Source organism: Burkholderia sp. MSMB0856, from assembly GCF_001524645.2.
Taxonomy (GTDB): domain Bacteria; phylum Pseudomonadota; class Gammaproteobacteria; order Burkholderiales; family Burkholderiaceae; genus Burkholderia; species Burkholderia diffusa.
Map to the genome: position 1 here is coordinate 2397485 of NZ_CP013427.1, position 54593 is coordinate 2452077.

57 protein-coding genes and 4 tRNA genes (1 of these 61 cut by a window edge) are annotated in these 54593 nt (G+C 66.7%); 19 read left to right on the plus strand and 42 right to left on the minus strand.

Annotation, left to right across the window (positions count from 1 at the left end; all coding sequences use genetic code 11):
• Positions 1 to 90, minus strand: the start of a protein-coding gene (gene otsB / locus WS87_RS12290) for a trehalose-phosphatase (protein WP_059523682.1). 663 nt of this gene lie to the left of the window's left edge; the window shows 90 of its 753 coding nt (coding positions 1-90); its start codon is at positions 88 to 90; the stop codon falls past the left edge of the window.
• A gap of 283 nt (positions 91 to 373) precedes the next feature.
• Between otsB and WS87_RS12295 the strand changes: the two genes are divergently transcribed.
• The 3 genes from WS87_RS12295 to WS87_RS12305 are packed head-to-tail and all read left to right on the plus strand — an operon-like array spanning position 374 to position 2350.
• Positions 374 to 1018 carry an SCO family protein gene (locus WS87_RS12295; protein ID WP_059815994.1) on the plus strand — a complete coding sequence of 215 codons (645 nt, stop codon included), beginning with the start codon at positions 374 to 376 and terminating at the stop codon, positions 1016 to 1018.
• Between the two features lie 8 nt (positions 1019 to 1026).
• Entirely contained in the window at positions 1027 to 1467 is a 441-nt protein-coding gene (locus WS87_RS12300; protein WP_059815997.1) for a copper chaperone PCu(A)C, read from the plus strand.
• Between the two features lie 10 nt (positions 1468 to 1477).
• Positions 1478 to 2350, plus strand: coding sequence for a cytochrome c oxidase assembly protein (locus WS87_RS12305; RefSeq protein WP_059815999.1), 873 nt, complete (start codon positions 1478 to 1480; stop codon positions 2348 to 2350).
• Between the two features lie 12 nt (positions 2351 to 2362).
• On the opposite strand, the gene WS87_RS12310 is transcribed toward WS87_RS12305, so the two are convergent.
• Both WS87_RS12310 and WS87_RS12315 read right to left on the minus strand, forming a co-directional pair.
• On the minus strand, positions 2363 to 2854 hold the full coding sequence (locus WS87_RS12310; RefSeq protein WP_059816002.1) for a GNAT family N-acetyltransferase: 492 nt from the start codon (positions 2852 to 2854) through the stop codon (positions 2363 to 2365).
• Between the two features lie 127 nt (positions 2855 to 2981).
• Complete coding sequence (locus tag WS87_RS12315; RefSeq protein ID WP_059523692.1) at positions 2982 to 3848, minus strand: pirin family protein; 867 nt, start codon at positions 3846 to 3848, stop codon at positions 2982 to 2984.
• A gap of 110 nt (positions 3849 to 3958) precedes the next feature.
• Between WS87_RS12315 and WS87_RS12320 the strand changes: the two genes are divergently transcribed.
• Together WS87_RS12320 and WS87_RS12325 are read left to right on the plus strand one after the other, a co-directional pair.
• Positions 3959 to 4876: a LysR family transcriptional regulator gene (locus WS87_RS12320; protein WP_059816008.1), complete on the plus strand. Its 918-nt coding sequence runs from the start codon at positions 3959 to 3961 to the stop codon at positions 4874 to 4876.
• A 114-nt stretch (positions 4877 to 4990) separates the two neighbouring features.
• Positions 4991 to 5494, plus strand: coding sequence for a GAF domain-containing protein (locus WS87_RS12325; RefSeq protein WP_059816010.1), 504 nt, complete (start codon positions 4991 to 4993; stop codon positions 5492 to 5494).
• 74 nt (positions 5495 to 5568) lie between these two features.
• Here the strand turns inward: WS87_RS12325 and map are convergent, their stop codons facing one another.
• Both map and WS87_RS12335 read right to left on the minus strand, forming a co-directional pair.
• A complete protein-coding gene (map, locus tag WS87_RS12330; protein ID WP_059523698.1) occupies positions 5569 to 6375 on the minus strand; it encodes a type I methionyl aminopeptidase in 807 nt (268 codons plus the stop codon).
• Positions 6375 to 6611: a ParD-like family protein gene (locus WS87_RS12335; protein ID WP_059816013.1), complete on the minus strand. Its 237-nt coding sequence runs from the start codon at positions 6609 to 6611 to the stop codon at positions 6375 to 6377. Before WS87_RS12335 ends, map begins: the two co-directional genes overlap by 1 nt.
• Positions 6612 to 6760: 149 nt before the next feature.
• On the opposite strand from WS87_RS12335, the gene WS87_RS12340 reads away from it, so the two are divergent.
• The 3 genes from WS87_RS12340 to WS87_RS12350 all read left to right on the plus strand — a co-directional run bounded on the left by WS87_RS12340 (position 6761) and on the right by WS87_RS12350 (position 8735).
• A complete protein-coding gene (locus tag WS87_RS12340; protein WP_059523701.1) occupies positions 6761 to 7420 on the plus strand; it encodes a helix-turn-helix domain-containing protein in 660 nt (219 codons plus the stop codon).
• A complete protein-coding gene (locus WS87_RS12345; RefSeq protein ID WP_059691094.1) occupies positions 7417 to 7965 on the plus strand; it encodes a GNAT family N-acetyltransferase in 549 nt (182 codons plus the stop codon). Before WS87_RS12340 ends, WS87_RS12345 begins: the two co-directional genes overlap by 4 nt.
• Before the next feature lie 221 nt (positions 7966 to 8186).
• Complete coding sequence (locus WS87_RS12350) at positions 8187 to 8735, plus strand: hypothetical protein (RefSeq protein ID WP_059816016.1); 549 nt, start codon at positions 8187 to 8189, stop codon at positions 8733 to 8735.
• An 80-nt stretch (positions 8736 to 8815) separates the two neighbouring features.
• Here the strand turns inward: WS87_RS12350 and WS87_RS12355 are convergent.
• The 6 genes from WS87_RS12355 to uvrC all read right to left on the minus strand — a co-directional run bounded on the left by WS87_RS12355 (position 8816) and on the right by uvrC (position 12184).
• Positions 8816 to 8889, minus strand: a tRNA-Cys gene (locus WS87_RS12355).
• 101 nt (positions 8890 to 8990) lie between these two features.
• Positions 8991 to 9066: transfer RNA gene (locus tag WS87_RS12360), tRNA-Gly, on the minus strand.
• A gap of 51 nt (positions 9067 to 9117) precedes the next feature.
• A tRNA-Gly gene (locus WS87_RS12365) sits at positions 9118 to 9193 on the minus strand.
• 53 nt (positions 9194 to 9246) lie between these two features.
• A tRNA-Gly gene (locus WS87_RS12370) sits at positions 9247 to 9322 on the minus strand.
• Between the two features lie 144 nt (positions 9323 to 9466).
• Entirely contained in the window at positions 9467 to 10054 is a 588-nt protein-coding gene (gene pgsA, locus WS87_RS12375) for a CDP-diacylglycerol--glycerol-3-phosphate 3-phosphatidyltransferase (protein WP_006757520.1), read from the minus strand.
• Between the two features lie 99 nt (positions 10055 to 10153).
• Positions 10154 to 12184 carry an excinuclease ABC subunit UvrC gene (gene uvrC / locus WS87_RS12380; RefSeq protein WP_059816021.1) on the minus strand — a complete coding sequence of 677 codons (2031 nt, stop codon included), beginning with the start codon at positions 12182 to 12184 and terminating at the stop codon, positions 10154 to 10156.
• A gap of 76 nt (positions 12185 to 12260) precedes the next feature.
• Here uvrC and earP point away from each other — a divergent pair, with 76 nt between their 5' ends.
• From earP to WS87_RS12395, 3 genes are all read left to right on the plus strand, one after another.
• Positions 12261 to 13448, plus strand: a complete 1188-nt coding sequence (gene earP, locus WS87_RS12385) for an elongation factor P maturation arginine rhamnosyltransferase EarP (protein WP_059816023.1) — start codon at positions 12261 to 12263, stop codon at positions 13446 to 13448.
• Between the two features lie 138 nt (positions 13449 to 13586).
• Positions 13587 to 14144 carry an elongation factor P gene (gene efp, locus WS87_RS12390; protein ID WP_059816028.1) on the plus strand — a complete coding sequence of 186 codons (558 nt, stop codon included), beginning with the start codon at positions 13587 to 13589 and terminating at the stop codon, positions 14142 to 14144.
• A 271-nt stretch (positions 14145 to 14415) separates the two neighbouring features.
• Entirely contained in the window at positions 14416 to 15801 is a 1386-nt protein-coding gene (locus WS87_RS12395; RefSeq protein ID WP_059523708.1) for a sigma-54-dependent transcriptional regulator, read from the plus strand.
• Positions 15802 to 15973: 172 nt separating this feature from the next.
• Here WS87_RS12395 and nagZ read toward each other — a convergent pair whose 3' ends face one another.
• From nagZ to WS87_RS12505, 22 genes are all read right to left on the minus strand, one after another.
• Positions 15974 to 17002 carry a beta-N-acetylhexosaminidase gene (gene nagZ / locus WS87_RS12400; protein WP_059816031.1) on the minus strand — a complete coding sequence of 343 codons (1029 nt, stop codon included), beginning with the start codon at positions 17000 to 17002 and terminating at the stop codon, positions 15974 to 15976.
• 16 nt (positions 17003 to 17018) lie between these two features.
• Positions 17019 to 17459 (minus strand): holo-ACP synthase, encoded by a 441-nt coding sequence (gene acpS, locus WS87_RS12405; RefSeq protein ID WP_059816034.1) that lies wholly within the window; start codon positions 17457 to 17459, stop codon positions 17019 to 17021.
• Between the two features lie 69 nt (positions 17460 to 17528).
• Complete coding sequence (gene pdxJ / locus WS87_RS12410) at positions 17529 to 18305, minus strand: pyridoxine 5'-phosphate synthase (protein WP_059816037.1); 777 nt, start codon at positions 18303 to 18305, stop codon at positions 17529 to 17531.
• On the minus strand, positions 18302 to 19141 hold the full coding sequence (gene recO / locus WS87_RS12415) for a DNA repair protein RecO (protein WP_014897645.1): 840 nt from the start codon (positions 19139 to 19141) through the stop codon (positions 18302 to 18304). The genes pdxJ and recO overlap by 4 nt, the downstream gene beginning before the upstream one ends.
• Complete coding sequence (gene era / locus WS87_RS12420; protein ID WP_059523712.1) at positions 19128 to 20027, minus strand: GTPase Era; 900 nt, start codon at positions 20025 to 20027, stop codon at positions 19128 to 19130. The genes recO and era overlap by 14 nt, the downstream gene beginning before the upstream one ends.
• Before the next feature lie 60 nt (positions 20028 to 20087).
• Entirely contained in the window at positions 20088 to 21335 is a 1248-nt protein-coding gene (rnc, locus tag WS87_RS12425; protein WP_059816040.1) for a ribonuclease III, read from the minus strand.
• Between the two features lie 153 nt (positions 21336 to 21488).
• On the minus strand, positions 21489 to 22382 hold the full coding sequence (lepB, locus tag WS87_RS12430) for a signal peptidase I (protein ID WP_059447970.1): 894 nt from the start codon (positions 22380 to 22382) through the stop codon (positions 21489 to 21491).
• A 16-nt stretch (positions 22383 to 22398) separates the two neighbouring features.
• Positions 22399 to 24192, minus strand: coding sequence for a translation elongation factor 4 (gene lepA / locus WS87_RS12435; RefSeq protein WP_021159691.1), 1794 nt, complete (start codon positions 24190 to 24192; stop codon positions 22399 to 22401).
• 217 nt (positions 24193 to 24409) lie between these two features.
• Positions 24410 to 24646: a glutaredoxin family protein gene (locus WS87_RS12440; protein ID WP_059816043.1), complete on the minus strand. Its 237-nt coding sequence runs from the start codon at positions 24644 to 24646 to the stop codon at positions 24410 to 24412.
• Between the two features lie 7 nt (positions 24647 to 24653).
• Positions 24654 to 26159, minus strand: coding sequence for a DegQ family serine endoprotease (locus tag WS87_RS12445; protein ID WP_059816046.1), 1506 nt, complete (start codon positions 26157 to 26159; stop codon positions 24654 to 24656).
• A gap of 16 nt (positions 26160 to 26175) precedes the next feature.
• Positions 26176 to 27228 (minus strand): MucB/RseB C-terminal domain-containing protein, encoded by a 1053-nt coding sequence (locus WS87_RS12450; protein WP_059816049.1) that lies wholly within the window; start codon positions 27226 to 27228, stop codon positions 26176 to 26178.
• 5 nt (positions 27229 to 27233) lie between these two features.
• Positions 27234 to 27851 carry a sigma-E factor negative regulatory protein gene (locus tag WS87_RS12455; RefSeq protein ID WP_059816052.1) on the minus strand — a complete coding sequence of 206 codons (618 nt, stop codon included), beginning with the start codon at positions 27849 to 27851 and terminating at the stop codon, positions 27234 to 27236.
• A gap of 88 nt (positions 27852 to 27939) precedes the next feature.
• A complete protein-coding gene (rpoE, locus tag WS87_RS12460) occupies positions 27940 to 28539 on the minus strand; it encodes an RNA polymerase sigma factor RpoE (RefSeq protein ID WP_006752490.1) in 600 nt (199 codons plus the stop codon).
• Between the two features lie 91 nt (positions 28540 to 28630).
• Positions 28631 to 29095, minus strand: a complete 465-nt coding sequence (locus WS87_RS12465; protein WP_059816055.1) for a protein YgfX — start codon at positions 29093 to 29095, stop codon at positions 28631 to 28633.
• Positions 29096 to 29106: 11 nt separating this feature from the next.
• The gene (gene fabF / locus WS87_RS12470) at positions 29107 to 30339 is read right to left on the minus strand and encodes a beta-ketoacyl-ACP synthase II (protein ID WP_059691082.1); all 1233 of its coding nucleotides are present in this window, start codon (positions 30337 to 30339) and stop codon (positions 29107 to 29109) included.
• 162 nt (positions 30340 to 30501) lie between these two features.
• Positions 30502 to 30741 carry an acyl carrier protein gene (gene acpP, locus WS87_RS12475; protein WP_004197638.1) on the minus strand — a complete coding sequence of 80 codons (240 nt, stop codon included), beginning with the start codon at positions 30739 to 30741 and terminating at the stop codon, positions 30502 to 30504.
• Positions 30742 to 30885: 144 nt separating this feature from the next.
• Positions 30886 to 31635 (minus strand): 3-oxoacyl-ACP reductase FabG, encoded by a 750-nt coding sequence (fabG, locus tag WS87_RS12480; RefSeq protein ID WP_059523729.1) that lies wholly within the window; start codon positions 31633 to 31635, stop codon positions 30886 to 30888.
• A 36-nt stretch (positions 31636 to 31671) separates the two neighbouring features.
• Positions 31672 to 32604, minus strand: a complete 933-nt coding sequence (fabD, locus tag WS87_RS12485; RefSeq protein WP_059816057.1) for an ACP S-malonyltransferase — start codon at positions 32602 to 32604, stop codon at positions 31672 to 31674.
• A gap of 85 nt (positions 32605 to 32689) precedes the next feature.
• Positions 32690 to 33679: a beta-ketoacyl-ACP synthase III gene (locus tag WS87_RS12490; RefSeq protein WP_059816060.1), complete on the minus strand. Its 990-nt coding sequence runs from the start codon at positions 33677 to 33679 to the stop codon at positions 32690 to 32692.
• Positions 33680 to 34786 (minus strand): phosphate acyltransferase PlsX, encoded by a 1107-nt coding sequence (gene plsX / locus WS87_RS12495; protein ID WP_057928056.1) that lies wholly within the window; start codon positions 34784 to 34786, stop codon positions 33680 to 33682. It abuts the gene before it with no gap.
• A 129-nt stretch (positions 34787 to 34915) separates the two neighbouring features.
• The gene (rpmF, locus tag WS87_RS12500) at positions 34916 to 35095 is read right to left on the minus strand and encodes a 50S ribosomal protein L32 (protein WP_006051932.1); all 180 of its coding nucleotides are present in this window, start codon (positions 35093 to 35095) and stop codon (positions 34916 to 34918) included.
• Between the two features lie 98 nt (positions 35096 to 35193).
• Positions 35194 to 35829 carry a YceD family protein gene (locus tag WS87_RS12505; RefSeq protein ID WP_059816063.1) on the minus strand — a complete coding sequence of 212 codons (636 nt, stop codon included), beginning with the start codon at positions 35827 to 35829 and terminating at the stop codon, positions 35194 to 35196.
• A 255-nt stretch (positions 35830 to 36084) separates the two neighbouring features.
• Between WS87_RS12505 and WS87_RS12510 the strand changes: the two genes are divergently transcribed.
• Positions 36085 to 36714, plus strand: a complete 630-nt coding sequence (locus WS87_RS12510; RefSeq protein WP_059816066.1) for a Maf-like protein — start codon at positions 36085 to 36087, stop codon at positions 36712 to 36714.
• Entirely contained in the window at positions 36711 to 37433 is a 723-nt protein-coding gene (locus WS87_RS12515; protein ID WP_059447957.1) for an SAM-dependent methyltransferase, read from the plus strand. The genes WS87_RS12510 and WS87_RS12515 overlap by 4 nt, the downstream gene beginning before the upstream one ends.
• A 72-nt stretch (positions 37434 to 37505) precedes the next feature.
• On the opposite strand, the gene WS87_RS12520 is transcribed toward WS87_RS12515, so the two are convergent.
• From WS87_RS12520 to WS87_RS12535, 4 genes are read right to left on the minus strand one after another with little or no spacing between them, the layout of a single operon-like run.
• Positions 37506 to 38498 carry a S49 family peptidase gene (locus WS87_RS12520; RefSeq protein WP_059816070.1) on the minus strand — a complete coding sequence of 331 codons (993 nt, stop codon included), beginning with the start codon at positions 38496 to 38498 and terminating at the stop codon, positions 37506 to 37508.
• 12 nt (positions 38499 to 38510) lie between these two features.
• Complete coding sequence (locus WS87_RS12525; RefSeq protein WP_059523743.1) at positions 38511 to 38921, minus strand: Rieske (2Fe-2S) protein; 411 nt, start codon at positions 38919 to 38921, stop codon at positions 38511 to 38513.
• Positions 38918 to 39577: an HAD-IA family hydrolase gene (locus WS87_RS12530; protein WP_059523745.1), complete on the minus strand. Its 660-nt coding sequence runs from the start codon at positions 39575 to 39577 to the stop codon at positions 38918 to 38920. The genes WS87_RS12525 and WS87_RS12530 overlap by 4 nt, the downstream gene beginning before the upstream one ends.
• A gap of 5 nt (positions 39578 to 39582) precedes the next feature.
• Complete coding sequence (locus WS87_RS12535; protein WP_059816075.1) at positions 39583 to 40587, minus strand: RluA family pseudouridine synthase; 1005 nt, start codon at positions 40585 to 40587, stop codon at positions 39583 to 39585.
• A gap of 723 nt (positions 40588 to 41310) precedes the next feature.
• Here WS87_RS12535 and WS87_RS12545 point away from each other — a divergent pair.
• From WS87_RS12545 to WS87_RS12570, 6 genes are all read left to right on the plus strand, one after another.
• On the plus strand, positions 41311 to 44418 hold the full coding sequence (locus tag WS87_RS12545) for an Rne/Rng family ribonuclease (RefSeq protein ID WP_059816079.1): 3108 nt from the start codon (positions 41311 to 41313) through the stop codon (positions 44416 to 44418).
• Between the two features lie 131 nt (positions 44419 to 44549).
• Positions 44550 to 45662: a GTP 3',8-cyclase MoaA gene (gene moaA, locus WS87_RS12550; RefSeq protein WP_059816082.1), complete on the plus strand. Its 1113-nt coding sequence runs from the start codon at positions 44550 to 44552 to the stop codon at positions 45660 to 45662.
• Positions 45663 to 45690: 28 nt separating this feature from the next.
• Positions 45691 to 46308 carry a molybdenum cofactor guanylyltransferase MobA gene (mobA, locus tag WS87_RS12555; protein WP_059816085.1) on the plus strand — a complete coding sequence of 206 codons (618 nt, stop codon included), beginning with the start codon at positions 45691 to 45693 and terminating at the stop codon, positions 46306 to 46308.
• A gap of 105 nt (positions 46309 to 46413) precedes the next feature.
• The gene (gene moeA / locus WS87_RS12560; protein WP_059816090.1) at positions 46414 to 47709 is read left to right on the plus strand and encodes a molybdopterin molybdotransferase MoeA; all 1296 of its coding nucleotides are present in this window, start codon (positions 46414 to 46416) and stop codon (positions 47707 to 47709) included.
• Positions 47710 to 47746: 37 nt separating this feature from the next.
• Positions 47747 to 48022 (plus strand): hypothetical protein, encoded by a 276-nt coding sequence (locus WS87_RS12565; RefSeq protein WP_006476519.1) that lies wholly within the window; start codon positions 47747 to 47749, stop codon positions 48020 to 48022.
• On the plus strand, positions 48019 to 48504 hold the full coding sequence (locus WS87_RS12570; RefSeq protein WP_059816094.1) for a GNAT family N-acetyltransferase: 486 nt from the start codon (positions 48019 to 48021) through the stop codon (positions 48502 to 48504). The genes WS87_RS12565 and WS87_RS12570 overlap by 4 nt, the downstream gene beginning before the upstream one ends.
• 96 nt (positions 48505 to 48600) lie before the next feature.
• Here WS87_RS12570 and WS87_RS12575 read toward each other — a convergent pair whose 3' ends face one another.
• From WS87_RS12575 to pncB, 5 genes are all read right to left on the minus strand, one after another.
• The gene (locus tag WS87_RS12575) at positions 48601 to 50079 is read right to left on the minus strand and encodes a DNA recombination protein RmuC (RefSeq protein WP_059816097.1); all 1479 of its coding nucleotides are present in this window, start codon (positions 50077 to 50079) and stop codon (positions 48601 to 48603) included.
• Positions 50076 to 51065: a 2-hydroxyacid dehydrogenase gene (locus WS87_RS12580; protein WP_059816394.1), complete on the minus strand. Its 990-nt coding sequence runs from the start codon at positions 51063 to 51065 to the stop codon at positions 50076 to 50078. The genes WS87_RS12575 and WS87_RS12580 overlap by 4 nt, the downstream gene beginning before the upstream one ends.
• Before the next feature lie 81 nt (positions 51066 to 51146).
• Positions 51147 to 52577 (minus strand): sodium:proton antiporter, encoded by a 1431-nt coding sequence (locus WS87_RS12585; RefSeq protein ID WP_059816101.1) that lies wholly within the window; start codon positions 52575 to 52577, stop codon positions 51147 to 51149.
• Positions 52578 to 52629: 52 nt separating this feature from the next.
• Positions 52630 to 53292 carry a LutC/YkgG family protein gene (locus WS87_RS12590; protein WP_059523763.1) on the minus strand — a complete coding sequence of 221 codons (663 nt, stop codon included), beginning with the start codon at positions 53290 to 53292 and terminating at the stop codon, positions 52630 to 52632.
• Positions 53293 to 53378: 86 nt separating this feature from the next.
• On the minus strand, positions 53379 to 54578 hold the full coding sequence (gene pncB / locus WS87_RS12595; protein ID WP_059523765.1) for a nicotinate phosphoribosyltransferase: 1200 nt from the start codon (positions 54576 to 54578) through the stop codon (positions 53379 to 53381).
• Positions 54579 to 54593: the final 15 nt, after the last annotated feature.

Below are 54593 nucleotides of genomic sequence, written 5' to 3' on the forward strand. Positions count from 1 at the left end.
GGGCGTCGGCGCCAGCTCGACGAGCGTGCCGTCGAAGTCGAAAAAGAACGCGGTATCGGTCAGGGACAAGGAAGCCGGAACGGATTGCATCGATTCGATGGTCTGAGGAGCGGCCTGCAAACGCGGGGCCGCCGCTGCGAGAATGGAATTGTGCGCATCTTACCGCGCCTGCGTGGCGAGATGGGCGAAACCGGTGGGGCACGAGCCTCGCGCGGCCCTCCGCGTCAACTGCGACATATTGCCCCGCTGGCCCGTGCCGTACGGGTTTCGAAAGGACGCAGGCGCGGGAATTGCGCTACAGTCGGCAACCGCCGGCCGCGCGACGCATGGCGCCGCGCCGGCCGACGACCGTTCCGTCCGATCGAGCCCCAGGATGTCGTCTGCCCGTCCCGCGCCGCACCGGCGCCTCTTCAGTCTGACCCGCTTCGTCCGCACGGCCGCGGCGCTGAGCACCGCCGTCGCGCTCGCCGCATGCACGCACGACGAGCCGAACTGGCACCTGACCAACGTCACGGGCCACCTGCCCGACCTGTCGTTCACGCTCACCGGCGGCGATGGCCACGCGGTCGACGCAAACGCGTTTCGCGGCCGCGTCGCGCTCGTCTACTTCGGCTATACGCACTGCCCGGACGTCTGCCCCGAAACGATGGCACGGCTGATGGAAGTGCTCGCGAAGCTCGGCCCCCAGGCGAACCACGTGCGCATCCTGTTCGTCTCGGTCGATCCGGCGCGCGACACGCCGCAGGCGATGCAGTCGTACGTCGCCGCGTTCGACGCCGCGCATGCGCGCGGCCTGACCGGCACCGACGGTCAGATCGAATCGCTCGCGAAGCGCTATCGCGTCGCATACCAGATGGAAAAACGCGATCCGTCCGGCGGCTACGAGGTCACGCACAGCTCGGCCGTCTACATCTTCGACGCGAACGGTCGAGCGCGCCTGCTCGCGACCGACCGCGACTCGCCCGACGCCATCGCCGCGGATGTGCGCCGGATCATCGACACCGCCTCCACCACCTGAACTCCGACATGAAGACGACCCTCAAGACGTTCGCCCTCCTCGCCGCGCTGTGCACCGGCGCGCACGCGTATGCCGCCGGCGCGATCTCCGCGCACAACGCATGGGTGCGCTGGCTGCCGAACAAGCTGCCCGCGGGCGGCTACGTGACGCTCGTCAACACGGGCGACAAGCCGGTCGATCTCGTCGACGTCGACAGCCCCGACTACGGGATGGCGATGCTGCACCAGACGGTGTCGAACGGCTCGACGCAGAAGATGGAAATGGTCGACAAGCTGACGATCCCCGCGCGCGGCAAGGTCGACATCGCGCCGGGCGGCTATCACTTCATGCTCGAGGAGCCCAGGCACGCGATCAAGCCCGGCGACACCGTGCGCCTGCGCCTGAAGTTCTCCGACGGCGAGACGGTCGACGCGCCGTTCGCCGTGAAGTCGCCGGCCCAGGCGAAGTGATGCGCGCGCGATGAACGTCCTGTACTGGCTCGACCCGTGGGAACCGTCGCCAACCGTGGTCATCGCGGTGCTGACGGCCGCCGTGCTGTTCGCGCGCGGCGTGAAGAAGGCGAAGGTGTCGCCGCTGCGGCAGTTCTCGTTCTGGCTCGGGCTGACGGCGCTCTACATCGCGCTGCATACGCGGCTCGACTACTTCTTCGAGCACGAATTCTTCCTGCACCGCGCGCAGCATCTCGTGCTGCATCACCTCGGGCCGTTCTTCATCGCGCTGGCCTACCCGGGCGCGGCGATCCGCGCGGGCATCCCGTTTCGCTGGCGGCAGCGCTTCGTGCGCCCCGCGCTCGCCTGGGCGCCCGTGCGCGCGACGCTCGACGTGGTGTTCCATCCGGTCGTCGCGGTCGTGCTGTTCGTCGGGCTGATCTATTTCTGGCTGCTGTCGCCGATCCACTTCATCGCGATGCTCGACTGGCGCCTGTATCGCGTGATGAACTGGAGCATGGTGATCGACGGGTTGCTGTTCTGGTGGCTCGTCGTCGATCCGCGTCCCGCGCCGCCCGCGCGGCTGTCGCCGGGCCGCCGGATCCTGATCGTCGTCGCGGCAATCCCGCCGCAGATCGCGCTCGGCGCGCTGATCTTCTTCACGCCGCATGAGCTGTATCCGATCTACTCGATCTGCGGACGCGCATTCACGTGGCTCAGCCCGCTGCGCGACCAGCAGATCGGCGGCCTGCTGCTGTGGATTCCGGGTTCGATGATGAGCGTGATCGGCGCGCTGATCGCGCTGCGGCACTGGCTGCAGCTGTCGGCGCGCGGCCGCTTGATCGACGAACGGGCGGCCGCCCGGCGCACGCAAAACCCGCCGGTGACGCGCGCGGCCCACTGACAGCACGGCGCGTCAGGCGCGCGCGCTGGTCATCCACACGTGCGGGATGCCGTCCTCGTCGTGCACGTCCGAGCTCGGCGTGAAACCGAATGCCCCATAGAAGCGCTGCAGATGGGCCTGTGCATGCAGGCTCACCTGCGTATCCGGCCACTGCGCGCGGATGTGCTCGAGCGCGCGCGACAGCAGCGCGTTGCCGAGGCCCGCGCCGCGAAACGGTGCGGTCGTCAGCACGCGGCCGATGCGCACGTCGGTGTGCTGCGCATCCGGCAGCAGCACGCGCAGATAGCCGGCGAGACGGCCCGCTGGATCGTACGCGGCCAGGTGCCATGCGGCCTGATCCGCACCGTCGATGTCGCGATACACGCAGTTCTGCTCGACGACGAACACGGCGCTGCGCGCGTCGAGGATCGAATAGAGTTCACGCGCCGTCAGCGCGTCGAAGGATTTCCAGTGCCAGTCGAGATCGTCGGCGCGCGCGGAGGCGGCAGGTGCGAAAGCATTCATGGTCGGTCCTGATTCAAGCGCGCCGGCCGGCGCGCGGCAACCGTCGATTATGCCTCGAAGCGCACGCGGCACGCGTGCCGCCGCTCCGCGCATGAAAAAAAGCCCCGCATTGCGCGGGGCCTGTCCGTCACGCCGGCATCTGGCCGAAGCGGCCGCTGTTGAAATCGTCGATCGCGGTCCGGATTTCCTCCTGCGAGTTCATCACGAACGGCCCGTAACCGACGACCGGCTCATCGATCGGCTCGCCGCTCAGAATCAGCAGCTTGGCGTCGCCGTTCGCTTCGATCTCGACGTCGCGGCCGTCGCGGCTCAGTTGCACGAACTGCGCCTCGCGGGCGACCGTCTCGCCGTTCACCAGCAACGTCCCGCTCAGCACGACCACCGCGAGCGTCCGCCCTTCGGCGATCGGGAACCGTGCACGGCCGCCTGCTGCAAGCCGCACGTCCCACACGTCGATCGGCGTGTGCGTGCGGGCCGGGCCGCGCCGCCCGTCGAACTCGCCCGCGATGATCCGCGCGCGACCTGCGCCGTCCGGCAATTCGACCACCGGGATGTCCGCGTCCAGAAGCGTCTGATAACCGGGCGCCCCCATCTTGTCGGCGGCGGGCAGGTTCACCCACAGCTGCACCATCTCGAGCGGGCCGCCGCGCTTCGTGAACGCTTCCGAGTGGAATTCCTCGTGCAGGATCCCGCTCGCGGCCGTCATCCACTGCACGTCGCCCGGGCCGATCACGCCGCCCGCGCCGGTCGAGTCGCGGTGCGCGACTTCGCCGTCATAGACGATCGTCACCGTTTCGAACCCGCGGTGCGGGTGCTGGCCCACCCCGCGCGGCGCCGAAGCCGGCTCGAAGTTCGCAGGACCGGCGTAGTCGAGCAGCAGGAACGGGCTCAGGTGCATGCCGTGAGACTGATAGCTGAACATCGAACGCACCGGGAAACCGTCGCCGACCCAATGACCGCGCGGCGCACTGTACACACCCTGGATCTTCTTCATTTGCCTTCTCCGAATTGCGGCGAAACACGTGTTTCGCATCCTGAGAAGGAATATAGAGGTGGAACGATCGATCCGGTAGACTGCCAAAATCGCACTCAGCGTTCTATTTCATGAACGATAACGGACGGGATCTGAACGATCTCTATTACTTCGTGCAGGTGGTCGAGCACGGCGGCTTCGCGCCGGCCGGACGCGCGCTGAACATGCCGAAATCGAAGCTGAGCCGCCGCATCGCGCTGCTCGAAGCGCGGCTCGGGATGCGGCTGATCCAGCGCTCGACACGCCGCTTCACTGTCACCGACGTCGGCCAGACCTATTACGCGCATTGTCGCGCGATGCTCGTCGAAGCGGACGCCGCCGACGAGACGATCGCGCTGCTTCACGAGGAGCCGCGCGGCATCGTGCGGGTCAGCTGCCCGGTCGTGCTGCTCGATTCGCTGGTCGGCGCGATGATCGCCGCGTTCATGGTCGCGTGCCCGCGCGTGGAAATTCACCTGGAAGCGACCAACCGGCGCGTCGACGTCGTCGGCGAAGGGATCGACGTCGCGATCCGCGTGCGCCCGCCGCCGCTCGAAGACAGCGATCTCGCCCTGCGCGTGCTGGCCGAGCGCGGGCAGTGCCTCGTCGCGAGCCCCGCGTTGCTGCGCGAGCGGGGCGTGCCGGCCGTCCCCGCCGACCTGACCCGCTTGCCGAGCCTCGATCACGGCGTGCCACAGGCCACGCACGTGTGGCGGCTGCGCGGCCCCGACGGCGCGCAGGCGGAAATCCACCACCAGCCGCGGCTCGTGACGGGCGGCATGCTCGCGCTGCGCGCGGCGGCCGTCGCGGGCGTCGGCATCGTGCAGTTGCCGACGATGATGGTGCGCGACGAAGTCGCGCGCGGCGAACTGGCGACCGTGCTGCCGGACTGGGCACCGCGCCGCGAGATCGTGCACGCGGTGTTCGCGTCGCGGCGCGGGCTGCTGCCCGCGGTGCGCGCGCTGCTCGATTTCCTGGCCGAGCGGTTCGCCGAACTCGAACCTGACTGAGCGACGGCGCCCGCGAACCACGCGCTGCAAACGGGCCGTGCGTGCCGTAGACTGCGGAACGCGCATCGCGCTTTTCACAACCCCGCTGCCCACAACCCTTTTCGCATTTCAGCCATGTTCACGCTGTCCACCGACCCTCACGCCTCCAAGGCCGAACTCTATGCGACGCTCGTCGAGCAAGCACGCGCGCTCGTCGAAACGGAACGCGACCTGATCGCGAACGCCGCGAACTTCTCCGCGCTCGTCTATCACTCGCTCGACCGCCTGAATTGGGCCGGCTTCTATTTCTTCGACGGGACGGAACTCGTGGTCGGCCCGTTCCAGGGCAAGCCCGCGTGCGTGCGGATCGCGCTCGGCAAGGGCGTGTGCGGCACCGCCGCGCAGACCCGCGAGACGCAGGTCGTGCGCGACGTGCACGAATTCCCCGGCCATATCGCCTGCGATGCCGCGTCGGAATCGGAAATCGTCGTGCCGCTGGTGGCCGCCGACGGCACGCTGATTGGCGTGTGGGACGTCGACAGCCCCGTTGCCGCACGCTTCGATGACGAGGACCGCAACGGGATGGAAGCGCTCTGCCGCGTGTTCGTCGAACACGCATGGCAGAAGACGCGCGGTTGAGCCGCGCGACGCCAAATGAAAAGGCCCCGTCATGGGGCCTTTTCATTGCGCCGCTGCGTGCGGCTCACCGCGCGTCAGGCCGCGTGCGTGCCGGACAGCGCCGCGAACGCCGGCGGCGTCACATCGTCCGACAGGATCTCGAAGCCCTGCTCCGTCACGACGACCATGTGCTCCCATTGAGCGGACAGCGAATGGTCCTTCGTGACGACCGTCCAGCCGTCAGCCAGCACGCGCGTGTCGCGCTTGCCCGCATTCAGCATCGGCTCGATCGTGAAGATCATCCCCGGCCGCAGCGGCACGCCGGTGCCCGGGCGGCCGTAGTGCAGCACCTGCGGCTCGTCGTGATACACGTCGCCGATCCCGTGCCCGCAATACTCGCGGACCACGCTAAACCCTTCGCGATGCGCGACCTGCTGGATCGCGTAGCCGACGTCGCCGAGCGTCGCGCCCGGACGAACCGCGCGAATGCCCGCATGCATCGCCTCGTAGGTCGTCGCGACGAGGCGACGCGCCAGTTCGCCCGGCTCGCCGACGAAGTACATGCGGCTCGTGTCGCCGAACCAGCCGTCCTTGATCACCGCGATGTCGAGATTCACGATGTCGCCGTCGCGCATCGGCCGCGACGACGGAATGCCGTGACAGACCACGTGGTTGACCGACGTGCACAGGGTTTTCGGATAACCGTGGTAGCCGATGTTCGCCGGGATCGCGCCGAGCTCGTCGACGATGTATTCGCGGCAGCGCGCGTCCAGTTCGTCGGTGGTGACGCCCGGCTTCACGTGCTCGGTGATCATCGTCAGCACTTGGGATGCCAGCTTCGCGGCCTCGCGCGACCTGGCGATTTCCGCGGCACCGCGGATCGGGATTTCGCGTCTCGCCATCATGCCACCTGCTCGATGCCGTGAGCGACCGACTCCGTCGGCCCGGCGTTGCCGCCGCGTGCTTCGGTCTCGATCAGCATCCGGCAGATATCGCCGTAGGACAGCGACGGATTGAGCTCCGCGAGCATCCCGACGCGCAGCCAGTGCTCCGCCTGTGCATTGATCGAACGGCTCAGCGCGGTACTGGTCGAGCGCAGCCGTTCGTGCATGTGCTCGGATATCTTGATGATTCCCATATGTCTCTAATTAAACGAAATATAGCCGTTTCGTATATTACGCTCGCTCCGATCGCCGGGCAAGCGCCTGGCCGCCAGCGAATCCTCGATCCGAGACGGCAGCAATTCCGTTGACATCGAATTCCAGCTTGCTGGAAAATAAATCCATCATGCAAGAATCAACCGCCACCCCCGCCGACGACACCGGCATCAACGAACGCATTGCCCGGCGCGTGCGCGACCTGCGCACGCTACGAGGCTACACGCTCGATGCGCTCGCCGCGCGTTCCGGCGTCAGCCGTTCGATGATCTCGCTCATCGAGCGTGCGTCGGCGAGCCCGACGGCCGTCGTGCTCGACAAGCTCGCGGCCGGTCTCGGCGTGTCGCTGGCCGGGCTGTTCGCCGGCGATCGCGACGACGCACCCGCGCAGCCGCTGGTGCGGCGCGCACAGCAGGCGGAATGGCGCGATCCGGCGTCCGGGTATGTGCGGCGCAATCTGTCGCCGCCCGGCTGGCCGTCGCCGATCCAGCTCGTCGAGATCGATTTCCCTCCCGGCGCGCGCGTCGCGTACGACTCAGGCGGGCGCGAAAGCGCGCTGCATCAACAGGTGTGGGTCGTCCGCGGGCGCGTCGACGTCACGTTCGGCGACCAGCTTCATGAACTGCACGAAGGCGACTGTCTGGCCATGCGCGTCGATCAGCCGCTGGTTTTCAGCAACCCGTCGTCGCACGTCGCGCGCTATGTCGTCGCGATCTGCGATGCCCCCGCCGCCGTCGGCGCGCGGAATGTGTCATCCGTTCAAGGCCGACAGGCGCAGGAGCCCGTATGAATTCCCCGACACCGCGCGGCGACGTGCGCTTGATCGATTGCAGCGAGGCCGAGCATGCCGCGGCCATTCTCGAGATCCTGAACGACGCGATCGTGAACTCCACCGCGCTGTACGACTACCGGCCTCGCCCGCCGGAAGCGATGGTCACGTGGTTCGCGACGAAGCGGGCCGGCGGGTTTCCGGTCGTCGGCGCGGTCGACGAATCGGGCACGCTGGTCGGCTTCGCGAGCTGGGGTACGTTCCGCGCGTTCCCGGCGTTCAAGTACACGGTCGAGCACAGCGTCTACGTCCACCGCGACCATCGCGGCCGCGGGCTCGGCGAGTTACTGCTGCGCGAGTTGATCCGGCGTGCGCGCGAGGCCGACGTGCATTTGCTGGTCGGCTGCATCGACGCGACCAACGGCGGCAGCGTCGCGCTGCATACGCGGCTCGGCTTCGTGCACTCGGGCACGATCACCGAAGCGGGCTTCAAGTTCGGCCGCTGGCTCGATGCGGCGTTCTATCAGTTGAGGCTCGACACGCCGGCACGGCCGGTCGACGGCTGACCGGCATCGCCGTTCGGGCAGCTGACCTGTCGCTCCGTCTCCTTCCGCCACGCACTGTCCTCTCCGCGATCGGACAGGAAGTCGCCACGAGCATGACGTTCGCGGGGTGACTTCTGCTCTATGGCTCTCCCTCAGCGACATTCCGAGAATGTGCGCAGCGGGCATGTCCGCATCCCGCGGTCAACCGCTTCATTCGTCACATTCAATGAAGGAGAACAACCATGTACCAGCCTCAGGATATCGCGCCCAAAACGATCATCGGTTGGGCGGAAGGCGCGCTCGTTGAACGAAGCAAACCCACTCAATATCGCCAGACGCCCGAGCCCGTCGATTACTTTCTCGAAAAGGGCGGCTGGGAGAACGTACTGAAGCTCTGGCTGTCGAGCAAATTTCGCCAGCTTCCCGGCAATCCGACCGTGGAGTGCGAACAGGCGATCTACCAGGATCCGCATCAAGACGTCGACATCCTGATCCGCCCTGCGCTCGGCAAAGCGATTTGCATCGAACTGAAGGCGGAATCCCTCTTCCACTCCGCACGGCAGGGGCGACAGACGGTACCCCACAAATTCTTCGACGAAGTTGACTACGACATCGCAAAGCTTCATTGGGTGAAGCCGCAATATGCAGACGCGATCAAGATGGTGATCGCGGTTTGCTTCAGCATCGAAGCCGCGCAATCGATGCGCAATCACGCTTTCGAGGAAGACACCATCACGTTGGGCGAGGGTGAGAACAGCTGGCCGATCACACTTTTCTGGCGGGTCATCTGAGTGGCGCCAGCAGATCGAATTTCCAGGACGAGCCGCAAAAAAGAAAAGCCCCGCCGAAGCGGGGCTTTTCTTTTCCTACCTGGAGGCGCGAGCCGGAGTCGAACCGGCCTAAACGGCTTTGCAGGCCGCTGCATAACCGCTTTGCTATCGCGCCAAAAGCGGACTGTCCGGATGCCGTAGAGGCAAGCGACAGATTTTTTATTCGAGGACCATCAGTCCATCAAATAAAAAGGGAAGCGTGGCTTCCCCATTACTTGGAGCGGGAGACGAGTCTCGAACTCGCGACCTCAACCTTGGCAAGGTTGCGCTCTACCAACTGAGCTACTCCCGCATTGTCCTGCACCTGCAGCGCTTTGCCGTACAACACGCTGCCAGAAAAATCTGGAGCGGGAGACGAGTCTCGAACTCGCGACCTCAACCTTGGCAAGGTTGCGCTCTACCAACTGAGCTACTCCCGCATGTGTCCTGCATCTGCAGCGCTTTACCGTACAACACGCTGCCAGAAAAAATCTGGAGCGGGAGACGAGTCTCGAACTCGCGACCTCAACCTTGGCAAGGTTGCGCTCTACCAACTGAGCTACTCCCGCGTATTGCTGCACTACTGCTTCCCCGTCACACACTTACTTCGTCGTGCAGCGGAGAAGCGAGATTATGTCGAAGGCACATTCGTGTGTCAAGGGCTTTTCCAGCCCTTTTTCCAAAAACCTGCGCAACCGCCCGTGCGGGGCCGGTCACGCGCCGCCGCGCTCGCGAATCTGCGGCCACGCAAGCTTCATGTAGTACAGCATCGACCAGATCGTCAGCACCGCCGCGAGGTACATCAGCCATTCGCCCCACACGCGCGTGTCGATCGTCGCGATGCCGAGCGGCAGCGGGCCGTAGTACAGCAGCATCGGGATCGCGACCATCTGGCACGCGGTCTTGAACTTGCCGAGCTGGTTCACCGCGACGCTCTTCGACGCACCGATCTGTGCCATCCATTCGCGCAGCGCCGAGATCGCGATCTCGCGGCCGACGATCACGAGCGCGATCGCCGCATCGACCCGCGAAATCTGCACGAGGATCAGCAGCGCGGCAGTCACCATCAGCTTGTCCGCGACCGGATCGAGGAACGCGCCGAACGACGACGTCTGGTTCCACTTGCGGGCGAGAAACCCGTCGAACCAGTCGGTCAACGCGGCGAGGATGAAGATCGCCGCCGCCGCGAGGTTGCGGTGCGCGCCGCCCATCACCGTGTCCGGCAGATAGAACACGCCGACGACGAGCGGGATCAGCACGATCCGTACCCACGTCAGGAAAATCGGGAAATTGAACGGCATGGCATGCGGGTCAGTAAAGGATTCGCAATTGTGCCGTGTCGACCGGCCCGCCACAAGAACGCGAGATCTCGCGCTGGGGCCGCCGGCCGCACGGCCGCTTCAGTGAAGCTGCTTGTAGATCTGCTCGGCGAGTGCGTGCGAGATGCCGTCGACGCTCGCCAGTTCCTCGACGCTCGCGGCCACCACGCCGCGCAGCCCGCCGAACCGCGCGAGCAGTCGCTGCCGACGTTTCGCACCGACCCCTTCGAGCTCCTCGAGCCGCGAAGTCTGGCGCGCCTTCGCCCGCTTCGCGCGCATCCCGGTGATCGCAAAACGGTGCGCCTCGTCGCGGATCTGTGCGACGAGCATCAGCGCGGCGCTCTCCTTGCCGAGTTCGAGCGGTGCGCGGCCGTCCGCGAACACGAGCGTCTCGAGGCCGACCTTGCGCCCTTCGCCCTTCGCGACGCCGACCAGCATCGACGTATCTAACCCGAGCTCGGTGAACACCTGCCGCGCGATCTCGACCTGCCCCTTGCCGCCGTCGATCAGCACGATGTTCGGCAGCAGGCTCGATGCCTCGGCCTTGCGCGTCGATTCGCCGTCGATGCCGGCCGCGTCGTCGGCGGACGCCGCCTGCGCGGCCTGCTCGACCATCTTCTCGTAGCGGCGCGTCAGCACCTGCCGCATGGCCGCGTAATCGTCGCCCGGCGTGATGCCGGTGATGTTGTAGCGACGGTACTCGCCCGACTGCATCTTGTGATGGTGATAGACGACGCACGACGCCTGCGTCGCCTCGCCCATCGTGTGGCTGATGTCGAAACATTCGATCCGCAGCGTTGCAAGATCGTCGCCTTCGAAGCTGAGCGTCTCCGCGAGCGCGCGCGTGCGCGCCTGCTGCGAGCCCTGCTCGGACAGCAACCGTGCGAGCGCGATCTGTGCGTTCTGCTCGGCCATCGACAGCCACGCGCGCCGCTGCCCCTGCGGCTGCCGCACCAGCGAGACCTTGTGACCGGCCTGCTCGGACAGCAGTTCGAGCAGGTCGCGGCTCGCGGGTGCGTGGCTCACGACCAGCACGGGCGGCACGCGGTTGCCGAGATAGTGCTGCGCGACGAACGCATCGAGCACCTCGGCCTCCACCGACGCCCCCGCGTCGCGCGCGGCGGCAGCGTCTTCCGCAGGCCCGTCGGGCAATGCCGCGGCGGTTTCGTCGGCAGCGTCCGCCGCCTCGGCTTCGTCGCCGAGCCCGCCTTCGGCAAGCGTCAGCGCACTTTCGACGTGCGTCGGGAAATAGGCCTTGTCGCCGAGATGCCGGCCGCCGCGCACCATCGCCAGGTTCACGCACACGCGCCCGCCCTGCGCGACGACCGCCAGGATGTCGACGTCGCTGTCGCTGCCGACCTCGATCGCCTGCTGGTGCAGCACCGTCGCGAGCGAGCTCATCTGGTTACGCACGGCGGCCGCCTGCTCGAACTTCAGGTCGGCCGCGAACGCGTGCATCTTCTGCTCGAGCTCCTTCATCACTTCCGACTGCCGGCCGAGCAGAAACCGCGCGGCATTCGACACGTCGATCGCGTAATCGTCCTCGGAAATCGCGCCGACGCACGGCGCCGTGCAGCGCCCGATCTGATGCAGCAGGCATGGCCGCGTGCGATTGTTGAAGACCGAATCCTCGCAGGTGCGCAGCTGGAACACGCGCTGCAGGATCTGGATGCTCTCGCGCACGGCCCATGCGCTCGGGAACGGACCGAAATACTGGTTCTGCTTGTCGACCGAGCCGCGGTAGTACGCCATGCGCGGAAAGCGGTGCGCGGTAAGTTTCAGGTACGGATACGACTTGTCGTCGCGAAACAGGATGTTATAGCGCGGCGTGAGCGCCTTGATCAGGTTGTTCTCGAGCAGCAGCGCCTCGGCCTCCGAGCGTGTGACGGTCGTCTCGATGCGCGCGATGCGCGTGACCATCATCGCGATGCGCGGCGACAGCTGCGTCTTCGTGAAATAGCTCGATACGCGCTTCTTCAGGTCGCGCGCCTTGCCGACATAAAGCACGGCGCCCGCCGTGTCGTAGTAGCGGTAGACGCCCGGCATGTGCGGCAATTGCGCGAGAATCTTCTTGGGTTCGAACGGGATGTCGGCGGCTTCTGGGGATGTCATGCGTGATCCGGGTGCCTTGTGGCGCGGAACGGGTCCATTAGAATCGCCAGTTTAGAGCATTCACCGGCCCGCTTCGATGCCCCGCACTGCCCCCGCCTCCCCTGCGCCGCTCGCACCCGACGAACCGATCGCGTGCGACCTCTTCTGCACCGTGATCGACAACTTCGGCGACATCGGCGTGTGCTGGCGCCTCGCGCGCCAGCTCGCGCACGAGCACGGCTGGCAGGTGCGACTCTTCATCGACGATCTGCGCGCGTTCGCGCGGCTGCTGCCGGGGGTCGATCCCGATGCCGGGCGGCAGACGCTCGACGGCATCGTGATCGAACACTGGCATGCGGAAGTCGGCGATGCGCTGGAGATCGCCGACGTCGTGATCGAGGCGTTCGCGTGCGAGCTGCCCGGCGCGTATCTCGCGGCGATGGCGCGCCGCGCGCGCCGCCCCGTGTGGATCAATCTCGAATACCTGAGCGCCGAAGACTGGGTCGCCGATTTCCATTTGCGGCCATCGCCGCATCCGCGCTACCCGCTGCTGAAGACGTTCTTCTTCCCGGGTTTGTCGGCCGGCACGGGCGGCGTGCTGAAGGAACGCGACCTCGACGCGCGTCGCACGGCCTTCGAAGCCGACGCGGCAGCGCGCGCCGCCTGGTGGCGGCAGGCGACCGGCGACGCGCCGCCGGCGCCGGGCACGACCGTCGTCAGCCTCTTCGCCTATGAAAATCCGGCCGTCGACGAGCTGCTCGCGCAGTGGCGCGACGGCCCGTCGCCCGTCGTCGCGCTCGTGCCCGTCGGCCGCATATCGCCGGCCGTCGCCCGTTTCTTCGGGGTCGAATCGTTCGGCACCGGCGCGCGCGCGACCGCCGGCAACCTGACCGCTTACGGGCTCGCGTTCGTCCCGCAGGCCGACTATGACCTGCTGCTATGGGCGGCCGACATCAACTTCGTGCGCGGCGAGGACTCGTTCGTCCGCGCGCAATGGGCGCGCAAGCCGTTCGTGTGGCACATCTACCCGCAGGCCGACGACGCGCACCTGCCGAAGCTCGACGCCGCGCTCGCGCACCTGTCGGCCGGCCTCGCCGACGCGCCGCGCGCGGCGCTCGAGCGCTTCTGGCACGCATGGAACGGCGGCGGCACGCCCGATTGGGCCGATTTGCTGCAACATCGTGCCGCACTGGACACCAACGCGGCATGCTGGGCCGACGCGCTGGCGGGCGTCGGCGATCTCGCCGGAAAGCTGGCGGAATACGCAAAATCTCAGTTAAAATAAGCGGTTATCCGACGGCTGACCACGCAAGCGCTCGCGTTTGGGGCTCTTGGCACCCACCGGAACGCCCCCCGCTTGCGCCGTCAGCCGTTGTGCAACGCTCAGGCACCTATTTATTTGATTGGATCAGGACAGTTTTTTATGAAGACCGCACAGGAACTCCGCGTAGGCAACGTCGTGCAGATCGGCAGCGACGCATGGGTCATCGCAAAGACGGAATACAACAAGTCGGGCCGTAACGCCGCCGTCGTCAAGATGAAGATGAAGAACCTGCTGTCGAACGCAGGCCAGGAATCGGTCTACAAGGCTGACGACAAATTCGAAGTCGTCGTGCTCGACCGCAAGGAAGTGACGTACTCGTACTTCGCCGATCCGATGTACGTGTTCATGGACGCCGACTACAACCAGTACGAAGTCGAAGCGGAAATGATGGGCGAAGCGCTGAACTACCTCGAAGACGGCATGGCTTGCGAAGTCGTGTTCTACAACGAAAAGGCGATCTCGGTCGAATTGCCGACGGTCCTGGTTCGCGAGATCACCTACACGGAACCGGCCGTCAAGGGCGACACGTCGTCGGGCAAGGTGCTGAAGAACGCCAAGCTCGCAACGGGCTTCGAACTGCAAGTGCCGCTGTTCTGCAACACCGGCGACAAGATCGAAATCGATACGCGCACGAACGAATATCGCAGCCGCGCGTAATCGCCCGCGATTTCCGGATCGAACAAAGCGCCCTTCGGGGCGCTTTTTGTTTGTCTGCCGCCAACAGCACCGATACGTCGGCACCATGGGCAACACAAAATCCAGCACTAAAGGTATTCAATTTGTATCATCGGTAACTGTTTTATAGCGACAAAGAAATAATGCACGTCAGGTGTTCAGCGGGGCATAAAATCAGTTTTTAATCTGACATGCGGCTGCGGCCGGCTCGATGGCCGACAGCCCGCCTCTCTTGACTCGACTCGCGTCCACCATGCCACACGCCCTGATTGTCGAAGACGATCCCAACAGTCTGTCCGGCCTGACCGCACTGCTCGCCGCGGACGGCTTCTCGGTCGACACGGCCACGTCGCTCGCCGAGGCACGCACGGCGCTCGGCCGCTCGATTCCCGATGTCGTCCTGGTCGACCTGAACCTGCCGGACGGCAGCGGATTCGACCTGCTCCAGCATCTGCCGCAGCAGCAGCCGAACGGCTCGCTGCCGGTGATCGTGTTGACGGGCAATGCGACGGTCGAGAGCGCGATCGAAGGCCTGCGTCACGGCATCTGGGATTACCTGCTGAAGCCGATCAACATTCCGCGCCTGCGCAGCCTGCTGGCCCGGATTCCGCGTCCCTACGAACTGATCGACGAAGTGCGGACGCTGCGCGCGTCGCTGCGCCACCTGGGCCGTTTCGGCGCGCTGGTGGGCCGCAGCGAGGCGATGCAGCACGTGTACGACATGATCGAGCACAACGCCGGCACCGAAACGGCCGTGCTGTTCACGGGCGAAGCCGGCACCGGCAAGAAGCTGGCCGCGCGCACGCTGCACGACCTGAGCCGGCGCCGCAAGGGGCCGTTCGTGTCGTTCGACTGCCGCACGATCGCGCATGCCGGGCGTCACGGCGCGTCGCTCGACAGCGTGCTGTTCGGCCATGAACGCGGCGCGTTCGACGGCGCCGAGCGGCGCGAATCAGGCCTGTTCGAGCAAGCGGGCGGCGGCACGCTGTTCCTCGACGAGATCACCGCACTGCCGCTCGTGCTGCAGGAGGCGCTGCTGCATGCGCTCGACTCGCAGAACTTCATGCGGATCGGCGGCACGAGTTCGATCGCGAGCGACTTCCGGCTGATCGCGACCACGCGCCGCCCGGCCCGCGAGGCGGTCGCGAACGGCACGCTGCGCGAGGATCTATGGCTGCGTCTCGACGCGGCATCGATCACGATGCCGCCGCTGCGCGAGCGCGACGGCGATGCACTCGCCATCGCGGATGCGCTGATCGACGAACTCAACCGCGAAGCGCGCGCCACCGGCCGCAGCACGACCGACAAGCGCGCGGCCCCGGGCTTCGTGCGCGAATGCCTGTCCTACGAATGGCCCGGCAACGTGCGCGAATTGCAGGAGCGCGTGCGTTTCGCCTATGACGCGTCCGGCGATTTCATCGAAACGCTGCGCGCGGGCGAAGCGAGCTTCGCGGCCGGCGCCGCGCTGAACGGCAGCAGCGTGCAGATCAAGGTCGGCACCCCGCTGTCCGACGTCGAGGACCTGCTGATCCGCGCGACGCTCGACGCGGTCGGCGGCACGCGCCATCGTGCGGCGACGCTGCTCGGCATCAGCCCCAAGACGCTGTACAACAAGCTGCAGCGGATGAAGGTCAACTGACCGCGCCGCAGTTGTTCGGGGCACTGGCGGGAGTTGACGGTTAGTTGCACGAGACCATGTCGCCTTGCACATCGCCCCGCGTCGGTGGAACAGCAAAAAGCCGCGCTTGTGCGCGGCTTTTTGCTTTCGACAACGGCAACGGGAAAGGCGACATCGCGCCGCCCTTCTCTGCTTACGCCAGCGCGCTGCCGAGCAGCGCTTGCGCCTGCAGATACTCGGGTTGCACGATCAGCTTGTCCCACTTGAGCGGCTTGCCGCGCGCCCGCATCCGCTTGATGCGCCGCACCGACTCGGCCGACGCCTGCGCCTTCAGCCCGTTCAGCACGACTTCGGCCGCGTCCGGCTGGTTGCAGACGAGCACCATGTCGCAGCCGGCGGCGAGCGCCGCGTCGGCCGCCTGCGTGAGCGTGCCGCCTTCGCGTGCCGCCTCCATCGACAGGTCGTCGCTGAAGATCGCGCCCGTAAAGCCGAGCTGCCCGCGCAGGATGTCCTGCAGCCACACGCGCGAGAAACCCGCGGGCCGCTTGTCGACCTGCGTGTAGATCACGTGCGCGGGGATCACCGCGGACAGCGACAGGCCAAGCCAGTCGTACGGGGCGACGTCCTGCTTGAGGATCGCGTCGAGCGGCCGGTCGTCGGTCGGCAGCGCGACGTGCGAATCGGCTTCCGCGAAGCCGTGCCCCGGAAAATGCTTGCCGCAGTTCGCCATGCCCGCGAGCGACAGCCCGTGGTTCAGGCTCTTCGCGAGCAGCGTGACGACGCGCGGGTCGCGATGAAACGCGCGATCGCCGATCACCTTCGAATGCCCGTAGTCGAGATCGAGCACCGGCGTGAAGCTCATGTCGATCCCGCATGCGCGCAGCTCGGCGGCCAGGATGTAGCCGACCGCCGTCGCGACCTTCGTCGCGAGCAGCACGTCGCGGTCCCACAGCTCGCCGAGGCGGCGCATCGCCGGCAGCACGGTGAAGCCGTCGGTGCGGAACCGCTGCACGCGGCCGCCTTCATGATCGACGGCGATCAGGATGTCCTCGCGCACCGCGCGAATCGAATCGGTCAGCGCGGTCAGTTGCGCGCGGTTCTGGAAATGCCGTGCAAACAGGATCACGCCGCCGGTGTTCGGATGCGCAAGGCGCCGCGCGTCGTCGCGCGACAGGGCCGTGCCGACGACGTCGAGCATGACCGGGCCGGGAGTCGTTTTCATCGAATCGGGAAGTCCGTCAGGGAGTGGTTCGGGAAACAGGTGCGGGTGCAGGCGGCGGCGCGGCATCGGCCTCGGCGACCACGAATGACACCGCGTAGTCGCGTTCGTCGCTGACTGTCACACGCGCCGTGATGCCGCGCGCGGCGAGCCAGTCGGCCAGCTCGCCCGACGCGACGACGTACGGTTCGCCGCTGCGCTGGTTGAGGGTCTGCAGCGCGCGCCACGTCATCGGCCAGTGCATGCCGAGCCCGATCGCCTTCGAGAACGCTTCCTTCGCGGAAAAGCGTGTCGCGAGAAACGCGATGCCGCGCGCCTCCGAGCGCGCACGGCGCGCATGGAACACGCGCAGTTCGTCGGGACCGAGCACCTTCTCGGCGAACCGGCCGCCCGTGCGCGCGAGCACGGCCGCGATGCGGCTCACCTGGACGATGTCGGTGCCGATGCCGTAGATCGCCATCTCAGCGCCCGCCGTGATGCGCGGACGATGCCGGGCGATGAGCGAAGCGCGCGCGCACGCGACGCATCGTCAGCGCGCGCCGCCGTGCAACGCGGCGACCCGTGCGGCGACCATGATCGCCTTCATCTCGCGCACCGCGTTGTCCCAGCCGGCGAAGATCGCGTGCGCGACGATCGCGTGGCCGATGTTCAGTTCGACGATGCCGTCGATCGCGGCGATCTGCTGCACGTTCGTGTAATGCAGGCCATGGCCGGCGTTGACCTTGAGGCCCAGTTGCGCGCCGGCCTGTACGCCCGCGACGATGCGCTCGTATTCGCGCTGCTGCTCGACCTCGTCGTGCGCATCGGCGTAGCGGCCGGTATGCAGCTCGACCACCGGTGCGCCGGCTTCATGCGCGGCGCGGATCTGCGTCTCGTCCGGATCGATGAACAGCGACACGCGCACGCCGGCGTCGGCGAGCTGCTTGCATGCCGCACGCACGGCCTCGAAGCGGCCGGCAACGTCGAGACCGCCTTCGGTCGTCAGTTCCTCGCGCTTCTCCGGCACGAGGCACGCGTCGTGCGGACGCACTTCGCATGCGATGTCGAGCATCTCGGCCGTCACCGCGCATTCGAGGTTCATCCGCGTCTTCAGCAGCGGGCGCAGCTTGCGCACGTCGGCGTCGACGATGTGGCGGCGGTCCTCGCGCAGGTGCAGCGTGATCGCGTCGGCACCGGCTTCTTCGGCGGCGAGCGCCGCGCGGATCGGATCGGGATAGGTCGTGCCGCGCGCGTTGCGCAGCGTCGCGACGTGGTCGATGTTCACGCCGAGGTCGATGGCGGTCGGCGTTGTCAGGAAGAAACTCATAGGTTTTGCAGGTCGATCAGGATCTGACGCGTGGCAAGCGGCGTACCGCCGAGATAGGTGTTCAGCAGGAAGCGCATCAGCGTCTTGCTTTGCGCGACCGTCTGGGCTCGATGGTAATCGTCCTGCTCCATGTCGAGCAACGTCTGTCCGGTAATCACCGGCCAGTGCGACGGTACGTCGTCGTCCGCATTGCGCACGCCGCGCTCGGGATCGAACACGTAGCGGCGATCCGGTTCGACCGCACGGCGCGCAACCGTGCGGTTCAGCGCCATCGCATAGCCGGTCTCGCGCAGCAGCACGCGCTCGAACGAACGCAGCACCTGCACCGCGGGTTCGCCGTGCGCAAGGCGCGTGAGGGTCAGCACGTAATGATTGAAGAGCGGCGGCTGCGGATCCTCGCGCGCGCAGAATTTCACGAGCAGCTCGTTCGCGTAGAAGCCGCACAGCAGCCCGTCGCCGCCGAGCGGCAGCATCCCGCCGACCCACTCGGCACCCGTCAGCGTGCGTACTTCGGATTTGCCCGACCAGGACAGCAGCAGCGGCTGGAACGTCTGCAGCACGCCGCGCAGCGCGGAGTGCGGGCGCTTCGCGCCCTTCGCGACGAGCGCGAGGCGGCCGTGATCGCGCGTGAGCACGTCGATGATCAGGCTCGTTTCCCTGTACGGATAGCTGTGCAGCACGAACGCCGGCTGCTCGGCGACGCGGAAATCGGACGTGCGAGACGTCGCGCGCCGCGCCTTGCGACGCGGCGGTTCGGGCGGTGCCGGCAACGGCGCGTCGTTCGCGCCGGCGGTCACCGCGTCTTCGGTTGACGTCAGCGCGTCATTCGTACCCATAGGCGCGCAGCCCCGCCTCGTTGTCGGCCCATCCGCTCTTCACCTTCACGAAGGTCTCGAGATACACGGGGCCGTCGAACAGCTTCTCCATGTCCATCCGCGCCTCGGTGCTAATCTGCTTGAGCTTCTCGCCCTTCTTGCCGATCACCATCGCCTTGTGCGAATCGCGCTCGACAAGGATCGTCGCGAAGATACGCTTCAGGCGCCCTTCCTCCTCGAACTTGTCGATCAGCACGGTGCTCGTGTATGGCAGTTCGTCGCCGGTCCAGCGGAACACCTTCTCGCGCAGGATTTCGGCCGCGAGGAAGCGCGAGCTGCGGTCGGTCAGCTCGTCCTCGCCGTAGATCGGCTCGCCTTCCGGCAGGTACGGCTTGATCGTGTCCAGCAGGCGCTTGATGTCTTCCGGCCGCTGCGCCGACAGCGGCACGAGTTCGGTGAATTCGCGCAGCTCGCTCACCTTCTGCATGAACGGGAACAGCGTCGCCTTGTCGGCCACGCGGTCGATCTTGTTCGCGATCAGCAGCGTCGGCATGCCGGGCGGGATCAGGTCGAGCACCTTCTGGTCGTCGGGCCCGAAGCGGCCGGCCTCGATCACGAACAGGATCACGTCGACCGACGTGAGCGTCGACGTGACCGCGCGGTTCAGCGAGCGGTTCAGCGCGGTGCTGTGGCGGGTCTGGAAGCCCGGCGTGTCGACGAACACGAATTGCGCGTCGTCGAACGTGTTGATGCCGGTGATGCGATGGCGGGTCGTTTGCGCCTTGCGCGACGTGATGCTGATCTTCTGGCCGACGAGTGCGTTCATCAACGTCGACTTGCCGACGTTCGGGCGGCCCACGATCGCGATCATGCCGCAACGGAAACCGGTAGGAGCGGGAGTGTTCATATCGTTTGGGAGACAGGTTCGGAAACGGCCGCGCGGCGCGCGGCACGATCGAGGGGCAATTCAGTGGTCGGCATCGGCCACGCGCGCCTGCGCGGCAGCGAGGCTTGCGCCGCCCTGCGGCGTCTCGGTGCCGGGCGCCGCGGTGTCGCGGGCGCGCGACGCCGCACGCGACGCGGCGTCGGAACCGGCAGCAGGCTTGTCGGTCGACGCGGCCGGATCGGCCGCCTGGCCGGCCTGCTTGTCGGCTGCACGCGGTGCGGCTTCCACGGGCTTGTCCGCCGCGCGCGAGCCGGCTTCGTTGCGATCCGACGGCTTCTCGGGCGCCTTCTCGGCAGGCTTGTCGGCCGTCGGCTTCGTGGGCCGGTCGGCCTTGTCAGCGGCCGTTTCCACATGCGCCGCGCGAATCGCGGCCATCGGCGCCTGCGCCGGCCGCTCGGTCGGGTGCGCGCCGGCGTCGGTCGCTGCCGACGCGGCAGCCGCCGCCTTCGCATCGCGCGCCGCCGCACGCTCCTTCCGTTCCGGCGAACGCAGGTCCAGCGCTTCCTGCACGCCCTTCACGCCCGGCACGATTTCAGGCTCGACGTGCTTCGACCCGCGTGCGTTCTTCGAACGCTTCGGCTTCGCGGCCAGCATCGGCGCAGCCGCCAGCACCTCGTCGAGCGCCTTCTTCGCGGCAGCCTGCTCGGCCGCTCGCCGGCTCGCACCGGAGCCCGACACCTTCACGTCAAGCTTCGGCACCGTGCATTCGACCTCGAACTGCTGATTGTGCGCCGCACCATGCGTCGCGACGACCGTGTAGGTCGGCAGCGCGATCTTGTGCCCCTGCAGGTACTCCTGTAGCAGCGTCTTCGCATCCTTGCCGAGCGTGCGCGGGTCGATGTGGTCGAGAATCGGGATATAGAGGCGCTTGATGACCCCTTGGGCGGCTTCGAAGCCGCCATCGAGGAATACCGCCCCGATGATGGCTTCGAACGCGTCCGCGAGGATCGACGGGCGACGGAAGCCGCCGCTGCGCAATTCGCCCTCGCCCAGCCGCAGCCCTTCCGAAATATTCAGGGCCTGAGCGATTTCGTAGAGCGACTGCTGCTTGACGAGATTGGCGCGCACGCGCGACAGGTCGCCTTCGTCCAGCTTGCTGAAACGCTGGAACAAAAGGGCGGCCACCGCGCAATTCAGAACGGAATCGCCGAGAAACTCGAGCCGTTCGTTGTGCGTGGCACTGTGACTGCGATGGGTCAAAGCCTGGCGCAACAATTCCGCATTGCGAAATTCATAGCGCAGCCGGCTTTCCAACTGGGATAGGGGCATGTGCAGGAGTATAACGCGGGCGCCGGTCGGGCCGAAACGGCACGGCCGGACGCGAAAAGGCGTGACGAGGCGGTGTTACCGCCGGTTCTTAAAGTAGTTCGGCAATACGCGACGCGGCCCGTGCGTCGCGTGTTGCGTGCGAGTCGAACGCGATCAGTTGAAGGAACCGATGCGCTTCAGGTCGCCGAAGTTCATCCAGATGAAGAACGCGCGGCCGACGATGTTGTTGTCCGGCACGAAACCCCAGTAGCGGCTGTCCGCGCTGTTGTCGCGGTTGTCGCCCATCATGAAGTAGTGGCCCGGCGGCACCTTGCAGATCACGCCGCGGCTGTTGTACGTGCAGTTGTCGCGATACGGATAATCGTAGGCGCCCATCACGAACGGCGGCACGGCGGGATTGTTGAGGATCGCATTCTTCTTCGTGCCGATCGTCTCCTCGAACTGCTTCGCGTAGTTCTGGCGCTCGTCGTCGAAGAAATCCGGCAGCGGCGTTTCGGGCACCGGCTGGCCGTTGATCGTCAGTTGCTTGTCCTGGTAAGCGACCGTGTCGCCCGGCAGGCCGATCACGCGCTTGATGTAGTCGACCGACTCGTCCTTCGGATAGCGGAACACGACGACGTCGCCACGCGACAGCGGGCTGCCCTGCGTGATCTTCGTGTTCGTGATCGGCATGCGCAGGCCGTATTCGAACTTGTTGACGAGGATGAAGTCGCCGACCAGCAGCGTCGGCACCATCGAGCCCGACGGGATCTTGAACGGCTCGACGACGAACGAACGCACGACGAACACGGCCAGGATCACCGGGAAGAAGCTTGCGGTGTACTCGAGCCACCACGGCTGGCGCAGCTTTTCGTCACGCAGCTTCGAACGCGTCTGCCCCGCGTTTTCGTCCGCGAAACGCTTGTCGATACGCGACTGCTGGCGATCGAACTCCTCGATCGCCGCGTCGGCCGCCTTGCGTCGCCGCGGCAGGAACACCAGTTTGTCCAACACCCACGCTACGCCCGTCACGACGACGAGCACAAAAAGAATCAGCGCAAAATTCATAAAAGGATCAGTCCTGTTATTTGTCTTCGACGCGCAAGATCGCGAGGAACGCCTCCTGCGGGATCTCGACCGAACCCACCTGCTTCATGCGTTTCTTACCTTCTTTCTGCTTCTCGAGCAGTTTCTTCTTTCGCGTGATGTCGCCGCCGTAGCACTTCGCGAGCACGTTCTTGCGAAGTGCCTTGATGTTCTCGCGCGCGACGATGTGCGCACCGATCGCCGCCTGGATCGCCACGTCGTACATCTGGCGCGGAATGATCTCGCGCATCTTCGCGGCCACTTCACGGCCGCGATACTGCGACTGCGAGCGGTGCACGATGATCGACAGCGCATCGACCTTGTCGCCGTTGATCAGCATGTCGACCTTCACGACGTCCGACGAACGGTATTCCTTGAACTCGTAATCCATCGATGCATAGCCGCGCGACACCGACTTCAGGCGATCGAAGAAGTCGAGCACGATTTCGGCCATCGGGATTTCGTACGTGAGCTGCACCTGGCGGCCGTGATACTGCATGTTGATCTGCGAGCCGCGCTTCTGCTCGCACAGCGTGATCACGGAACCGACGTAGTCCTGCGGCATGTACAGGTTCACCGTGACGATCGGCTCGCGGACTTCCGCGATGCGGCCAGGCTCCGGCATCTTCGCCGGGTTCTCGACCATGATCGTCGAGCCGTCGCTCTGCACGACCTCGTAGACGACCGTCGGTGCGGTCGTGATGAGGTCCATGTCGAACTCGCGCTCGAGTCGCTCCTGCACGATTTCCATGTGCAGCAACCCGAGGAAGCCGCAGCGGAAACCGAAGCCGAGTGCCTGCGACACTTCCGGCTCGTACTGCAGCGACGCATCGTTGAGCTTCAGTTTCTCGAGCGATTCGCGCAGCGCGTCGTACTGGTTCGCCTCGACCGGATAGAGGCCCGCGAACACCTGCGGCTTCACTTCCTTGAAGCCCGGCAGCGGCTCGGCGGCGGCCTTGGTCGCGTGCGTGACGGTATCGCCGACCTTCGCGGCAGTCAGTTCCTTGATGCCGGCGATGATGAAGCCAACTTGCCCGGCCGACAGCGATTCGAGATTGCGCGACTTCGGCGTGAACACGCCGACGTGCTCGACCGGATACTGCGCGCCGGTCGCCATCATCTTGATCTTGTCCTTCGGACGCAGCGTGCCGTTGACGATGCGCACGAGCATCACGACGCCGACGTAGTTGTCGAACCACGAGTCGATGATCAGCGCCTGCAGCGGCGCGGCCGGATCGCCCTTCGGCGGCGGCACTTTCGCGATCAGCGCTTCGAGCACGTCCTCGACGCCGAGCCCCGTCTTCGCGCTGCAGCGCGTCGCGTCGGTCGCGTCGATGCCGATCACGTCCTCGATCTCCTCGATCGCGTTCTCGGGGTTCGCGGCCGGCAGGTCGATCTTGTTCAGCACCGGCACGACCTCGACGCCGAGCTCGATCGCCGTGTAGCAGTTCGCGACCGTCTGCGCCTCGACGCCTTGGCTCGCGTCGACCACGAGCAGCGCACCTTCGCACGCGGACAGCGAACGGCTGACCTCGTACGAGAAGTCGACGTGCCCCGGCGTATCGATCAGGTTAAGGTTGTAGACCTTGCCGTCGCGGGCGCGATAGGACAATGCCGCCGTCTGCGCCTTGATCGTGATGCCGCGTTCGCGCTCGATATCCATCGAGTCGAGCACCTGCGCTTCCATTTCACGGTCGGCGAGGCCGCCGCATACCTGGATGATGCGATCCGCGAGCGTCGACTTGCCATGGTCGATGTGCGCGATGATCGAGAAATTGCGAATATGATCCATTCAGTGCCGATCAAGCGAAAAAGGCGCGCTCGACGACTGCGGAGCACGCCTTGTAAGTCGGTGAAAAAACGGCTTATTTTAGCCGAAAAGGCCTTTGCCGGGCGGTAATTTGGGACGCCTGGTCACGGAGGCCCGGTCAGGGCGTCCTGCCGGAGGCCTTGGCGGGTGGACTCGCACCGGCACGCCGCGCAGGGCGCGGCCGGCGACGGGGCCAGGTTCAGCGCCGCACCGTCAGCGCGCCGCGCACCCTCGCCTCGTCGAACCGGTGGCGGCACACTTCCGTGCCGTCCAGCAACAGCACCGGCACGTCCTCATCGTAACGGGCGACGAGTGCCGGATCGGCATCGATGTCGACGTAGTCGACGGCAACGCCGAATTCGGCCGCCACCGGCGCCAGCGCATCACGCATGTCGTCGCACAGGTGGCACCAGCCGCGGCCGTAGAGCGTGAACATCGGTGCGTTACTTCTGGACTGCGCGCGGGCGCACCGGCACGAACTGCGTATTGTCGCCGCGCCGCACGAGCACCGCGACCGCCTTCTGCGGATCGAGCTGCGCGGTCACGTCGGCGAACTGCTTCGCGCTCGTGATGTCGGTGTCGCCGACGCGCAGCACGATGTCGCCGCGCTGCAGGCCCGCCCGGGCCGCCGGGCCGTCGACGCCGTCGATCTGCACGCCGTTCTTCAGCTTCAGCGACTTCAGCTGGTCAGCCGAAAGGTCACTGACCGTCAAGCCGAGTGAATTGGCCGGGCGCGGCTTCTGCGGCACATTCTTGCGCTGCTCGGCCTTCGCCGTCGTCTCCGCCGGCGTCTCGGCGATCGTGATCGGCACATCACGCGCCTGACCCTTGCGCCACACGCTGACGGTCGCCTTGGTGCCCGGCTTCGTGTCGCCGACCATGCGCGGCAAATCCGACGCCGTATCGACCGACCGGCTGTTGAACTTCAGGATGATGTCACCCGGCTGGATGCCCGCCTTGTCGGCCGGACCGCCCGGCTCGACGCTGCTGACGAGCGCGCCTTCCGCCTTCGGCAGCCCGATCGAATCGGCCACCTCCTTCGTCACTTCGCCGATCGCCACCGCAATGCGGCCGCGCGTGACCTTGCCGGTCGCCTTCAGCTGGTCTGCCACGCGCATCGCCTCGTCGATCGGAATCGCGAACGAAATGCCCATGAAACCGCCGGTACGACTGTAGATCTGCGAGTTGATGCCGATCACCTCGCCCTGCATGTTGATCAGCGGGCCGCCCGAGTTGCCGGGGTTCACCGCGACGTCGGTCTGGATGAACGGCAGGTAATCGCCCGTGTTGCGGCTCTTCGAACTTACGATGCCGGCCGTCACGGTGTTGTCGAGGCCGAACGGCGAACCGATCGCGACGACCCACTCGCCGACACGCACCTTGTTCGAATCGCCGATCGCGACGACCGGCAAGTTCGAGGCCTGGATCTTGACGACCGCGACGTCCGTGCGGTCATCGACGCCGACCAGTTTCGCCTTGAATTCGCGCTTGTCGGTCAGCGTCACGTAGATGGTGTCCGCGTCGTCGACGACATGCGCGTTGGTCATCACGTAGCCGTCCGCCGACACGATGAAGCCCGAACCGACGCCGCGGTTCTGCTCGGTGTCAGGCGGATTGTCCGGCGCCGGCGCGTTCTTCGGGCTGCCATTGCCGCTGCCGCCGCCGTTGCCGGGCGCCTGCGGCAGCGGAATGCCGAAGAAGCGCCGGAAGAATTCCGACATGTCGCCGTTGTCGAAGCCCGGCGGGAGCACGCCACGCGGCCCGGGTGTCGGCACGTTCGCGGTGGTCCGGATGTTCACGACAGCCGGCCCGACCTTCTCGACCAGATCGGCGAAGTCGGGAAGGCTGGCTGCTGGAGGCGTGACAGCGGCCACGGTTTGCGGGGCGAGCGGCAGGCAGGCAAACAGCACCGCCGCCGCGAGCACTTTGCGCAGCGTGAGTTTCGTCATGTCGGAAGCCGTAGCGTTACTTGGAAGCCTTGTATTCTATGGCAGACGCGAACTGCTGCAAGGTGGCCGGCGGCACTTCGCCGAGCACGGTGATCCAGTAGTCGCCGCGACGCTTCACGAGCACGTGGGTCGCGCCGGTGCTGCCCGCCCCTTCCTTGCGCGTGTTCTTTTCGGCCGGCTCGATGAAGACGGAGATCGTCGCGAGGCCGTCGGTGAAGACGGCCTGATCGACTGGAATCGGCGGATCGCCGGCGTCGCGCGCAGCCATCGGCCGGCGCACCTCGCGAATCTTCCGGAAGCCGGCGATGGTCGGTGCGATCTGCCAGCCCTGCGCTTCCATGTCGACCGTCGCGACCGGCGGGCGAACGACCGTCCAGCCGCTCAGGTTGCGCATGCCGGCCGCGATCGCGGATTTGTCGCCGACCGCGCCGCCCGTCTGCACTTGCGAAAACGCGACCTGCTCGAGCACGTGATCGCTCGCATCGAGCGTCTGCGAACGCAGCAGCAGCCCGGTGCGGGTGTCGGCCCACAGCTTGTACGTGAAGCGGTACGCATCCTTCGGCACGAGTTCGACCACTTGCGCGTCGACCCCGGCCACGCGGTCCTTGCCGAGCAGCTTCGCGTCATAAACGGACATCACGTGCTCGCCGCCCGCACCGAGCAGTGCAGGGAACGAATCGCGCGTCTGGCGGCGCTCGACCACGCACAACTTGCGCTCGGGAACGAACGTGTACAACTCGTCGTTGTGCCGCAGAACCTTGCGCGGCTTGCCGTCGAGCGACTCGATCCGCTCGAACTCGCCGTCGCGGGACGCCACGTGCGCGATGCGCGACGACTGGACATACCCGCCGCGCTGGTAGACGAACGTACCCTCGTAGCTCTGCTGCTGCGCTGCCTGCTGGATGCGATCGAGCCAATCCGCCGCACCCTTGCGGGTCGCGACGGGATCGTCCGGTTGCTGGGCGCTGGCTGAGAGGGATTGAACGGACAACAGGGCGGCTGCGCAAAGCAGGAGGGCCGGCAGCCGCTTCCATCCGGAGATGGCGTGATTCAACTGCAATGTCCGCATCGGGTTTATTGGCCTGGCGTGGTGGTCACGGCAGCGCGGATCAGCGGCATCGAGCCCGTGACGACGGGCTGCTGCGCGAATTGCTGGTGCGCTTCAAGGTATTGGTCGAGACTTGCGTCGCGGATGATGTTGACGTCCTGCAGGCCCGGCTGCGCCGATGCCTGCGCAACCGTCACGCGCTGCAGGTTGCCGTTCTGCGGTCCGCCTGTCGACGCGACCTGGACGGCGCCCGGCGCACCGGCCGTCTGCATCTGCGGGACGACGATCCACGTCAGCGTGGCGGCCGCGGCGGCCACCGCGAACGCGGGCACGACACGCCGGCGCAGCGACAGCAGCTTGCGCGCGACCGGCGCGGCGGCCGGCGCGAGCAGGTGCGGCTCGCTTTCCAGCGCGGCCGACATGCGCGCGGTGAACGCGACGCTCAGCGCGGGCGACAGCGCGAGCTCGTCCGAGCGCAGCGCATCGCCGATCAGGTGGTAATGGGCCCACGCAGCGCGATCCGCGCGGTCGAGCTCATCCAGAAACTGCCCGTGATCCGGGCCGTCGAACAGTTCACCGTCGACCAGAGCGGAAAGGCGCTCGCCGCGCGAGCACGCTTGCGACTGCGTATTGACCGACCCCATGATGCTCCCCATCTTGCACACACCCCGTCGTGACTTCACGACTCTATCCGTAACTAGACCCCGACCCGCGTCGTTGCGCCCGTCGCGCTTACCAGCGCTTGCCTTCGGGCGTATCGAGCAGCGGACGCAATTTCGCAGCGATTGCCTCGCGCGCCCGGAAGATCCGCGACCGAACCGTCCCGATCGGACAATCCATCATTTCCGCGATCTCTTCGTAGCTCAGGCCCTCGATCTCGCGCAGCGTGATCGCCTGGCGCAGTTCTTCGGGCAGGACGGCCATTGCAGCGTTGACCGTCTCGGCAATCTGCTTGCTCATCAACATCGACTCAGGCGTGTTGATATCCCTTAGTTGGTCTGCGTCGGAGAAAGTTTCCGCTTCCTCGGCATCGGCCTCGGTGGAGGTCGGTGCCCGGCGGCCCTGCGTCGCAAGGTAGTTCTTCGCCGTATTGACGGCAATCCGGTACAACCACGTGTAGAACGCCGACTCGCCGCGAAATTGCGGCAGCGCACGATACGCCTTGATGAACGCGTCCTGGGCCACATCCTCGACCTCGGCGGGATCCCGCACGAGGCGCGAGATCAGCCGAATGATCTTGCGGTGGTATTTGGAGACCAGGAGTTCGAACGCCGCCTTGTCGCCTTTCTGTACGCGCTCGACCAGAGCCTGATCGATTTCTTTTTCACTCACCTGACAAATCCGTTAACTAGGGATGCAACGCGGAGCGTTATTGTAGCGTTCCGGCGCCGGCCGCTGGTTACGGTCGGTAACTGCGCCACCGTCATGCCCGCCCCGCCGTGCCCGCGGTACGCGCCAGCACGGACAGCGCGCTGAACGACGCGGCGTCGAGCGCATCGGCCGGGATCAGCAGCGGCCGGGCACGCCGGGCGCCCTGCCCGACCGACAGCACGAGCAGCAGGCTGCTCCAGTGTGCATGGCCGGTCACGCGGCCCCGGGCCAGCAAGCGCCCGGTGCGGCCAAACGCCGCAATCTCCCCGAATGCATCGATCCGCAACTCGGCCGGCAGCCGACGGGCACAGGCCCGTGCGGCACACATGGCAAGCAGCGCTGCCGTCGCCGCGGACACGCACGCGCCGGCTGCGGCACCGGCCCGCGGCGCCCAGAACAGGTACGCGGACGCGGCAGCCGCCGCGACGAACACGGCCAGCACGACATACGACACGGCCGAGGCCCGCAACGCAAAGCGCTGCGGACGCCCGGCCGGAGCATCGAATGGACTCGTCAAGCGATTCAGCGTCAGACGCGCTTGAACACCAGCGTGCCGTTGGTACCGCCGAAGCCGAAGTTGTTCTTTACGGCAACGTCGATCTTCATGTCACGCGCGGTGTTCGCGCAGTAATCGAGATCGCACTCGGGGTCCTGGTTGAAGATGTTGATGGTCGGCGGCGACACGTTGTTGTGCAGCGCCAGCACCGTGAACACCGACTCGAGGCCGCCCGCGCCACCCAGCAGGTGGCCCGTCATCGACTTCGTCGAGTTCACGACGAGCTTGTACGCGTGCTCGCCGAATGCCGCCTTCACCGCGTCGGACTCGTTCTTGTCGCCGAGCTGCGTCGACGTGCCGTGCGCGTTCAGGTACTGGACCTCGTCCGCGTTCACGCCGGCGTCGCGCAGCGCCGCAACCATGCAGCGGCGCGGACCGTCCATGTTCGGCGCGGTCATGTGGTACGCATCGCCCGTCATGCCGAAGCCCGAGACTTCCGCATAGATCTTCGCGCCGCGCGCCTTCGCCGCCTCGTACTCCTCGAGCACCATCACGCCCGCGCCCTCACCCAGCACGAAGCCGTCGCGATCCTTGTCCCACGGACGGGACGCCGTGGCCGGATCGTCGTTGCGGGTCGACAGCGCACGCGCGGCCGCGAAGCCGCCGATGCCGAGCGGTGACACCGTCGATTCGGCGCCGCCCGCGACCATCACGTCGGCGTCGCCGGCCTGGATCAGGCGCGCCGCGAGGCCGATGCTGTGCAGACCGGTCGTGCAGGCCGTCACGGCCGCAAGGTTCGGGCCCTTCAGGCCGAACATGATGCTCAGGTGACCCGAGATCATGTTGATGATCGAACCCGGCACGAAGAACGGCGAGATCCGGCGCGCGCCGCGATCGACGTAGGTCTGGTGCGTATCTTCGATCATCGGCAGGCCGCCGATGCCGGAGCCGACCAGCACGCCGATGCGTTCCGCATTGGCTTCGTTCACTTCGAGGCCGCTGTCCCGGATTGCCTGGACGCCGGCTGCGATGCCGTAATGGATGAACGTATCCATGTTGCGGGCTTCCTTCGCCGGAATGTATTCCTCGGCGCTGAAACCCTTCACCTCGCCAGCGAAATGGCAGGCGAGGTTCGACGGATCGAACTTCGTGACGGTGGCGATGCCGGACTTGCCGGCGACGAGATTGGCCCAGCCGTCGGCAACATTATTGCCAACGGGCGAAATCAGCCCCAGGCCTGTAACGACAACACGACGGCGGCTCACGGTAACCTCTTTTCCATTGGATGACAAAAACAAAAGCCACAGTGGCCACAGGAACCAGCCCTGCGAGCCCTGTGGCTGTTAGTCCGTCCGGCGCGGTTGCCGGCAGGATGGCGCGTCAAACGCGAAGATCGCGGCGACGTGGCAGATAAGCGCGAAAGGCGCTTACGCCTTGACGTTTGCGCGAGCGTAGTCGATCGCTTGCTGAACGGTCGTGATCTTCTCTGCTTCTTCGTCCGGGATTTCCATGCCGAACTCGTCTTCGAGCGCCATCACCAGTTCGACCGTGTCGAGCGAGTCTGCGCCCAGATCGTTCACGAACGATGCTTCGTTCTTGATCTCGGCTTCTGCGACGCCCAGTTGCTCAGCGACGATCTTCTTGACACGTTGTTCGATGTTATCCATTACCCCTCCGAGGGAAAGTTCAGATTTACAAGTGCGCGCATTTTATCAGGTTTGCTGACGCCAAAACGCGCGTTGGCTTGATGGTCGATCAAGCGCCGATCCGCCTGAAAAACGGGATACGGCGCGGATGGTAAACGAAAATCGTTACGACATGTACATGCCACCGTTCACGTGCAGCGTCGTGCCGGTGATGTAACCGGCCTGCGGCGATGCGAGGAACGCGACGGCATGGGCAATGTCTTCCGGGCTGCCGAGGCGGCCGAGCGGAATCTGGGTCTTGAGCGCGGCCTGCTGTTCTTCCGGCAGCGTCTTCGTCATGTCGGTGTCGATGAAGCCCGGCGCGACGCAGTTCACCGTGATGCCACGGCTGCCGATCTCGCGCGCGAGCGCACGCGTCATGCCCGCGACGCCGGCCTTCGCCGCCGCGTAGTTGGCCTGGCCCGGGTTGCCGGCCGAGCCGACCACCGACGTGATGTTGATGATGCGGCCGCCGCGGGCCTTCATCATCGGACGCAGCACCGCACGCGACAGGCGGAACACCGACTTCAGGTTGGTGTCGATCACCGCGTCCCAGTCCTCGTCCTTCATCCGCATCGCGAGCTGGTCCTGCGTGATGCCGGCGTTGTTGACGAGCACGTGAAGCGCGCCGAATTCCTTCACGGTCGCGTCGATCAGCGCTTCGGCCGCCGCCGCGTCGTTGACGTTCAGCACCGCGCCGCGGCCCGTCACGCCCGCTTCCGCGAACCCTGCGGTAATCGCGGCGGCGCCCGATTCGCTCGTCGCCGTGCCGATCACCGTCGCGCCCTGGCGCGCGAGTTCGAGCGCGATCGCCCGGCCGATGCCGCGCGATGCGCCGGTCACGATCGCGACCTGTTTATCGAGAGTCTTTTCCATGAATCGAATATCCGTCTCTTGAGGAAAGGCGCCGCGTCAGGCGGTCGCCAGCTTCAGTGCTTCGTCGAGCGAAGCCGGATCGAACACCGATGCGCCGACCAGGTTGCCGTCGATGCGCTTCGTCAGCCCTGCCAGCACCTTGCCCGGACCGCATTCGATCACGTGCGTGACGCCCGTGCCCGCGATGTGCTGCACGCATTCGACCCAGCGCACCGGGCCAGCGGCCTGGCGCACCAGCGCGTCCTTGATCGCGGCCGGATCGCTGACCACCGCAACGTCGATGTTGTTGACGACCGGAATCTGCGGCGCCTTCACGTCGACGTTCGCGAGATAGTCGCGCAGCTGGTCCGACGCCGGCTTGAGCAGCGACGAATGGAACGGCGCCGACACCGGCAGCGGCAACGCGCGCTTCGCGCCCTTCGCCTTCGCGATCTCGCAGGCCTTCTCGACGGCCGCCTTCGCGCCCGCGATCACGACCTGCGCCGGCGCGTTGAAGTTCACGGCTTCGACGACGCCCGCTTGCGCGGCTTCGGCGCACACCGCGCGCACCGTGTCGTCATCGAGACCCAGGATCGCGGCCATGCCGCCCTCGCCGACCGGCACGGCCGTCTGCATCGCCTGTGCGCGGAAGCGCACGAGCGGCACCGCGTCCTTGAACGCGATCGCGCCCGCGGCAACGAGCGCCGTGTATTCGCCGAGGCTGTGGCCCGCGACGATCGACGGTGCCGGGCCGCCGGCCTGCTGCCATGCGCGATAGCACGCGTAGGCGGCCGTCAGCATCACGGGCTGCGTGTTGGTGGTCAGATTCAGTTCTTCGGCCGGACCTTCGGCGATCAGCTTGCCGAGATCCTGATTGAGTGCATCGGATGCTTCCTGGACCGTCTCGCGCACGACGGCCAGATCGGCGAATGCGTTGAGCATGCCGACCGACTGCGAGCCCTGCCCCGGAAAAACGAATGCAAATTTCATATCGTCCCCAATTGAATCGATTCGGACGGCGCGCGCGAACGGCGCGCCGGTTCGGGATCCGCGCGCAGCAATTGCGCGCCGCGGATCAGTAGCGGAAGACGGATGCGCCCCACGTGAAGCCGCCGCCGACGCCTTCGATCAGCACGTGCTGACCGCGCTGGATGCGGCCGTCGCGCACCGCGGTGTCGAGTGCCAGCGGGATCGACGCAGCCGACGTGTTGCCGTGCTGGTCGACCGTCACGACCATGCGCTCCTGCGGCAGGCCGAGCTTGCGGCAGGTGCTGGTCATGATGCGGATGTTGGCCTGGTGCGGGATCAGCCAGTCGACCTGCTCGGGCGCGAGATTCGCCTTGGCGAGCGCCTCGATCGCGACCTTTTCGAGCACGTTGACCGCGAGCTTGAACACGGCCTGCCCGTCCATGTACAGGAACGCGCTGCCGTCGATCACGCCGCGATTGACGTTGCCCGGCGTGCAGAGGATGTTCGAATAGCTGCCGTCCGCATGCAGCGCGCTGCCGAGCACGCCCGGCTCTTCCGATGCGGACAGGATCACCGCGCCCGCGCCGTCGCCGAACAGCACGCAGGTCGTGCGGTCCTTGAAATCGAGAATGCGCGAGAACGTCTCCGCGCCGACGATGAGCGCCGTGCGGTGCTGGCCGCTGCGGATGAAACTGTCGGCCGTCGCCATCGCATACGCGAACCCCGAGCACACCGCCTGCACGTCGAATGCCGCGCCACCGTTCTTGATACCGAGCTTGTTCTGCAGCAGGCACGCCGTGCTGGGGAACACGAAATCGGGGGTCGAAGTCGCGACGATGATCAGGTCGATCGACTGCGGATCGATGTCGGCCGCCTCGATCGCACGACGCGACGCTTCGAGCGCGAGATCGCTCGTCGTGACGTTCGGTGCGGCGAAGTGACGCGCATGGATGCCCGTGCGCGCAACGATCCACTCATCGCTCGTCTCGATGCCTTCCTTCGCGAGTCGATCGGCGAGCTGCTGGTTCGTGACGCGGTCGGGCGGCAGGTAGCTGCCCGTGCCGAGCACGCGGGAATAGAGAGTCGATTGGGCCATTTATGCTTTAGAGGATTGCGCAGCGGAAGGTTCGGCGTGATGGCCTGCGGCCGGGCTCGTCTGGCCCGCGCCGCCCGCGTCGTGTTCGCCGTCGCCGAGCGACACCGAATTGTCCGCCATCGCGCGCGCGAGGCGCTCCAGCACGCCGTTTTTGACGGCATCATACCCGCGTTTGATCGCCCACTCAAACGCGTAGGCATCGGCCGAACCGTGGCTTTTGATCACGAGGCTCTTCAGCCCCAGCAGCGCCGCACCGTTGTACTGGCGGTGATCGACGCGCTTCTTGAAACGCATCAGCACCGGCAGCGCAAGCAGTGCCATCAGCTTCGACATCAGCGAACGGCCGAACTCCTCGCGGATGATGTCGGACAGCATCTGCGCGAGCCCTTCGGACGTCTTGAGCGCGACGTTGCCGACGAAGCCGTCGCAGACGATCACGTCGACCGTGCCCTTGTAGATGTCGTTGCCTTCGACGTTGCCGCGGAAATTCAGCGTGCTGGCGCGCAGCAGTTCACCTGCGCGCTTGATCGTCTCGTTGCCCTTGATGACTTCTTCGCCGATGTTCAGCAGGCCGATCGTCGGGCGCTCCTTGCCTTCGAGCGCGGCGACGAGCGCGTGCCCCATCTCCGCGAACTGCAGCAGGTGCTGCGGCTCGCAGTCGACGTTCGCGCCGAGGTCCAGCATCATCGTGTAGCCGGTCGGGTTCGGCAGCGCGAACGCGATCGCAGGCCGCTCGATGCCGGGCAGCGTCTTGAGCACATAACGGGAAACGGCCATCAGCGCGCCAGTGTTGCCGGCGGAGATACAGGCCTGGGCCGCGCCTTCCTTGACGTGGTTGAGCGCGACACGCATCGAAGAATCCTTCTTCTTGCGCAGCGCCACTTCGACAGGGTCGTCCATCGCCACGACTTCGGTGGCGGGCACGATGGTCAGCGCGGGATCGTCGAGGGCTTTCAGCTTTTTCAACTGAGCGCGGATCGCGCTTTCGATGCCGACGAGCATCAGGTGCGCATCGGGATGCGCGCGGACGAACTTGACTGCCGCGGGAACGGTCACGGACGGGCCGTGGTCGCCTCCCATGCAATCGATTGTGAGCTTTACGGTCATGGAATGCGACGAATTTCAGGCACAAAAAAGCGGCAGTTGAATGCCGCCTTTTTGTTGAGCCAGGAAAGTGTCAAGCGAACCAGTTGTCACGCGAACGGCGATCGTAGCGCGCAACGCGTGACTTGACGCTTAGTCGTTCTTCGTCTTGACGACTTTCTTGCCGCGATAGTAGCCGTTCGGGCTGACGTGGTGACGCAGGTGCACCTCACCCGTGCTCGGCTCGACTGCCAGCGGCGCTGCCGTCAGGAAATCGTGCGAACGATGCATGCCGCGCTTCGACGGCGACTTCTTGTTTTGCTGGACTGCCATGACTAACTCCTAAATAATTTTCCGGATTCTAACACAGCCCGATCCGGCGCTTAACTACCCTGGCCCAAAGCCCTTACGCCTTCCCGCGCCACAACTGCTTAGTGTTTCTTGCCGCCGTCCCCGTCCTTCTTCAGCGCTTCCAGCGCCGCGAACGGATTCGGCCGTTTGCCTTCGTCCTCGTCTTCGGCGGACTCGTCGTCCGCGTCTTCCGAAGGACCGCTCGCACCCGACACGAGGCTTTCGTGAACTGCCGGGCAAACCTCGTGCTTGGGCACGAGCGGCAACGAAAGCAGCAACTCCTCTTCGATCAAGTCGACGAGATCGAACTGGCGTGAGCCCACGATCACATCGGCTTCATCGTCGTCGAGCGGAAATTCTTCAGCTTCTTCTTCGGTCGCAACGACCCGGTACGTCATGTCGACGTCGAACGTCTCATCATACGGGGTCATGCAGCGCTGGCACGTGAGCCACGCATGGCCGTGTACCGCGAGGCGCAGATACGGCTGCTGCCCATCGGCGCCGTCGTCCTGCAACTCTTTCTGGGTGAACCCCTCGGCCTGCCACGTGAAGACCGTGTCGCGATCGGGCGCGTCCGCCGGCACTTCGTTCAGCATGCGCGGCAGCTGCGACAGGCGCACGGCACCCGCTGCCTGCCGCCCGCTGCGGGCGAATTCGAACAGGTCGACCGCGTGCGGATCAAGCGACGCCGCAGGTTTGCCAGAAGAAGTGTTCATGTTGCGCTCCTGCCTACAGGCTGACTTGCGGGATCCGGCTTGCTGGCGCCGCACATTTGGCGCCGCGCACGTGCGCGATCTACGCCGCGTACGATTACGTACTGTACTTCCGAAGACCCGGCAGGCGCCACCACTGCGAAAGCCTGCCGACGAAAAGCGGGAAAGCATACCTGTTTTACCTTTTGCGGTCAATCACTTATGCTTGCGCCCTCACAACACCGCGCCACACCTGACGACTCATCGCCCCAATCGACCATGCCGGATACCGTTTGCCGCCCGCCGCGGCTGATTCTCGCCTCCAGTTCCCGCTACCGCCGCGCGCTCCTCGAGCGCCTCGGCGTGCCGTTCGACGTGATGTCGCCCGACCTCGACGAAACCCCGCTCGCAGGCGAAACGCCGGCCGCGACCGCGCTGCGCCTCGCCGGCGCGAAGGCGCGCGCGGTCGCCGCGACGATCGACGCGCCGGACGGCGTACTCGTGATCGGGTCGGACCAGGTCGCGACGTTCGACGGCCACCAGATCGGCAAGCCCGGCACGCACGAGCGCGCGCTTGCGCAGCTCCTGTCGATGCAGGGCCGCGACGTCGAATTCCACAGTGCGCTCAGCCTGTACGACAGCCGCACGGGTGAAACCTGGAGCGAGGACGTCGTCACGCACGTGCGCTTCCGCTCGCTGCCCGAAGCCGAACTCGACGCGTACTTGCGTGCGGAAACGCCGTACGACGTCGCCGGCAGCGCGAAATCCGAAGGGCTCGGCATCGCGCTGCTGGATGCCATCGACTCCAACGACCCGACGGCGCTCGTCGGTCTGCCGCTGATCGCGCTCACGCGGATGCTGCGCGCCGCGGGCTATCCGCTCTTTGCCACCCAGGGAGACCGCGCATGACAGCCGGCACGCTCTATCTCGTCCCGAACACCCTCGGCGAAGGCGACGCATCGATGCTCGCCGCCGTGCTGCCCGCGGCCGTGCAGGCGCGCGCCGGCACGCTCGGCTATTACATCGGCGAAAACGCGAAAACGACCCGCGCGTTCCTGAAGAAGATCGGCACGACGCGGCCGATCCAGGAAATCGAGATCCGGGAACTGAACGTCAATACGCCGGCCGGCGAGATCGACCGGCTGCTCGCCCCGGTACTGGCGGGGGCGGACGCCGGGCTCGTATCCGAGGCCGGCTGCCCCGCCGTTGCCGATCCTGGCGCGCTGCTGGTCCGTCGGGCGCACGAGCGCGGCGTGAAGGTCGTGCCGCTCGTCGGGCCGAGTTCGATCCTGCTCGCGCTGATGGCATCCGGACTGAACGGCCAGAGTTTCGCGTTCAACGGCTATCTGCCGGTCGATGCGGCCGCGCGCGCGAAACGCCTGCGCGAACTCGAGCAGTTGTCGCGCAAGGCGCGCCAGACGCAGATCTTCATCGAGACGCCGTACCGGAACCACGCGATGCTCGACACGCTCGTCGCGACCTGCGCGCCGTCGACGCAGATCTGCGTCGCGGCCGACCTGACCCTCGAGACCGAGACGATCGCCAGTCGCTCGGTGGCGGACTGGAAAAAGGCGCCTGCGCCGAATCTGCACAAGCGCCCCGCCATCTTCCTGCTGCTCGCGAACTGAGATCGGCACCGGCAACAGCCTCGCGGCACGGGGCACCCCGCTCCGCTCGCCGCGGCGCCGGCCGGCTGCGGCTCAGCGCAGGCTGAACGACGCGCCGCCGGCGGTCAGCGCCTTCATCGCGGCACCGCCGACCGCCGCGCCGAACTTGCGCGCAACGCGATTCGTCAGGCTTTCCTTCACCGTGTAGTCGACGAGATCCGGCGCCTTCAGCACGTCGCGCGCGACCGTGTCGGTCGTGCCGTAGCCGTCGGCGAGCCCGAGTTCGACGCTCTTCTCGCCGGTCCAGAACAGACCCGAGAACATGTCGGGCGTTTCGTGCAGCCGCTTGCCGCGGCCATCCTTCACGGCCTTGATGAACTGCGCATGGACCTGGTCGAGCAGCGCCTGCGCATGGGCATCCATCTTCGGCGTCTCGGGCGAGAACGGGTCGTAGAAGCCCTTGTTTTCGCCCGACGTGTGCAGGCGGCGATCGACGCCCAGCTTGCCCATCAGGCCCGTGAAGCCGAACCCGTCCATCAGCACACCGATCGAGCCGACGATACTCGCCTTGTCGACGAATATCTTGTCGGCGGCGGACGCAATGTAATAGCCGCCCGATGCGCACATGTCGGTCACGACGACGTACAACGGCTTGTCCGGATACTTCGTGCGGAGCCGGCGGATCTCGTCGTAGACCATCCCTGCCTGCACCGGGCTGCCGCCCGGGCTGTTGATCCGCAGCACGACGCCGGCCGTGCCGTTGTCGTCGAAAGCGGCATCCAGCGCCGTATTGATGTCGTCGGCGTTCGCGTTGGTGCCCGCCGCGATCTCACCGTCGATCGTCACGAGCGCCGTGTGGCGCCCGCTCGACGAGAACTTCGAGTCGCTCGAGAAATCGATCAGCGCGAACGCGAACAGCACGAATACGCCGAGGAACGCGAAGCGGAAGAAAATCTTCCAGCGCCGCGCCGCACGCTGTTCCTTGACGGCCGCGAGCGCGATCCGCTCGAGCGCCGCACGCTCCCAGTTCGGTTCGCGGCTGTCGGGACGGGACGAGGAATCAGGGATGTTCGGTTGGTCGGCCATGCAGTAATGTCTTCAGTCGGTCGTGGCGGAAGGAGGCGGAGCGGCGGGACCCAGGTCGGCATCCGGCACCCAGAATACCGCACGCCCGTCCGGCGTGTCGCGCTCGTCGACTTCGACCGGCCGCAGACGGCCGCCGCGGCACGGGCCGCCGACACACTTGCCGGTATCCGGCGCGTAGATCGCGCCGTGCGTCGCGCACATCAGGTACAGGCCCGACGACTCGAAGAACTGCCCTTCGGCCCAGTCGAGCTCCATCGGCACGTGCGCGCAGCGGTTCAGGTAGCCGTACGCGCGACCTTCGTAACGCACGAAGAACACGACCGCCTGCTCGCCGCGCAGCGACGCGTCGACCCGCACACCGGCGCCGCCGTCGGCCAGCGCGTCCGATGCGCACACGCGCACGGCGTCCGGCGTCGTGCTCATGCGTGCTCCCGCAGCCACGCCGCCAGCGCGCCGACGTCCGGCGCGACGAAGCGCGGTGTCAGCGCAGCCAGTGCATCGGCCGTGTGCGCGCCGTACGCGACGCCGATGCCGGCGGCCCCGGCACTGGCGGCCATTTGCAGGTCGTGCGTGGTGTCGCCGATCATCACGGTACGCGCAAGATCCTGCCCCAATTCGCGCGACAATTCGTGCAGCATCGCCGGGTGCGGCTTCGAGAATGTTTCGTCCGCGCAGCGCGTCGCATCGAACAGGCTCGTCAGCTTCGACTGGTCGAGCACGCGGTTCAGTCCGACACGGCCCTTGCCGGTCGCGACCGCGAGCAGGTAACCCGTATCGCGCAATTCCGCGAGCAGTTCGCGCACGCCGGCGAACAGTTCGATGCGCTGATCGTCCAGCAGGTAGTGATGGCGATAACGTTCGGCCAGCCGCGGATAGTCGGACGGATCGAGGGTCGGTGCAGTGATCTGGAGCGCATCGCGCAGGCCGAGGCCGATCACATAGCGGGAGGCCTCGTCCGACGGCGTGGGCAGGCCGAGATCGCGGCACGCGGCCTGGATGCTGTGCGCGATATGCGCAGTCGAATCCATCAGCGTGCCGTCCCAGTCGAAGACGATCAGGTCAAATTGCTGTCGGGCCATGCGAGTCAGGCGGTATCGCGCAGAGCGCGGAGTTGATCGAGGAAGCGCCGGCATTCGTCCGGCAGCGGCGCGTCGAACTGCAGCGCCTCGCCGGTCAGCGGATGCGCGAGCTTCAGCCGGTGCGCATGCAGGAACATCCGTTTGAGCGACGGCTGCGCGTTCGCGCGCGCCAGCGCCTTGTTCAGTGCGAAGTCGCCATACTTGGCGTCGCCGGCGATCGGCAGGCCGAGATGCGCGAGGTGCACACGGATCTGATGGGTCCGACCCGTTTTGAGTTCCGCCTCGACCAGCGCGTAGTCCGGCCAGCGCTCGATCAGGTTGAACACCGTGTGCGACGACAGGCCGTCGTCCTGCACGCGCACGCGCCGCTCCCCTTCCGGGGTCGAATACTTGAACAGCGGCGCCTTCACCGCGCGGCGGCGGCCCCAGTCGGACTGCCACTCTCCGTGTCCGCACGCAAAGTAACGCTTGTCCATCCGGTTCTCGCGGATCTGCTCGTGCAGGCCGACGAGCGCCGAGCGCTTCTTCGCGAGCATCAGGATCCCGGAGGTCTCGCGGTCGAGCCGATGCACGAGTTCGAGGAACTTCGCGCGCGGACGCGCCTGGCGCATCTGCTCGATCACGCCGAACGCGACGCCGCTGCCGCCGTGCACGGCGACGCCGGCCGGCTTGTTGATGACGAGCATCGCATCGTCTTCGTACAGCACCTCGAACTGCGCGGGCGGCACGATCGGCGTGTCGGCGCGCGCGAGGTCGGCCGCCGCCACCCGCACGGGCGGCACGCGGACGATGTCGCCGAACGCGAGGCGATACTGGGCGTCGACCCGACCCTTGTTCACGCGCACTTCGCCGCTGCGCAGGATCCGGTAAATATGGCTTTTGGGCACGCCTTTACAGACGCGCAACAGGAAGTTGTCGATCCGCTGACCGGCCGAGTTTTCGTCGATCTGGATCATCGATACCTGGCCGCTTGCGACTGAATTCTGGGATATTTTGCCTAACTCATTCATACTGAATATAATTTTGCCCAGCCGGACGTTGAGGGTGGCCTGACAGGCCGGCCCCGACGGAATCGGGCAAGGCGCAAGCGCAAACCGCTATTTTACTTGCGCCGGGGGTCTGCTGCTCGCCCCTAATCAAAGAGATGCAGCAAGTTGCACGCACGGCGCCGCCCGTCGGCAAGGATCGCGCCCACAGGCGGATTCGGTCGGCAAGGCGCCGCGGTAACGGAAAGTTGGTTGAAAAGAATTTGATCGGCAGCCCGACGGCGTGAAGTACGTCCGTAGGCTGCCGGTTGCGAAAATACGGCGTTGCGCCCGATTTGGCCCCGCGAAGCGTGCGGGGCTTGGCGACGTCAAACCAGGGAAGTACACCCCAGGCGGGAAAGTCGGGCTGGATTCGATACTCCCCGCTGCGGCCCAAGCCGCAGCATCTGCCGCCCGTCGGCGCGCGCGACGCATTGCGCGCGCCCCGTGGCAGTGCCCCGGTCTCAGGCTTAGCGCGCTTTCGCAGCGTGCGGTGTGTGGACGCCGTGCTTTGAAGCCGTGTTCGCAGGTGCCCTTTGGCCGCCGGCCCCGTCTTTCGGGCCCAAGCGCCTCTTCAGGCAATTCTCCCCGCCATCCTTCCCGCTCCAGCGTGCCCGTGACAACACAACAAGGCGCGGCCTGCCGTCGTTCCCGCCCTCGCGACTGACAATCGCGAGGCGCCGGCAGCAGAGCCGCCTGGAGTCGTTCATGAAACGCATGCTGTTCAATGCGACGCAGCAGGAGGAGCTGCGCGTCGCCATCGTCGATGGGCAAAAGCTCATCGACATCGACATCGAGACAGCCGGGCGCGAACAGCGCAAGGGCAATATCTACAAAGGTGTCGTGACCCGCATCGAGCCGTCGCTCGAAGCGTGCTTCGTCAATTACGGCGAAGACCGCCACGGCTTCCTGCCGTTCAAGGAAGTCGCCCGCCAGTACTTCAAGGAAGGCATCGACATGCGCTCCGCGCGCATCCAGGATGCCCTGCGCGAAGGCCAGGAGCTGATCGTTCAGGTCGAGAAGGAAGAGCGCGGCAACAAGGGCGCCGCCCTCACGACCTTCATCTCGCTCGCCGGCCGCTACCTCGTGCTGATGCCGAACAACCCGCGCGGCGGTGGCGTATCGCGCCGGATCGAAGGCGACGAGCGGCAGGAACTGCGCGAAACCATGGCGCAGCTGCAGATTCCCGACGGCATGAGCATGATCGCCCGCACCGCGGGCATCGGCCGCAGCGCCGAGGAACTGCAGTGGGACCTGAACTACCTGCTGCAGCTGTGGCGCGCGATCGAAGCGGCATCGCAAAGCGGCAATTCCGGCCAGCCGATGCTGATCTATCTGGAATCGAGCCTCGTGATCCGCGCGATCCGGGACTATTTCCAGCCCGATATCGGCGAAATCCTGATCGACACGACCGAGATCTACGATCAGGCCCGTGCGTTCATGGACATCGTGATGCCGGACAACGTGTCGAAGGTGAAGCGTTACCACGACGACGTGCCGCTCTTCTCGCGCTTCCAGATCGAGCACCAGATCGAGACCGCGTATTCGCGCACGGTGCCGCTGCCGTCGGGCGGCGCGATCGTGATCGACCACACCGAAGCGCTCGTCGCGATCGACGTCAACTCGGCGCGTGCGACCAAAGGCGCGGACATCGAGGAAACGGCGACCCGCACGAACCTCGAAGCGGCGGACGAAGTGGCCCGCCAGCTGCGCCTGCGCGACCTCGGCGGCCTGATCGTGATCGACTTCATCGACATGGAGTCGGCGAAGAGCCAGCGCGAAGTCGAGCAACGCCTGAAGGACGCGCTCAAGCACGACCGTGCGCGCGTGCAGATGGGCAAGATCTCCCGCTTCGGCCTGATGGAACTGTCGCGCCAGCGCCTGCGTCCGGCCCTGTCGGAAGGCAGCCACGTGACGTGCCCGCGCTGTAACGGCACCGGCCACATTCGCGATACCGAATCGTCCGCGCTGCAGGTCCTGCGGATCATTCAGGAAGAAGCGATGAAGGAAAACACCGCGGCGATCCACTGCCAGGTGCCGGTCGAGGTGACCGCCTTCCTGCTCAACGAAAAGCGTCAGGAAATCAACAAGATCGAGTCGCGCTTCAAGGTCGGCATCGTGCTGATCCCGAACAAGCACCTCGATACGCCGCACTACAAGCTCGAGCGCCTGCGCCATGACGACGCGCGCCTCGACGATCCGCGTGCGTCCTGGAAGATGGCGGAAGAAGCCGCCCGCGAACTGGAGTCGGAAACCGGCTACAGCAAGCGTGCGGCCGACGTGAAGCCGAAGCAGGAAGCCGCGGTCAAGGGCATCACGCCCGAGCGTCCGGCACCGAGCCCGGCACCGCAGCGCCCGGTCGAACCGGTTGCGGTACCCGCCCCGGTCGCCGCGGCGAGCGGCGGCTTCATCGGCTGGCTGAAGGGTCTGTTCGGCATGTCGCCGGCTCCGGCACCCGCGCCGGTCGCACCGGCACCGGCCAAGGAGCAGGCAGCCCGTCCGGCCCGCGAGCGGACCGAGAAGACCGAGCAGCGCGGCGGCGATCGCAACCGCAACCGTCGCGGCGGCGCCCAGCAGGCTCAGGGCGGTCGCGATCAGGCAGCGGCAGGCCGTGGCCAGTCGCAACGCCTGGAACGCGAAGGCAAGGAAGGGCGCGAGCCGCGTGAACCGCGCGAAGGTCGCGAACCGCGTGAAGGCCGTGAGCCGCGCGAAAGCCGTGAGGGTCGCGAAAGTCGCGAGGGTCGTGGCCCACGCGAAGGCCGCGAACCGCGCGAGCCGCGTGAGAGCCGTGAACCGCGCGAGAACCGCGAACCGCGCGAGCGCACCGAGCAGCCTGAAGCCGTCGAGGCAGCCGGCCGCGGCGAGCGCCAGGAACGCGGCGAACGTCGCGAGCGCGGAGAGCGCCGCAAGCCGACGCAACACGCGGCGACGCTCGAAACCGTCACCCGTGGCGAGAACCATCCGGAAGCGGCAGCCGACCAGACTGCAGCCGTCGCCCTGCCGGGCGCCGATGTCGCAGCCGACGCGGAAGCCGGCGCACGTGACGGCGAGGAACGTCGCCGCCGCCGCCGCGGTCGCCGTGGCGGTCGTCGCGAGCGCGAGGACGAAGGCGCAGTCGTCGACCACGCCGAGCAAGGCGCGGACGGCGAAGCCGCCGTGCAGGCCGTGACGACGGAAACCCCGAGCGCGGTCGAGCCGGCTCATACGGCCGCACCGGTCGCGGTGGCAGCCGTCGCCGCAGCAGGCGCAGTCGTTGCCGAAGCAGCCGCACCGGTCGCAGCCGAGCCGCAACCGGCACCGGTTCGCGTCGAAGCGACGCCGGTCGCGCCGCTCGAGCCGGCCGTCGTCGCACCAGCAGCCGAAGCGGCACCGGTCACGCCGGCCGCTGCTCCGGAAGCCGCCCCGGCTCCGGTCGCGGTTTCGCCGACCGATGCGTTCGAAGTGCCGGCCGCGCCGGCTGCCGTCGAAGCGCCGCAGTCCGCGCCCGTCGAGCAGGCCGCACCGGCACCGGTCGTCGCAGCCGAAGCGGCTCCGGCCGCCGTCGAACCGGCTCGCGTCGAAACTGCGCCGGTCGAAGCCGTTGCCGCGCCGGCACCGGCGCCCGTGCAAACGGCCGCTGCGCCAGCGTCGGCGAGCCTCGATGTCGTGCTGGAACAAGCCGGTCTCGTGTGGGTGAACACCGACGCCGACAAGTTCCGCGCTGCTCAGGAAGCCGCGTCTAGCCTGCCGCGCGCAGTCCGCGTTCCGCGCGAGCGCAAGGCGCTGCCGCCGGTCGACACGACCCCGATGCAGCAGGTCGAAACGTCGCAACATTAAGCGGCGCATCGCCCGACCAGGAAAAGCCCGCCTCCGGCGGGCTTTTCCATTTCCGCGCTGCGGGTTTCCGCCCACCGGCCCGGCCAGCCGCTTCCGGCTAGAATAGAAGCTTGGCTCGCACTTCTTTCAACATGTCCCGACGCATCATTCCTCTCGCCGACGTCAGCGGGATGCCGGATATCTCCGGCGTCGCGCATACCCCTGACGGCGCCTTGGCCGACACGCTCGCCAGGCCGCTGCGCGACCTGCGCATCTCGGTGACGGACCGCTGCAACTTCCGTTGCGTGTACTGCATGCCGCGAGACGTGTTCGACAAGAACTACCCGTTCCTGCCGCACAGCGCGCTGCTCACGCACGAAGAAATCGAGCGCGTGGCGCGGCTGTTCGTCGCACACGGCGTCGAAAAGATCCGGATCACCGGCGGCGAACCGCTGCTGCGCAAGAACCTCGAATTCCTGATCGAGCGCCTCGCGCGCCTGACGACCCATGACGGCCGCCCGCTCGACCTGACGCTGACGACCAATGGCTCACTGCTCGCGCGCAAGGCGCGCGCGCTGAAGGATGCCGGCCTCACGCGCGTGACGGTCAGCCTCGACGCGCTCGACGATAAGTTGTTCAAGCGCATGAACGACGCCGACTTCGCGAGCGCCGACGTGCTCGACGGCATCTTCGCCGCGCAGGCCGCGGGCCTCGCGCCGGTCAAGGTCAACATGGTCGTGAAACGCGGCACCAACGACAGCGAGATCCTGCCGATGGCCGAGCGCTTCCGCGGCACCGGCGTGATCCTGCGTTACATCGAATACATGGACGTCGGCACGTCGAACGGCTGGAACATGACCGAAGTGCTGCCGTCCGCGGACGTCGTCGCACGGATCGCCGAACAGTTCCCGCTCGTGCCGCTCGAGCCGCACACGGCGGCGGAAACCGCGCAGCGCTGGGGCTATGCCGACGGCAGCGGCGAAATCGGCGTGATCTCGAGCGTCACACAGGCATTTTGCGGCGACTGCACGCGCGCGCGGTTGTCGACCGAGGGCAAGCTGTATCTGTGCCTGTTCGCGTCGACCGGCCATGACCTGCGCGCCCTCGTGCGCGGCGGCGCCAGCGACGCCGAGATCGCGACCGCGATCGCCCGGATCTGGCAGGCCCGCACCGACCGCTATTCGCAGCTGCGCGGCAGCGCGACCGCCGACGCGGCGCCTCACGGTGCCGGCAAGCGCGTAGAAATGTCGTACATCGGCGGCTGACGCGCGCCCGCCGCCCCGATTTCCCGCAATGTCCGCTTCCGCCTCACCTTCCGTCACCGGCCTGCTGCTCGCGGGCGGGCGCGCGACACGCATGGACGGCGCCGACAAGGGTCTGCAACTGCTCGACGGTACGCCGCTTGCGCTGCACGTGTTGCGCCGGCTATCGCCGCAGGTCGACGAGACGCTGATCAGCGCGAATCGCAACATCGATCGCTATGCCGAGCTCGGTGCGCCGTTCGACGCGCGCATTGTGCCGGACGAAACACCCGATTTCTCCGGCCCGCTCGCGGGTCTGCTCGCCGGCATGCGCGCGGCGCGCGCACTGCTCGTCGCGTGCTCGCCGTGCGATACGCCCTATTTGCCGACCGACCTCGTCGCGCGGCTGCATGCGGCGCTCGATGCGCAGCAGGCCGACATCGCGATGGCGGTGACCGTCGACGCGCAACAGGCACGTTCGCCGCAGCCGACCTTCGCGCTGCTGCGCACGTCGCTCGCCGACGACCTCGCGGTCAGGCTCGCGGCCGGCGAGCGCAAGGTGCGTGCGTGGTACGCACGCCACAAGACGGTCGAAGTCGAGTTCTGCGACGAGCGTGCGTTTTACAATGCAAACTCTTGGCAGGAACTTGCCGCGCTTGCCCGCCGCTGACGGCCCCGGCATCCGTTCCCACCCGCCGCATGCGCCTTCGCGCTCCGGCGCCCTCCGCGCGCCACCGGCCACGAACCCGATACGCCTTGCGGCGCAGTCAGACTGATGATCACGCAATCCTCGCCCGCCTCCCGAACCGCACCCGATTCCGCTGCCCCGTTGTCGCTCGCCGACGCGCAGGCGCTCGCGTGCCGGTTCGCGATGCCGGTCGACGCGTGCGACACAGTGCCGCTGCATGACGCCCTCGACCGCGTGCTCGCGGCCGACGTGAATGCGCCGTTCGACATTCCCGCGTACGACAACTCGGCGATGGACGGCTATGCATTCGACGGCAGCGCACACGGACCTGCATCGGCCGCCGACATCGCGTTGACGGTCGCCGGCACGGCGTTCGCCGGCCATCCGTTCGACGGAGCCGTGGCGCCCGGTGCATGCATCCGAATCATGACCGGCGCGCCGATGCCGGCCGGATGCGACACGGTCATTCCGCAGGAACGCGTGCGCGTCGACGGCGACGTCATCCGCTTCGCCGCGCACGACGTCACGCGCGGCGCAAACTGCCGCCGGGCCGGCGAGGATCTCGCCCGCGGCGCCTGCGCGCTTGCCGCCGGGCGCATCCTCCGCCCGTCCGATCTCGGCTTGCTAGCATCGCTCGGGTTGCGCGAAGTCACGGTGCGCCGCCGCGTGCGCGTCGCCGTGTTCTCGACCGGCGACGAACTGCGCGAACCCGGCGAGCCGCTCGATCGCGGCACGCTGTACGACAGCAATCGCGGGATGCTGGTCGCGATGCTCGAAAGGCTGCACATCGACGCGCTCGATCTCGGGATCGTCCGCGACGATCCCGTGGCGCTCGAACGCGCGCTGCGCGATGCCGCCGCCGCACAGGCCGACGCGGTGATCACGTCGGGCGGCGTGTCGGTCGGCGAAGCCGATTTCACGCGCGACGTGATGGCGCGGCTCGGAGACGTGACCTTCGCGAGCCTCGCGCTGCGGCCCGGCCGGCCGCTCGCGTGCGGCACGCTCGCGCCTGCGGCCGACGGCGCCGGCCACGTGCTCTTCTTCGGGCTGCCCGGCAATCCGGTCGCTTCCGCCGTGACGTTCTACGCGATCGTGCGCCCCGCGCTGCTGACGCTGGCCGGCGCGCATGCGCCACCGCCGGCGATGTACACGGCACGCAGCACGCAGGCGCTGAAAAAGCGCCCGGGCCGTACCGAATACCTGCGCGCCGTCGCGACGCGCGACGCCGACGGCCAGTGGCACGTCGCGCCGGCCGGTTCGCAGAGTTCCGCATCGCTGAGCGGCCTCGCGGCCGCCAACTGTTTCATCGTCCTGGGCCACGATTCCGCGGCAGTCGACGCGGGCGCCCCGGTCGACATCCTGCCGCTCGACGGCTTGATCTGAATTCCAATCGGTATATCTCTACGGGGGCAATCCGCACATGAAGAAACAAATCTCGTCGATCGCCGCGGGGCAGACCGCGAAGGCGCTGATCCTCGTCTATCTGACGTTCAGCGTGCCGATCGTGCTGCTCGGCATCCTGGTCGCGTACATCCGCTACGGGATGGTCGAACTGAGCACGATCCTGAGCGCGCTGCTGCTGAACGCGATCCTCGGTTTCGTGCTGCTGTGGATCGCCTGCCACGCGTACAACTGGGTCGCGTCGCGCTTCGGCGGCATCGAGATCGTGCTGTCCGATCCGCCGGAGGAAGCGTGAGCGGCACGCCGCTGATCCGCACGGCCGAAACGCGCGACGTCGGTGCGATTCTCGCGCTGATGCGCGAGCTGGCCGAGTTCGAGAAGCTTGCGCACCTGTTCGTCGCGAGCGACGCCGATCTGGCCGACGCGCTGTTCGGCGAGCGCCCCGCGGCCGAAGCGCTGGTGGCCGAGCGCGACGGCGCGATCGTCGCGTATGCGCTGTTCTTTCACAACTATTCGACGTTCCTCGGCCGTCGCGGCCTGTATCTCGAGGATCTGTACGTGCAGCCGTCGCAGCGCGGCACGGGCCTCGGCACCGCGATGCTGCAGCACCTCGCGGCACTCGCAGTCGAGCGCCGCTGTGCTCGCTTCGAATGGTCGGTGCTGGACTGGAACCAGCCGGCGATCGACTTCTACGAAAAGATGGGCGCGACCGTGCTGCCGGAATGGCGCATCGTGCGCGTCACCGGGGATGCGCTGAACACGCTCGCCGCACGTTGAACGCGGGCCGGCCACGCCGGTCGGTGCTGCAAAGGAAAACGGGCGCCACGGCGCCCGTTTTTCGTTCCAGCCGGCTTCGGCTGTACACGTGATGCGTCATGCATCGTCCGCATCGGCGCCGTCGGCGGCTTCCGCGCCGAGCAGCCCGGCCGCCGTCTCGCCCGGCAACGCCTCGACCTGCTTCAGCTTGCGGTTCATCACGCGGGTGCGCTGCTCGGCGGCCTCGATCGAGCGCGTGACCGTTTCGAGCTGCGCCTTCGTGCGCGCGAGCACATCGCCGAACTTGCCGAATTCGGTCTTCACCGCACCGAGCACCTGCCACACTTCGCTCGAGCGCTGCTCGATCGCGAGCGTGCGGAAACCCATCTGCAGGCTGTTCAGCAGCGCGGTCAGCGTGGTCGGGCCGGCCACCGTGACACGATAGTCACGCTGCAGCAGGTCGGTCAGCCCCGGGCGGCGCAGGATCTCCGCATAGAGCCCCTCGGTCGGCAGGAACAGCAGCGCGAAATCGGTCGTATGCGGCGGTGCGACGTACTTCTCCGCAATCGTGCGCGCTTCCATCCGCACGCGTGCCTCGAGCGCACGGGCCGCGTCCTCGACCGCCACGGAATCGGCGCGCTCTTGCGCGTCGATCAACCGCTCGTAGTCCTCGCGCGGGAATTTCGCGTCGATCGGCAACCACACCGGCGGCGCGTCGCGCGTGCCGGCATCGCGCCCCGGCAGCCGAATCGCGAACTCGACGCGTTCGCTGCTCTTCGGCACCGTCGCGACGTTCTTCGCATACTGGTCGGGCGTGAGCATCTGCTCGAGCAAGGCCTCGAGCTGCACCTCGCCCCAGGTGCCACGCGTCTTCACGTTCGTTAGTACCTTCTTCAGGTCTCCAACGCCGGCCGCGAGCGTCTGCATCTCGCCGAGCCCGCGGTGGACCTGCTCGAGCCGGTCCGACACGAGCTTGAACGATTCGCCGAGCCGTTGTTCGAGCGTCGCATGCAGCTTCTCGTCGACGGTGCGGCGCATCTCCTCGAGCTTCGCCGCATTGTTCGTCTCGATTTCCTTCAGCCGCTGCTCGAGCGTCGCACGCACTTCGCCGATCCGGCGATCGTTGGCCTCGGTCAGTTGCGTGAGCTGCCGGTTCAGCGTGTCGCCGAACAGCCGCAGCGCGACCGTCTGCTCTTCGCGCGCCTGCTGCGCCTGACGCTGCACGCTCTCGCGCATCGCATCGAACTGCTGCGCGTTGCCCGCGACGAGTTTGCCCAACTGTTGCGCGAAACCCTCGATCTGATTGTTCTGCACGGTCGCGATGCTCGTGAGCTGTGTCGCGAGCGTCTGCTGAAGCTGCGAGAAACTGCCAGCCAGCTCGGTGCGCGAGCCGCGCGCGTTCTCGACGATCTCGCCACGCAGCTCGCGCTCGAGCCGCTCGACCGCGAGCGCCTGCGCGTGCGCGGCGTCCTCGATTTGGTCGCCGAGCACGGCCGCATCGTCGTGGCGGCCGCCGCCGCGCACGATCGCGACGATCGCCACCGCGAGCGCGACGGCCAGCACGATGACCGTCGCCAGCAACAACATCGTCGTCATGCGCGCGGCTTCCCGATCACGTCAGGGTTGATCGGGTTCGGCGGCTGCCCCGCGCGCGGCCCTTCGCCCAGCGCGGCGATCAGGTTGTCGGCCGCGAGGTTCGCCATCGCGCGGCGCGTCTTCTCGGTCGCGCTCGCGATGTGTGGCGTCAGCACGACGTTCGGCACCTTGAGCAGCGCCGGGTGCACGCTCGGTTCGCCTTCATAGACGTCGAGGCCTGCCGCGGCGATCGTCCTGTCGCGCAGTGCGGCGGCCAGCGCCGCGTCGTCGACGATGCCGCCGCGCGCGATGTTGGTCAGCGTCGCGGTGGGTTTCATCTTCGCGAGCTCGGCCGCGCCGATCGTGTGATGGTTCTCCTTCGTGTACGGCAGCACGAGCACGACGTGATCGGCGCGCGCCAGCAAGTCATCCTTCGACAGGTATTCGGCATTCAGCTCGGCCTCGATCTCGGGCGCGACCCGCGACCGGTTGTGATAAATCACCTCCATCCCGAAGCCGCGCGCGCGCCGTGCGAGTGCCTGACCGATGCGCCCCATCCCGATGACGCCGAGCGTCGAGCCGTAAATGTCGCTGCCGAGGAACCCGTCATACGCCCACTTCTGCCAGTGTCCGGCGCGCAACCAGTGCTCGGATTCGGCGATCCGCCGCGCGGCGGCCATCATCAACGCCCAGCCGAAATCCGCGGTCGATTCGTTCAGCACGTCGGGCGTGTTGGTGCCGAGCACGTTCGCGGCACTGAACGCGGCCATGTCGAAATTGTTGTAGCCAACCGCCATGTTCGACACGACGCGCAGGCGCGGCGCCGCCGCGAGCGCGGCCGCGCCGACCGGGTCGCCCGCCGTCAGCGCGCCGTCCTTGTCCGCGAGACGCGCGGCGAGCGCATCGGGGGCGAGCGCGTCGCCATTGTTCCAGTCGACTTCGAAATACTGCTCGAGCCGTTCGATCACGTCCGGAAAGATCGGACGTGCGACCAGGATCTTCTGCATCGCCATCTCCGCATGCCGCGGCCGACACGCGGCACATCGTGCGCCGCCGGAGCCGTCCGCGCTTGGTTGAAAATCGTCAGCCTACGCCGGGAAGAAGATCCACGACGTCAGCAGGAATACGGGTACCAGGATCACGAGCGCCCAGCCCAGATACGCGAAGAAGCTCGGCATCTTCACGCCGCGCGATTCCGCGATCGCCTTCACCATGAAGTTCGGCGCATTGCCGATGTAGCTGTTCGCGCCCATGAACACCGCCCCCGCCGAAATCGCGGCGAGCGTCGTCGCGCCGGCCGTCATCAGCGCTTGCGCATCGCCGCCCGCGAGGTTGAAGAACACGAGGTAGGTCGGCGCGTTGTCGAGGAACGACGACAGCAGGCCGGTTGCCCAGAAATACATCGCGTCGATCGGCTTGCCGTCGGGCCCCGTGACGAGATGGACGATCTGGGCGAACGCGCCGTCCGCACCCGCGCGCAGGATCACGATCACCGGCGCGATCGTCACGAAGATCCCCGCGAACAGCTTCGCGACCTCCTCGATCGGCGCCCAGTTGAACGCGTTGCCTTCGCGCGCCGAGCGCGGCGTCAGCGCGAGCGACGCGAGCGTCACGACGACCAGCGCGACGTCGCGCACGAGATTCTGCAGCGCGACGTGCGTGCCCCACACGTCGAACGAGATGCCCGGCTTCCAGACGCCGCTCATCAGCACGAGGCCGATCACGGCCGCGAGCAACACGAAGTTGACCTTGCCGTCGATCGACAGCGCGCCGCCGTCGGGCGTCGGGTCGAGTGCGGCCGGCCGCTCCTCGCCGGCCTTCCGGTAGAAGTACGTATCGAGCACGAAGAAAAGCGTCAGCAGCACCGCGCAGATGAACAGCATCGGCAGTGCGAGATGCGTGGTCGTCCAGAAGAAGCTCACGCCGTTCAGGAAGCCGAGGAACAGCGGCGGATCGCCGAGCGGCGACAGCGAGCCGCCTGCGTTCGCGACGAGGAAGATGAAGAAGATCACGACGTGCACGACGTGCTTGCGGTTATCGTTCGCGCGCAGCAGCGGCCGGATCAGCAGCATCGCGGCGCCCGTCGTGCCCATCACGCTTGCGAGCAGCGTGCCGAGCGCGAGGATCGCGGTGTTCAGCTTCGGTGTGCCGTGCAGGTTGCCGTTGACGCAAATGCCGCCGGCGACCGTATAGAGCGCCGTCAACAGCACGATGAACGGAATGTACTCCTCGAGCAGCGCGTGCACGAGCGTACCGAACGCCGTGCCCGCACCGAACGCGGCGGCGAACGGAACCAGGAACACGATCGCCCACGCCGCGGCGATCTTGCCGAAGTGGTGATGCCAGAACACCGGCGCGACGAGCGGGAACACCGCGATGGACAGCAGGATCCCGGCGAACGGGATGCCCCAGAGTGCGGACAGCGTGGCACCGTCGAGCGTGGCGGCCGATGCAAGCGCGGGAACGGCGCCAAGCGCTGCTCCCGACGCCATGCCCGCCCAGGCGGCATGTCGTTTCATGCAGAACTTCCTTGTGCGTGTGAGTCGAGTGAGGATGGATCAGGCGCGCGCATCATGCGCCGCGTACGACGATCGCGTGAACGCGGTACGGGCCGTGCGCGCCCAGCACGATGGTCTGCTCGATATCGCCCGTGCGCGACGGGCCCGATACGAAATTGACCGCACGCGGCAATTCGCCGCGCTCCGCGCGAATCAGCGCGAATGCGTCTTCATGGCCCGCGACGATCCGCGACGCCGGCACGATCGCGATGTGTGTCTCCGGCAGCAGCCCGGCCGACGCATAGGTGTCGGGGCCGGACAGCAGCACCAGCGAACCGGTTTCGGCGGTTGCGCAGAAGCAGCCGGTGAGGCCGACGAGATCGCCGTCGCGCGGTTTTCGGCATTCGACCGACAAGCCCGCGCCGGCCCAGTCGAGCTCGGCCAGCGTGCGCCATGCGACGGCCTGCATCGGCAGGCCGTGAGCGGAAAGATAGCGGGCGGCGGCGGCCGGCGCGTCGGCCAGTGTCGCGACTTCGTCGACCGTCGTCGACAGGCGAGCCGCTTCGTCGACGAATGCGGCGACGAGGTCGGCCGGCATCGGCGGGCGCGGCCCCTCGGGATGGCGGGCGAGATAGTCGGCGACGCCGTCGCGCTCCGCTGCATCGGGTTCGGGCGCGCGTCCTTGCGCCGCGCGAATGCGTGCGAGGATCTGGCGACGGGCAGCGGAAGTGTCCATGAACGGTCCTCGTGACGTTGGCGTGCAATACCGTCGGATTATACCGGCCGCCCTCGCCGCGACGCACCTGGCCGCCTGGCCGACGCTTACTGCGATGCGTCCTCGTCGACCGGCTGCGCGATGCCGAACACCTGGCGCAGGTACGCGAGATACGCCTTGTCGTCGCACATGCTCTTGCCCGGCGAATCCGACAGCTTCGCGACCGGCTGTCCGTTGCAGCGGACCATCTTGATCACGATCTGCAGCGGCACGTAGCCGAGATCGTTCGTGAGGTTGGTGCCGACGCCGAACGCGAGCTTGCAGCGGTTGCGGAACCGTTCGTACAGCTGCATGACCTTCGGGATGTCCAGCGCGTCGGAGAACACGAGCACCTTGGTGCGCGGATCGCAGCGGTTCGCCTCGTAGTGGCGCAGCATGCGCTCGCCCCATTCGAACGGATCGCCCGAATCGTGGCGTGCGCCGTCGAACAGCTTGCAGAAGTACATGTCGAAGTCGTTCAGGAACGCGTCCATCCCGTAAACGTCCGACAGCGCGATCCCGAGGTCGCCGCGATACTCCTTCGCCCACATCTCGAAACCGTAGGTCTGCGAATCGCGCAGCCGCGGGCCGAGCGCCTGGCAGGCCTGCAGGTATTCGTGGGCCATCGTGCCGAGCGGCGTCAGGCCGTGCTTCATCGCGTAGAACACATTGCTCGTGCCCGCGAACTGCGGCCCGAGCCCGTCGCGCAGCGTCAGCGCGACCTCCTCGTGCCACACCTTCGAAAAGCGCCGGCGCGTGCCGTAGTCGGCGATCTTGCAGTCGGCGAACTCGGGCTTCGCGCCGAGCAGCTTGATCTTCTCGCGCAGCCGTTCGCGGCCTTCGCGATAATCGGGCTCGCGCTGCGTGTTGCGGAAATAGACCTCGTTGACGATCGCGAGCGCCGGGATCTCGAACAGGATCGTGTGCAGCCACGGCCCCTCGATCACGATGTCGATCTCGCCGTTGCCCTTCGGCGAAGGCGTGATCGAGATGTATTTCTCGTTCAGGTGGAACAGCGCGAGGAAGTCGACGAAGTCGCTCTTGATGAAACGCATGCGCCGCAGGTAGTCGAGTTCGTCGTCGGTGAAGCGCAGCGAACACAGGCCGCGCACCTCGTCGCGGATCTCGTCGATGTACGGGACGAGATCGACGCCGGGCGTGCGACACCGGAACCGGTACTCGACGTTTGCGGCAGGAAAGTGATGCAGGACGACCTGCATCATCGTGAATTTGTAGAGATCCGTGTCGAGCAGCGAAGTGATGATCATGATTACGGCACCGCC

Excerpts from the sequence above, each read along its gene's own strand:
- WS87_RS12295 (WP_059815994.1), top strand. The coding sequence starts at position 374 with ATGTCGTCTGCCCGTCCCGCGCCGCACCGGCGCCTCTTCAGTCTGACC.
- WS87_RS12300 (WP_059815997.1), top strand. The coding sequence starts at position 1,027 with ATGAAGACGACCCTCAAGACGTTCGCCCTCCTCGCCGCGCTGTGCACC.
- WS87_RS12305 (WP_059815999.1), top strand. The coding sequence starts at position 1,478 with ATGAACGTCCTGTACTGGCTCGACCCGTGGGAACCGTCGCCAACCGTG.
- WS87_RS12310 (WP_059816002.1), bottom strand. The coding sequence starts at position 2,854 with ATGAATGCTTTCGCACCTGCCGCCTCCGCGCGCGCCGACGATCTCGAC.
- WS87_RS12315 (WP_059523692.1), bottom strand. The coding sequence starts at position 3,848 with ATGAAGAAGATCCAGGGTGTGTACAGTGCGCCGCGCGGTCATTGGGTC.
- WS87_RS12320 (WP_059816008.1), top strand. The coding sequence starts at position 3,959 with ATGAACGATAACGGACGGGATCTGAACGATCTCTATTACTTCGTGCAG.
- WS87_RS12325 (WP_059816010.1), top strand. The coding sequence starts at position 4,991 with ATGTTCACGCTGTCCACCGACCCTCACGCCTCCAAGGCCGAACTCTAT.
- map (WP_059523698.1), bottom strand. The coding sequence starts at position 6,375 with ATGGCGAGACGCGAAATCCCGATCCGCGGTGCCGCGGAAATCGCCAGG.
- WS87_RS12335 (WP_059816013.1), bottom strand. The coding sequence starts at position 6,611 with ATGGGAATCATCAAGATATCCGAGCACATGCACGAACGGCTGCGCTCG.
- WS87_RS12340 (WP_059523701.1), top strand. The coding sequence starts at position 6,761 with ATGCAAGAATCAACCGCCACCCCCGCCGACGACACCGGCATCAACGAA.
- WS87_RS12345 (WP_059691094.1), top strand. The coding sequence starts at position 7,417 with ATGAATTCCCCGACACCGCGCGGCGACGTGCGCTTGATCGATTGCAGC.
- WS87_RS12350 (WP_059816016.1), top strand. The coding sequence starts at position 8,187 with ATGTACCAGCCTCAGGATATCGCGCCCAAAACGATCATCGGTTGGGCG.
- pgsA (WP_006757520.1), bottom strand. The coding sequence starts at position 10,054 with ATGCCGTTCAATTTCCCGATTTTCCTGACGTGGGTACGGATCGTGCTG.
- uvrC (WP_059816021.1), bottom strand. The coding sequence starts at position 12,184 with ATGACATCCCCAGAAGCCGCCGACATCCCGTTCGAACCCAAGAAGATT.
- earP (WP_059816023.1), top strand. The coding sequence starts at position 12,261 with ATGCCCCGCACTGCCCCCGCCTCCCCTGCGCCGCTCGCACCCGACGAA.
- efp (WP_059816028.1), top strand. The coding sequence starts at position 13,587 with ATGAAGACCGCACAGGAACTCCGCGTAGGCAACGTCGTGCAGATCGGC.
- WS87_RS12395 (WP_059523708.1), top strand. The coding sequence starts at position 14,416 with ATGCCACACGCCCTGATTGTCGAAGACGATCCCAACAGTCTGTCCGGC.
- nagZ (WP_059816031.1), bottom strand. The coding sequence starts at position 17,002 with ATGAAAACGACTCCCGGCCCGGTCATGCTCGACGTCGTCGGCACGGCC.
- acpS (WP_059816034.1), bottom strand. The coding sequence starts at position 17,459 with ATGGCGATCTACGGCATCGGCACCGACATCGTCCAGGTGAGCCGCATC.
- pdxJ (WP_059816037.1), bottom strand. The coding sequence starts at position 18,305 with ATGAGTTTCTTCCTGACAACGCCGACCGCCATCGACCTCGGCGTGAAC.
- recO (WP_014897645.1), bottom strand. The coding sequence starts at position 19,141 with ATGGGTACGAATGACGCGCTGACGTCAACCGAAGACGCGGTGACCGCC.
- era (WP_059523712.1), bottom strand. The coding sequence starts at position 20,027 with ATGAACACTCCCGCTCCTACCGGTTTCCGTTGCGGCATGATCGCGATC.
- rnc (WP_059816040.1), bottom strand. The coding sequence starts at position 21,335 with ATGCCCCTATCCCAGTTGGAAAGCCGGCTGCGCTATGAATTTCGCAAT.
- lepB (WP_059447970.1), bottom strand. The coding sequence starts at position 22,382 with ATGAATTTTGCGCTGATTCTTTTTGTGCTCGTCGTCGTGACGGGCGTA.
- lepA (WP_021159691.1), bottom strand. The coding sequence starts at position 24,192 with ATGGATCATATTCGCAATTTCTCGATCATCGCGCACATCGACCATGGC.
- WS87_RS12440 (WP_059816043.1), bottom strand. The coding sequence starts at position 24,646 with ATGTTCACGCTCTACGGCCGCGGCTGGTGCCACCTGTGCGACGACATG.
- WS87_RS12445 (WP_059816046.1), bottom strand. The coding sequence starts at position 26,159 with ATGACGAAACTCACGCTGCGCAAAGTGCTCGCGGCGGCGGTGCTGTTT.
- WS87_RS12450 (WP_059816049.1), bottom strand. The coding sequence starts at position 27,228 with ATGCGGACATTGCAGTTGAATCACGCCATCTCCGGATGGAAGCGGCTG.
- WS87_RS12455 (WP_059816052.1), bottom strand. The coding sequence starts at position 27,851 with ATGGGGTCGGTCAATACGCAGTCGCAAGCGTGCTCGCGCGGCGAGCGC.
- acpP (WP_004197638.1), bottom strand. The coding sequence starts at position 30,741 with ATGGATAACATCGAACAACGTGTCAAGAAGATCGTCGCTGAGCAACTG.
- fabG (WP_059523729.1), bottom strand. The coding sequence starts at position 31,635 with ATGGAAAAGACTCTCGATAAACAGGTCGCGATCGTGACCGGCGCATCG.
- fabD (WP_059816057.1), bottom strand. The coding sequence starts at position 32,604 with ATGAAATTTGCATTCGTTTTTCCGGGGCAGGGCTCGCAGTCGGTCGGC.
- WS87_RS12490 (WP_059816060.1), bottom strand. The coding sequence starts at position 33,679 with ATGGCCCAATCGACTCTCTATTCCCGCGTGCTCGGCACGGGCAGCTAC.
- plsX (WP_057928056.1), bottom strand. The coding sequence starts at position 34,786 with ATGACCGTAAAGCTCACAATCGATTGCATGGGAGGCGACCACGGCCCG.
- rpmF (WP_006051932.1), bottom strand. The coding sequence starts at position 35,095 with ATGGCAGTCCAGCAAAACAAGAAGTCGCCGTCGAAGCGCGGCATGCAT.
- WS87_RS12505 (WP_059816063.1), bottom strand. The coding sequence starts at position 35,829 with ATGAACACTTCTTCTGGCAAACCTGCGGCGTCGCTTGATCCGCACGCG.
- WS87_RS12510 (WP_059816066.1), top strand. The coding sequence starts at position 36,085 with ATGCCGGATACCGTTTGCCGCCCGCCGCGGCTGATTCTCGCCTCCAGT.
- WS87_RS12515 (WP_059447957.1), top strand. The coding sequence starts at position 36,711 with ATGACAGCCGGCACGCTCTATCTCGTCCCGAACACCCTCGGCGAAGGC.
- WS87_RS12520 (WP_059816070.1), bottom strand. The coding sequence starts at position 38,498 with ATGGCCGACCAACCGAACATCCCTGATTCCTCGTCCCGTCCCGACAGC.
- WS87_RS12525 (WP_059523743.1), bottom strand. The coding sequence starts at position 38,921 with ATGAGCACGACGCCGGACGCCGTGCGCGTGTGCGCATCGGACGCGCTG.
- WS87_RS12530 (WP_059523745.1), bottom strand. The coding sequence starts at position 39,577 with ATGGCCCGACAGCAATTTGACCTGATCGTCTTCGACTGGGACGGCACG.
- WS87_RS12535 (WP_059816075.1), bottom strand. The coding sequence starts at position 40,587 with ATGAATGAGTTAGGCAAAATATCCCAGAATTCAGTCGCAAGCGGCCAG.
- WS87_RS12545 (WP_059816079.1), top strand. The coding sequence starts at position 41,311 with ATGAAACGCATGCTGTTCAATGCGACGCAGCAGGAGGAGCTGCGCGTC.
- moaA (WP_059816082.1), top strand. The coding sequence starts at position 44,550 with ATGTCCCGACGCATCATTCCTCTCGCCGACGTCAGCGGGATGCCGGAT.
- mobA (WP_059816085.1), top strand. The coding sequence starts at position 45,691 with ATGTCCGCTTCCGCCTCACCTTCCGTCACCGGCCTGCTGCTCGCGGGC.
- moeA (WP_059816090.1), top strand. The coding sequence starts at position 46,414 with ATGATCACGCAATCCTCGCCCGCCTCCCGAACCGCACCCGATTCCGCT.
- WS87_RS12565 (WP_006476519.1), top strand. The coding sequence starts at position 47,747 with ATGAAGAAACAAATCTCGTCGATCGCCGCGGGGCAGACCGCGAAGGCG.
- WS87_RS12575 (WP_059816097.1), bottom strand. The coding sequence starts at position 50,079 with ATGACGACGATGTTGTTGCTGGCGACGGTCATCGTGCTGGCCGTCGCG.
- WS87_RS12580 (WP_059816394.1), bottom strand. The coding sequence starts at position 51,065 with ATGCAGAAGATCCTGGTCGCACGTCCGATCTTTCCGGACGTGATCGAA.
- WS87_RS12585 (WP_059816101.1), bottom strand. The coding sequence starts at position 52,577 with ATGAAACGACATGCCGCCTGGGCGGGCATGGCGTCGGGAGCAGCGCTT.
- WS87_RS12590 (WP_059523763.1), bottom strand. The coding sequence starts at position 53,292 with ATGGACACTTCCGCTGCCCGTCGCCAGATCCTCGCACGCATTCGCGCG.
- pncB (WP_059523765.1), bottom strand. The coding sequence starts at position 54,578 with ATGATCATCACTTCGCTGCTCGACACGGATCTCTACAAATTCACGATG.